The 57,671-nt window shown below is 34.5% G+C and carries 51 protein-coding genes; 6 read left to right on the forward strand and 45 right to left on the reverse strand.

The window, feature by feature from the left end; genetic code table 11:
* The coding region (locus BMX10_RS11740; RefSeq protein ID WP_170834801.1) for a transposase at window positions 1–255 on the forward strand (255 nt) is incomplete at its 5' end.
* Window positions 256–392: 137 nt separating this feature from the next.
* Here BMX10_RS11740 and BMX10_RS11745 read toward each other — a convergent pair.
* From BMX10_RS11745 to BMX10_RS11770, 6 genes are all read right to left on the reverse strand, one after another.
* A complete protein-coding gene (locus BMX10_RS11745) occupies window positions 393–1,409 on the reverse strand; it encodes a GIY-YIG nuclease family protein (RefSeq protein WP_090444272.1) in 1,017 nt (338 codons plus the stop codon).
* Between the two features lie 49 nt (window positions 1,410–1,458).
* Entirely contained in the window at window positions 1,459–2,634 is a 1,176-nt protein-coding gene (locus tag BMX10_RS11750) for a tetratricopeptide repeat protein (RefSeq protein ID WP_090444275.1), read from the reverse strand.
* A 24-nt stretch (window positions 2,635–2,658) separates the two neighbouring features.
* Entirely contained in the window at window positions 2,659–3,480 is an 822-nt protein-coding gene (locus tag BMX10_RS11755; RefSeq protein ID WP_090444278.1) for a hypothetical protein, read from the reverse strand.
* Between the two features lie 62 nt (window positions 3,481–3,542).
* Window positions 3,543–3,851 carry a hypothetical protein gene (locus tag BMX10_RS11760; protein WP_090444281.1) on the reverse strand — a complete coding sequence of 103 codons (309 nt, stop codon included), beginning with the start codon at window positions 3,849–3,851 and terminating at the stop codon, window positions 3,543–3,545.
* Window positions 3,852–3,862: 11 nt separating this feature from the next.
* Complete coding sequence (locus BMX10_RS11765) at window positions 3,863–4,216, reverse strand: hypothetical protein (RefSeq protein ID WP_090444284.1); 354 nt, start codon at window positions 4,214–4,216, stop codon at window positions 3,863–3,865.
* A 97-nt stretch (window positions 4,217–4,313) separates the two neighbouring features.
* Window positions 4,314–4,871, reverse strand: coding sequence for a hypothetical protein (locus tag BMX10_RS11770; protein ID WP_090444288.1), 558 nt, complete (start codon window positions 4,869–4,871; stop codon window positions 4,314–4,316).
* A 973-nt stretch (window positions 4,872–5,844) separates the two neighbouring features.
* Between BMX10_RS11770 and BMX10_RS11775 the strand changes: the two genes are divergently transcribed.
* Entirely contained in the window at window positions 5,845–6,414 is a 570-nt protein-coding gene (locus BMX10_RS11775; protein WP_090444291.1) for a 4Fe-4S binding protein, read from the forward strand.
* A gap of 529 nt (window positions 6,415–6,943) precedes the next feature.
* Here the strand turns inward: BMX10_RS11775 and BMX10_RS11780 are convergent.
* The 3 genes from BMX10_RS11780 to BMX10_RS11790 all read right to left on the reverse strand — a co-directional run bounded on the left by BMX10_RS11780 (window position 6,944) and on the right by BMX10_RS11790 (window position 10,787).
* The gene (locus tag BMX10_RS11780) at window positions 6,944–7,696 is read right to left on the reverse strand and encodes an ABC transporter ATP-binding protein (RefSeq protein ID WP_090444294.1); all 753 of its coding nucleotides are present in this window, start codon (window positions 7,694–7,696) and stop codon (window positions 6,944–6,946) included.
* A gap of 19 nt (window positions 7,697–7,715) precedes the next feature.
* A complete protein-coding gene (locus BMX10_RS11785; protein WP_090444297.1) occupies window positions 7,716–10,070 on the reverse strand; it encodes an ABC transporter permease in 2,355 nt (784 codons plus the stop codon).
* 90 nt (window positions 10,071–10,160) lie between these two features.
* Window positions 10,161–10,787, reverse strand: a complete 627-nt coding sequence (locus BMX10_RS11790) for a TetR/AcrR family transcriptional regulator (protein WP_090444299.1) — start codon at window positions 10,785–10,787, stop codon at window positions 10,161–10,163.
* Window positions 10,788–11,232: 445 nt separating this feature from the next.
* Here BMX10_RS11790 and BMX10_RS11795 point away from each other — a divergent pair, with 445 nt between their 5' ends.
* Window positions 11,233–12,414, forward strand: a complete 1,182-nt coding sequence (locus BMX10_RS11795; RefSeq protein ID WP_090444302.1) for a hypothetical protein — start codon at window positions 11,233–11,235, stop codon at window positions 12,412–12,414.
* Window positions 12,415–12,750: 336 nt separating this feature from the next.
* Here BMX10_RS11795 and BMX10_RS11800 read toward each other — a convergent pair whose 3' ends face one another.
* The 4 genes from BMX10_RS11800 to BMX10_RS11815 all read right to left on the reverse strand — a co-directional run bounded on the left by BMX10_RS11800 (window position 12,751) and on the right by BMX10_RS11815 (window position 17,301).
* Window positions 12,751–14,793 (reverse strand): S-layer homology domain-containing protein, encoded by a 2,043-nt coding sequence (locus BMX10_RS11800; RefSeq protein ID WP_090444305.1) that lies wholly within the window; start codon window positions 14,791–14,793, stop codon window positions 12,751–12,753.
* A gap of 960 nt (window positions 14,794–15,753) precedes the next feature.
* Window positions 15,754–16,392, reverse strand: coding sequence for a type 1 glutamine amidotransferase family protein (locus BMX10_RS11805; RefSeq protein ID WP_090444308.1), 639 nt, complete (start codon window positions 16,390–16,392; stop codon window positions 15,754–15,756).
* A 140-nt stretch (window positions 16,393–16,532) separates the two neighbouring features.
* Complete coding sequence (locus BMX10_RS11810; RefSeq protein ID WP_090444311.1) at window positions 16,533–16,748, reverse strand: hypothetical protein; 216 nt, start codon at window positions 16,746–16,748, stop codon at window positions 16,533–16,535.
* A 31-nt stretch (window positions 16,749–16,779) separates the two neighbouring features.
* Window positions 16,780–17,301 (reverse strand): cysteine hydrolase family protein, encoded by a 522-nt coding sequence (locus BMX10_RS11815; RefSeq protein ID WP_090444314.1) that lies wholly within the window; start codon window positions 17,299–17,301, stop codon window positions 16,780–16,782.
* Window positions 17,302–17,436: 135 nt separating this feature from the next.
* Between BMX10_RS11815 and BMX10_RS11820 the strand changes: the two genes are divergently transcribed.
* Window positions 17,437–18,369, forward strand: a complete 933-nt coding sequence (locus BMX10_RS11820) for a helix-turn-helix transcriptional regulator (RefSeq protein ID WP_090444316.1) — start codon at window positions 17,437–17,439, stop codon at window positions 18,367–18,369.
* Window positions 18,370–18,606: 237 nt separating this feature from the next.
* On the opposite strand, the gene BMX10_RS18185 is transcribed toward BMX10_RS11820, so the two are convergent.
* The 7 genes from BMX10_RS18185 to BMX10_RS11855 form a co-directional block, all read right to left on the reverse strand.
* Window positions 18,607–18,843: a hypothetical protein gene (locus tag BMX10_RS18185; RefSeq protein ID WP_208976143.1), complete on the reverse strand. Its 237-nt coding sequence runs from the start codon at window positions 18,841–18,843 to the stop codon at window positions 18,607–18,609.
* Window positions 18,844–19,085: 242 nt separating this feature from the next.
* On the reverse strand, window positions 19,086–19,820 hold the full coding sequence (locus tag BMX10_RS11830) for an S-layer homology domain-containing protein (protein WP_090444320.1): 735 nt from the start codon (window positions 19,818–19,820) through the stop codon (window positions 19,086–19,088).
* Window positions 19,817–20,623, reverse strand: coding sequence for a carbohydrate-binding domain-containing protein (locus BMX10_RS11835; RefSeq protein WP_090444323.1), 807 nt, complete (start codon window positions 20,621–20,623; stop codon window positions 19,817–19,819). The genes BMX10_RS11830 and BMX10_RS11835 overlap by 4 nt, the downstream gene beginning before the upstream one ends.
* 735 nt (window positions 20,624–21,358) lie before the next feature.
* On the reverse strand, window positions 21,359–21,724 hold the full coding sequence (locus BMX10_RS11840) for a DUF4180 domain-containing protein (protein WP_090444326.1): 366 nt from the start codon (window positions 21,722–21,724) through the stop codon (window positions 21,359–21,361).
* A gap of 92 nt (window positions 21,725–21,816) precedes the next feature.
* Entirely contained in the window at window positions 21,817–22,506 is a 690-nt protein-coding gene (locus tag BMX10_RS11845) for a formylglycine-generating enzyme family protein (protein ID WP_090444329.1), read from the reverse strand.
* 116 nt (window positions 22,507–22,622) lie between these two features.
* The gene (locus BMX10_RS11850; protein ID WP_090444332.1) at window positions 22,623–23,102 is read right to left on the reverse strand and encodes a helix-turn-helix domain-containing protein; all 480 of its coding nucleotides are present in this window, start codon (window positions 23,100–23,102) and stop codon (window positions 22,623–22,625) included.
* Window positions 23,103–23,441: 339 nt separating this feature from the next.
* A complete protein-coding gene (locus BMX10_RS11855) occupies window positions 23,442–23,972 on the reverse strand; it encodes a hypothetical protein (protein WP_170834802.1) in 531 nt (176 codons plus the stop codon).
* Between the two features lie 232 nt (window positions 23,973–24,204).
* Here BMX10_RS11855 and BMX10_RS18475 point away from each other — a divergent pair, with 232 nt between their 5' ends.
* On the forward strand, window positions 24,205–24,327 hold the full coding sequence (locus BMX10_RS18475) for a hypothetical protein (RefSeq protein WP_280140770.1): 123 nt from the start codon (window positions 24,205–24,207) through the stop codon (window positions 24,325–24,327).
* Between the two features lie 172 nt (window positions 24,328–24,499).
* Window positions 24,500–26,683: a catalase/peroxidase HPI gene (gene katG / locus BMX10_RS11860; RefSeq protein WP_090444339.1), complete on the forward strand. Its 2,184-nt coding sequence runs from the start codon at window positions 24,500–24,502 to the stop codon at window positions 26,681–26,683.
* Between the two features lie 270 nt (window positions 26,684–26,953).
* Here katG and BMX10_RS11865 read toward each other — a convergent pair whose 3' ends face one another.
* The 25 genes from BMX10_RS11865 to BMX10_RS11980 form a co-directional block, all read right to left on the reverse strand.
* Complete coding sequence (locus BMX10_RS11865) at window positions 26,954–28,150, reverse strand: DUF2812 domain-containing protein (RefSeq protein ID WP_090444343.1); 1,197 nt, start codon at window positions 28,148–28,150, stop codon at window positions 26,954–26,956.
* Window positions 28,143–28,463, reverse strand: a complete 321-nt coding sequence (locus BMX10_RS11870) for a PadR family transcriptional regulator (protein WP_090444347.1) — start codon at window positions 28,461–28,463, stop codon at window positions 28,143–28,145. The genes BMX10_RS11865 and BMX10_RS11870 overlap by 8 nt, the downstream gene beginning before the upstream one ends.
* A 173-nt stretch (window positions 28,464–28,636) precedes the next feature.
* Window positions 28,637–29,518 (reverse strand): CPBP family intramembrane glutamic endopeptidase, encoded by an 882-nt coding sequence (locus tag BMX10_RS11875; protein WP_090444349.1) that lies wholly within the window; start codon window positions 29,516–29,518, stop codon window positions 28,637–28,639.
* 161 nt (window positions 29,519–29,679) lie between these two features.
* Window positions 29,680–30,507: a hypothetical protein gene (locus tag BMX10_RS11880; protein WP_090444352.1), complete on the reverse strand. Its 828-nt coding sequence runs from the start codon at window positions 30,505–30,507 to the stop codon at window positions 29,680–29,682.
* A 7-nt stretch (window positions 30,508–30,514) separates the two neighbouring features.
* The gene (locus tag BMX10_RS11885) at window positions 30,515–31,111 is read right to left on the reverse strand and encodes a TetR/AcrR family transcriptional regulator (protein WP_090444356.1); all 597 of its coding nucleotides are present in this window, start codon (window positions 31,109–31,111) and stop codon (window positions 30,515–30,517) included.
* Between the two features lie 386 nt (window positions 31,112–31,497).
* Window positions 31,498–31,689, reverse strand: a complete 192-nt coding sequence (locus BMX10_RS11890) for a YwbE family protein (RefSeq protein ID WP_090444357.1) — start codon at window positions 31,687–31,689, stop codon at window positions 31,498–31,500.
* Between the two features lie 30 nt (window positions 31,690–31,719).
* A complete protein-coding gene (locus BMX10_RS11895; protein WP_090444359.1) occupies window positions 31,720–33,162 on the reverse strand; it encodes a DEAD/DEAH box helicase in 1,443 nt (480 codons plus the stop codon).
* Window positions 33,163–33,418: 256 nt separating this feature from the next.
* Window positions 33,419–34,207 (reverse strand): GGDEF domain-containing protein, encoded by a 789-nt coding sequence (locus BMX10_RS11900; protein ID WP_090444362.1) that lies wholly within the window; start codon window positions 34,205–34,207, stop codon window positions 33,419–33,421.
* A 237-nt stretch (window positions 34,208–34,444) separates the two neighbouring features.
* The gene (locus tag BMX10_RS11905; RefSeq protein WP_090444365.1) at window positions 34,445–35,749 is read right to left on the reverse strand and encodes a sensor histidine kinase; all 1,305 of its coding nucleotides are present in this window, start codon (window positions 35,747–35,749) and stop codon (window positions 34,445–34,447) included.
* 96 nt (window positions 35,750–35,845) lie between these two features.
* The gene (locus tag BMX10_RS11910) at window positions 35,846–36,577 is read right to left on the reverse strand and encodes a LytR/AlgR family response regulator transcription factor (protein WP_090444368.1); all 732 of its coding nucleotides are present in this window, start codon (window positions 36,575–36,577) and stop codon (window positions 35,846–35,848) included.
* Window positions 36,578–37,027: 450 nt separating this feature from the next.
* Window positions 37,028–38,587, reverse strand: a complete 1,560-nt coding sequence (locus BMX10_RS11915) for a DUF2357 domain-containing protein (protein ID WP_090444371.1) — start codon at window positions 38,585–38,587, stop codon at window positions 37,028–37,030.
* A 10-nt stretch (window positions 38,588–38,597) separates the two neighbouring features.
* Complete coding sequence (locus BMX10_RS11920; protein ID WP_090444375.1) at window positions 38,598–41,366, reverse strand: HI_0552 family protein; 2,769 nt, start codon at window positions 41,364–41,366, stop codon at window positions 38,598–38,600.
* Between the two features lie 85 nt (window positions 41,367–41,451).
* The gene (locus BMX10_RS11925; RefSeq protein WP_090444378.1) at window positions 41,452–43,272 is read right to left on the reverse strand and encodes a DUF2075 domain-containing protein; all 1,821 of its coding nucleotides are present in this window, start codon (window positions 43,270–43,272) and stop codon (window positions 41,452–41,454) included.
* 14 nt (window positions 43,273–43,286) lie between these two features.
* Complete coding sequence (locus BMX10_RS11930) at window positions 43,287–44,198, reverse strand: HNH endonuclease (RefSeq protein WP_090444381.1); 912 nt, start codon at window positions 44,196–44,198, stop codon at window positions 43,287–43,289.
* Window positions 44,198–44,581 carry an 8-oxo-dGTP diphosphatase MutT gene (gene mutT, locus BMX10_RS11935; RefSeq protein ID WP_090444384.1) on the reverse strand — a complete coding sequence of 128 codons (384 nt, stop codon included), beginning with the start codon at window positions 44,579–44,581 and terminating at the stop codon, window positions 44,198–44,200. Before mutT ends, BMX10_RS11930 begins: the two co-directional genes overlap by 1 nt.
* Window positions 44,582–44,805: 224 nt before the next feature.
* The gene (locus BMX10_RS11940) at window positions 44,806–45,747 is read right to left on the reverse strand and encodes a DUF1848 domain-containing protein (protein WP_090444388.1); all 942 of its coding nucleotides are present in this window, start codon (window positions 45,745–45,747) and stop codon (window positions 44,806–44,808) included.
* Between the two features lie 4 nt (window positions 45,748–45,751).
* A complete protein-coding gene (locus BMX10_RS11945; RefSeq protein ID WP_090444391.1) occupies window positions 45,752–47,176 on the reverse strand; it encodes a hypothetical protein in 1,425 nt (474 codons plus the stop codon).
* Window positions 47,177–47,184: 8 nt separating this feature from the next.
* Window positions 47,185–48,378, reverse strand: coding sequence for a tetratricopeptide repeat protein (locus tag BMX10_RS11950; RefSeq protein WP_090444394.1), 1,194 nt, complete (start codon window positions 48,376–48,378; stop codon window positions 47,185–47,187).
* Window positions 48,379–48,924: 546 nt separating this feature from the next.
* Entirely contained in the window at window positions 48,925–50,250 is a 1,326-nt protein-coding gene (locus BMX10_RS11955) for a toll/interleukin-1 receptor domain-containing protein (protein WP_090444397.1), read from the reverse strand.
* A gap of 736 nt (window positions 50,251–50,986) precedes the next feature.
* Window positions 50,987–52,108 carry a patatin-like phospholipase family protein gene (locus BMX10_RS11960; RefSeq protein ID WP_090444400.1) on the reverse strand — a complete coding sequence of 374 codons (1,122 nt, stop codon included), beginning with the start codon at window positions 52,106–52,108 and terminating at the stop codon, window positions 50,987–50,989.
* Window positions 52,101–53,069 carry a diguanylate cyclase regulator RdcB family protein gene (locus BMX10_RS11965; protein WP_090444403.1) on the reverse strand — a complete coding sequence of 323 codons (969 nt, stop codon included), beginning with the start codon at window positions 53,067–53,069 and terminating at the stop codon, window positions 52,101–52,103. Before BMX10_RS11965 ends, BMX10_RS11960 begins: the two co-directional genes overlap by 8 nt.
* A complete protein-coding gene (locus tag BMX10_RS11970; protein WP_090444406.1) occupies window positions 53,063–55,471 on the reverse strand; it encodes a dynamin family protein in 2,409 nt (802 codons plus the stop codon). Before BMX10_RS11970 ends, BMX10_RS11965 begins: the two co-directional genes overlap by 7 nt.
* Window positions 55,472–55,541: 70 nt before the next feature.
* A complete protein-coding gene (locus BMX10_RS18035) occupies window positions 55,542–55,685 on the reverse strand; it encodes a hypothetical protein (RefSeq protein ID WP_170834803.1) in 144 nt (47 codons plus the stop codon).
* A gap of 3 nt (window positions 55,686–55,688) precedes the next feature.
* Complete coding sequence (locus BMX10_RS11975; protein WP_090444408.1) at window positions 55,689–56,687, reverse strand: helix-turn-helix transcriptional regulator; 999 nt, start codon at window positions 56,685–56,687, stop codon at window positions 55,689–55,691.
* Between the two features lie 55 nt (window positions 56,688–56,742).
* Complete coding sequence (locus BMX10_RS11980; protein ID WP_170834804.1) at window positions 56,743–57,288, reverse strand: GGDEF domain-containing protein; 546 nt, start codon at window positions 57,286–57,288, stop codon at window positions 56,743–56,745.
* Between the last annotated feature and the right edge of the window lie 383 nt (window positions 57,289–57,671).

The raw sequence follows: 57,671 nt of genomic DNA on the forward strand, positions 1-57,671 counted from the left end.
CTTTATAAACAAAGGCAAATGATCGTAGAACATCCCTTTGGAACGATAAAGAGGGGGTTAGGTATGACGTATTTTCTGACAAAAGGTATGCAGTCAGTAAAAGCGGAGATTTCTTTTGCTTTTTTAGCCTATAATATAAAACGCGCAATAAATATACTAGGAGTAAAGGAAATAATAAGGAGACTAACGGGTAAAACAGCCTCTAGTAGCCTCCAATTTTATAGATTCCCAATGTTGATTGAAAATATTAGCTAATCTAGTATGAAAAAATTTAAAATGTTTATGGAATAATAACCCATTATTACGCGGTCTGACGTTTCGTTTGTCCGCTGCAAAAAGCATCTTTTTTGTGCTTTCAATTATTTTTTGTCTCCCCATCCCTGTGCCTAGAATCATCTAAGCTTATTTACTAGCTCTTCTAAGTTATACTCCTTGTCAAGAAACAAGATGGCTTTTGAAGATTTGTCTTTCATTTCAGCATGAAGAATATATTGAAAATCCAAATTGCTTTTTTCATTTTTTATCTCAATTCTATTGTTCTCTAGTTTTTTTGCCCGTATGATAAACTCCTCTATAGCTTCTCTTTTAATCTCTTTATATTTCTGCTTCAATACTATTATTTCGCTTGAAATATAGAAAAGTTTGTAACCATCTTCTATCTTTTCACCCATCAAAATCTTTTCCCACTTTAATTTCTCAGCTTTTTTTATACTAACATCATATAAATAGTTTATATGATAAAGTAAATCTTTATAGATTAAGGCTGTTTCAAAGTGAAATTCTGCAGCAGCTAATTTCATTTTTTTTTCAATTTCAGATATAAAACGTAGCATACACTCTTCTTTTGATAGAATCTCCATCAGGCATTGTTTATTTTCCTCAAATGCGTCCTTTTTCATTGCTTCTGGTAATATTTTATAGAAAAAACCATAGGAATCTCCATGTTTTAATATAGGATATATATTTTGAAAAAGCTTTTCTAAATTTGAAAGAATTTTCTTATTTCTATAGGGTCCAAAACAATTTGCATCTTCTCTATCACTAATAACTTTTACAGGTTTAATTTTATTATAATTCTCTACTTTTAAATATCTATAGTTTTGATCATTTTTAAATTGTACGTTGTATATGGGCTTTAACTTCTTGATAAGGGTGCATTCTAGTATCTGTGCTTCTAAGTGTGTATCAGTAACGATATAATCTATATCATGGATATGGAATAACATTCTTTCTATCTTTTCGGACTTGCCTTGTATGCTAAAATAAGATTTCACCCTTGATTTTAATGCCTTGCTTTTACCAATATACATAATATTTCCTTCGCGATCCTTCATTTGATATATACCTGGTTTTGCTGGCATTCTATTGATTTTTTGTATTAAAAACTTAGGAATTTCTGGCAATCTCATCACCTACTCATCTTGCTTTTATCTGTTTTAACCTCTTTACCAAAGACTTTTATATTTTATCAATAAAAATAATCCCCTCATTTTTAATATACACTGGCCTTCCATGACGCATACAGCCAAACATATAACAATTTCCCATTACTGGAGGACAGAAGTCTACCGATGGAGGATGACCCTCTCTAACCTTTTGGAATAAATCCTTATATTCTTCTATATCTTGGGTATAATCATCGACATGTTGCTGCTGCTCCTCCTGGGTATAATAGTCATCCTCTAGGATCTCCTCCATTAACTTTTGGGTATCCAAGATTACCTTTTTAAGCAATGCTTCAGCCTCCTGCAACTGCTCGCATTGGATTAGAGAATATTGATATTGACTAATCCATCTAGGGGAAATACCATAGGTCATCTTAGGACCCAATGCAGCATGAAACATTTCATTTGCCCTAGTGTAGCTGTGGGCTTCATAGTAGATTTCAGCTATTTCTAGAAATGCAATATCTAAATGGATTGGATTTTTCCCTGCCTCTAAATAGCCCTTTACAAATAGCTTTAATTTTCCTGCCACTTCTTCAGCCTCTTTTGTTTTTCCTAGCTGAGCCATGGAAACACCATAGCTCAAGACAGGATTAAGATATTCATCCCAAACACCATAGTTAAGGATTAGATCCAGAAAATTATCCTTGATCCTATCTTCAGATTTCCATGATTTTTGAAAATGAATTGCAGCTTCCCTGATTTTCCCTTGCTTATATAATGCCACCCCTAAATTATTTAATAGGGAAGGATTTTCTTCAAAGCTAAGAGCCTTTGTAAAAGCCTCCGCCGCCTTTTTGTAAAGCTCCAAATCTAAATAGGCTTCCCCTAGTAGACCATAGGGCAAACCAGAATTAGGTTCCATTTTAACAGCTCTTTCCAATAGTTCTACAGCCCTTTGATGGTCATCATACTCAATTTGATAGAAGTAAGCAAGGTTATTTAATGTCTGAACATTAGAATTGACAGCAACAGCCCTTTGGAACATCTCTAAAGCTAAGTCTGAATCATTCAATTCCAAGGCTATAATACCGCACCAATTGATTAGACTTATATCTTTTGGGTTTCTTTTTATCTTCTTCTTAAGCTTATAAACCAATCTCTTTCCTATTTTTCTATGAATCTGCCAATCATTAGGATGCTTTTTTACTCTTCTCTCAAATTTTTTTATATAGGTTTCTAGTTTCATGGAATCCCTACTCTCTTTTTCAAGCTAATCCTCAAATAACCTTCGAGCCTTCTCTAAATGATCTGGATAGTAGCTCCTCCCCATTTTATCTAAATTAGACCTATCGATCACTTTATTGATGCCTAATTCCTTTACTCGATGATCAATTATAAGAAGATCATCATAAAAATCATAACTATGAGAATTGATGCTGGTATGGGGATTTAAGCTGATGATGTTTTTATCTTTAAATTGAATAGTATAGTAATAATCATAGTCATTTCTTTTTCCCTTAGTACCCACCCGTACTTCTTCTATATCTTCCCAGCTATAGGTTTGCCCCATTGGGTTGAAAAAGCTATGTTTTACAATGGTATCTTGGTACAGGATGCTGTAGTCGGTGAAGCTATAATATCCCAGGAGTAAGGATGCAGCAAGGGTGAGGGAAAGCACCTTTCCTTTATGCTCACCAACAAAATGCCACAAAGCTGCATAAATACGAGTTTCAAATCGAAATTGTATATACACGATTTTTAGAAAAAAGCTAAGATCTTTGGGGTTAAAATCAGCCTCTTCAAACTGTATTTCTACTTTTTCTGAAGGGGTTATAAATTTGATGCCAAGAAACCCTATCACCAATAGAACAAAGGTTATAATCCCAAAAATAAGATTCCTGCCGGGAATAATATAGGCAATAAAATCACTTCTCTCAAAGAAGTGATGGATTCCTGCTATTATACCGTGTAATAAACCAAATCCCACTATTGATCCTACTATAAGCACTAAACCTCCCACTATAAAAACAATAATCGCTAGGGAGGATCCTAACATCCCTTTTATTACGCCTAATCCTATTAGCTTTTTCATTGATCAATTCTCCATTCTTTTCTCACTTTTATCCAAGTCACCTATGGAAGTCTTTTAAACCTTTAACCCTTCAAAAAAGACCCTGCAAACACTAGGAGATACAAAAATGCTTGCTCTAGAGAGTATAATCCTAATAGGATTGTTAAAGCAGTAGCTATTTTACTACCCTTAAAGGTTAATAATAGCATGATCAGGGAAATCCCTGTGCGGGCAGTAAAAATACTATAGGTTTTATAAAAAGGTAGGGGTTCAGGAAACAGAAAAGAAAAAATGATGATTTCACATATAAAGGGAATGAGAAAAAAGATAGTAAGCCCTCTATAGTTTTCATTTTTCCAAAACAATTTCATGTCTTTTATGATGTTTTCCATAGATACACTCCTTAATCTACTAACAGTTGATTCATAAAAATTTTGTACCTAGGCACAAGGTCAATCTTCATGACCCAATAGGGAGTAGTAATCATGATTCTTTTCTCTTCCTTCCTATCGGCTAGGATTTCTATGGCTACAATATTCTTTAAGTCTAATAGTCCTAGTAGTTCATTGGTATCACTACTAAAAGCCTCTAGCTTCAATTCACTGTAGGAGGGTGTCATGGTCACAATAAACTTTTCATGATTGCCATTGGTAAATTCGTATTTTGCCTGGTTGTAATAATAGGGTACATCTTCATCCAATAACTGTGGTTCCGCCTGAAAGAGTGATAGCCATTTTATTTCATCAGGTATTTTCAATTAATTCACTCCAATTTTTAATTTTACTCTAGGAAGATAACTGATATTCAGATACTTACATTTTTATATCAACCAACGTTGTTTTTAACATCCTCTCTTAATGTGAGCTACCAGCTTCCTCTAGCAAGCCTCTTCCTTTAAGTTTTTTAACAATGTAGTCTGCAGTTATCATATACATTGCCGTCATAGATACACCCTCAATGACCCCACGAATAGCTTCGTTTGGCTCCCAATTCAACATCCTCAAAAGTCCTTCAATCATAGGATTAAGCACCACAACAATAGGCCCTACAGAGACAATAAATGAAACAGCCCTTACTGCCATTTCTTTTTTTGTCATTTTCACTTCTACCTCTTCCTCTTTTGGCGGCACTTTTACATATTCTACCTCTTCTCCTGTTATTAAATCTGTCTTCCCTAAGGTCACGCTATACTGGAGATCCTCTCCTATAATCCGGCTGTAGATACAGCATTCGTGATTATAAATAGAAAAGAAATAATCAGCTCCTTCTTCTCCTTTGTTGATCTTCGTTGGCTTTACTAAATGTCCGTTGACATAGATTTTCATATGCCTAATTAATCCTATATTATACTCAAGGTCTATCCTATAGTTTCTTCTCTCAATGGTGATGTTCCAATTCCAATGTCTTTTCACGAATTTCCCTCACTTTGAAATAATTTCCTCATATTTACGCTAACTTCTCATTCTACTTATATAAACATTATAAGGGGTTGACATAATTATAAATAGTAACAATATTTTCAATTAAGTCCTCTTGGAAATAAGATTACGGTTCATAAAGATTAGATGAGACCTTTACAAAATTGAGTGTACCGAAAAACATCGATGCTCAAGATCTAGATTTCCGTTTATGCAGTTTGGATCCCCTATATAGAAACAAAATACAAAGTATCTTTAGTAATATAAAATAACTTAAACACAAGGATTATAACTCCTTGTGTTTATAATGTTTGTGCAAAAAATCATGGGGGACAGGTTCATCCATTCATAATATTTCTATCATACATCATCTCTAAAAAACTTAAGATTGGCTAATGGCTGCCCCCTTTCAAAGGTTCTGCTTCCATCAGAGTCAAGATTCCACCAAAGGTAACCGTCGGAGAATTCCAACACCTTCTGGTCTATGCTTTTGATATATCCCTGATGGATAGCCATTCCAATGAGGATTGAGGTAATGCTTTTGGTTACTGAAAAATGTGAATTGTATCTGTTTCTTTGTGTCCATCAAAATACTTCTCATATATGAGCTTTCCGTTTTTCTGTACTACAAGTCCTGCGGTATTGCTATATTCTATCTCAATTTCACGAATCAATTGTATGTTGATTATGCGATTGGTTTTATTATTTCTTTTGTGTTACTAGGCTTGTCTACTGCTGAAGTATTGAATTTTTTAGATAAGTATCAAAAATTATTAAAATATACTGTTAAAGTCGTAGGTGATATTTTAATAGTTCAGGATTAATGACTTAATAAAACAATTAGTCAAGACATCCCTTGCTCATCTTGACTAATATATTTATTTCTTAAGATCGAATGAGTATTTGTGCATAAAAACAAGTCTTAATAGAAAAAATAAAATGCAGACCGTTTTAGAGGAGGGGCTTAATGTCTACTAAAAGAAACAAATTAAAGGCAGCTGATGTTCTATGGACATTGTTTATAGCTTTTCTGGTGATAGGAGTGGTTTATCCTATTATTGGGCTAATTGCACTGATTTGCATGTTAGCACCGGTTGTAGTTGGTATTATTAAAGGAAAGCGTATTTGGTGTAGTAATTACTGCCCTCGAGGCAGCTTTTTAGGTAAATTGATGCAAAATATAAGCCAACGAGGAAAGCCTCCAAAGTTTTTAAACTCTACTCTCTTTAAGACCATTTTTGTTCTCTTTTTACTTAGTAACTTTGCAATTGGTATCATTAAAGCAGAAGGAAATTTAACACAAATTGGATTTGTATTCGTACGCTTAATTATCATTACAAGCATTGTAGGCATTTTATTGGGCGTTTTTTATCAACCAAGAACATGGTGTACAATTTGTCCTATGGGAACTCTTTCAAACGTAGCTATTAAGGGTCGCAAAAAGCTTACATCAATTGAGAAAAAAAATGACAATAACTCTATGCAACATAGAGGTCAGTGTGATCAATGCCCTCTTAAAGATACTAAACAGCCATAAAAGAATAGTAGGATGTATTAGTCTTTTAGGGCATATATTAATTGGACTTCTCTTTAATAGCTTATTATTCATTTTATTCTTTAGTTAATTTGCCTTATATCCTATTAAAACATTATCGCTATCAAGCCCTTGTCTCCATTTTTTCATAAAGTAATCCTTATTATAATCATGACATGAAAAGTATTCACAAAGGCTAGATATAAAACTCTATCGTCAATGCGCTTCTATTACAGCTTTTCTTGACCTTCCTTCTATATTTACTATTATCCCTCCAGATGATTCTCTTTAATCTCTCATCATTATCTAATCTGTCAACTCAACCCTATCACCTTTAAGGCGGATGATATGTTCCCACAAACAATAAAAAAAAGGGTTTCCCTACATTGCTACCTCTAGCAAAACAGCCAAGAGAAAACTCAATGTTGGGAAACCCTTAATTATGTCACTTTAAAGCACTATTATTTATCCACCCTTGATATCAAAGTAACACACTCCACATGTTTTGTGATGGAGTGTGGATATTGTTTTACTAAAATGCCTTTTCTTCTAACCACTCATATAACCTTTTCTCTCTGAAAAGTGTTTTCTCTTCATCTCCGTCATGTTTTCCTAATGTCAGTTTATCATGGATATTTCCATCCATTAGGAATATTACTGTGCCTGCCCTTGCTGCCACTTTCACATCATGGGTAACAATGATAACTGTTGTGCCTTCTGTGTTGACAGCATTAATGATATCCAATACCTCCCTTGAGGTACTGCTGTTTAGAGCTCCAGTCGGTTCATCTCCAAATAAAATATCTGGCTGATTGATCAGTGCCCGACATATGGCTGCACGTTGCAGCTGCCCCCCTGAAACTTTTTTAATATCATGCTCAGCTACACTGTCAATGCCTGTCTTTACCATAAGTGTATCGGCATTTTGATTTACCTGTTCTCTCGACAGCTTACCAAGCTTAAACCCAGGAAGTACAATGTTATCTCTGATAGATAAATTTTTTAGAAGATAGGAGTGTTGAAAAATAAATCCCATTTGTTTTAGTCTCACTTCACTTGTTTTTTCATCATCCAGTTTAGAAATATCTTTACCACAAAGCAATACATTGCCTGAAGTAGGTCTATCCATTCCACTGATACTATAAAGCAATGTGGATTTTCCAGAACCCGACTGCCCCATGATTGCTATGAACTCACCCTCTTCAACCTCAAAATTTATATTATTTAATACCTGTGTATCTTCAAAGCTTTTACATAAATTCTGTACCTTCAATATTGTTTTCATATTGCACCTCCTCAATTTACTATTCATTAATAATAGAAATAATATTATATCTTTTTATTGTTCTCAGAACAATCCATGTTGCTAACAGCATCAACGTCAGTAACAACAATGGAACCAGGATATATTGAACTAAAGGATCGACAATAAGTTCAACCTTCTTAACCCCAAGCCCTGAAATACTTAATACTAGGTTAACTATCTTTTCTCCTAAGACATCCGTTAAAATAATACCCGCCAAAATACCAGCTATAGAAATACAGCCTATTTTTATCAAGTACTGCTTTTTAATATCCAGTTCAGAAAATCCTATAGCCTTTAATACTGCAATTTCCGATAAATCCTTTGCCAAACGCAGTTTTAAAAATAAAACAGTGATAAGCATTACCAAACATGCTCCAATTATGACAATGAGAGAAACAATCGTTTTTAGCTGTTTTACGACACCTCCCAATGTCTGGTTGATAAACGCCTCCATTGGGTCTACTGTTACTCCAGGTCCAATGATTTCAGACCATTCATCTGCCTTTTTTTCCACTTCTATATTATCTTTAAGATTAACCGAAAATGAATATTTTTCACTGGTCAGTTCTGAAAAATCATATTTTGACTTTGCTGTGTATCCACCGCTGGTAACATCCTGATATATTCCAGAAATAACAAATTCCTTTTCTTTGTCATCATAGAAAAGTACTATTGTATCACCAGCATCTTTTCCTATTTCATTGGCATTAAGATAGGAAATGGCAATTTCATTTTCCTCATCAGGAGCCTTTCCACTGATATACTTTAGCTGATTTCCTGAGTTATCTCCACTGTCTATATGTAAATTCTTAAGTTCATCTTCAGCATCGGTGGTCTGAACACGTACCCTTCGATATTCATAATAGCTTTCAATTCCAGCATCACTTTCTAAAACCTGTATTACCCTCCCATAGTTGGTTTCAAGGTTTTCTCCATTTTCCACTTCAATTAGTATATCCTCCAGAGAACTTCCCATATATGTAATAAATTCAGGTACCTCAAAGGTATTCATCAGATTAACAGGAACCATAATCATTAGTACAGCAATTAACACAACTGCAAATACTATTATCCAATTTTTAAACTTATAGAAAACCTCCCTGATTGCCATCAGCCAGTTAACAGGAAGTTTCTTTGATTTATATAGTCCGTCCTTTATATGGCCGTTATCTTTATCAAATCCCTTCCCTCTAACCAATGCATCAACAACAGTAACCTTTTTAATTTTCTTTAATACCTTTTTACAATAATAGTTTATAAGAAGAAAAACAAAGCATCCAACAACTAGTGATAATATTACTACTGCAGGGGACATCCTGATATTTCCAAATGTAGTCCTGATATGATTTGTAAATATACTACTAGTTGACAATGCTAAAATATATCCTATTATTACACCTACCATCGCTAATATCCTGTACTTATTTAGATAAATATCCCTGATATCGGCAAATGGAAGTCCAATAGCCTTCATTGTACCTATTTCTGTGAATTCTTCTTCCAAAGCAGCCATGATTGTAAACTTAACACAGATAAAAGAAACAATGATTAAAAGTATGCTTACTAGAAGTAAAACAAATACAGTTGTGATATCCGTTATTGCACTTAATAAAAAAATCATTGCATAGGTTACTGCCTGCCCATTTTGAGGAAGTCCTGCATTCTCATAGGCTGTTTGAAAATCCGAAGCCTCTTTTGAATTGGTAAAATAGGCTTCTATCAGATATTCCTTTTCTCCAACCTGACCTTTAAGCATGTCAAAATCTTCATGGCTTAACAGTATTCTTGTAGAAGAGACCATTGGAGAATTCATTTGGGAATCCAAAATAAATTCCTTAATTACAAATTTCTTTTGGACATCGTTATGGGTCAAAATAACATGATCTCCGATTTCCATACCATACATTTCCTTTAAAAGTACGGGAATCCCAATTTCCCCTTCATCAATGATAACTTTTTCATGTTTAGAATTTAGGAGTAAATCCTTAGTTTCATTCTGCTTTACCAGACCAATGCCAAGACGGCAGTCAAAAAGATTGTATGTATCCTTATTACCAACAACAGTAAGAGACTCACCATGGACATTAATCATTGTAATGGTCTGCCAGTAGGTTATACCTTCATAGTCTGACATGAAGGCATCTATTTTCTCCTGATTAATTTCTCCCTTATGCATCTGAAGAAAATGAGGTGGCTGAGCTTTCTCATATAATTCAGAAATCGATGTAAAGGTTTGTACCCCCATTATCACAGACGAGACAGCAAGACCTGCTGAGAACATCATAAACAAAAGTAATGCCAGATTAATCACTTTATTTCTCTTAAAATCATTTTTAACAATTAACCAATTCATCTCCAATACCCCATATCTCTTTAATTTTTTTGGAGCTAAAACCAAAACGAAGTGCAAAAGAAAATATTAGGATTCCATAAATAATAAGCATTAGACCAAGTTCTGCATAAATAACTTCATAAAGGAGTCCTCAGGAACCTCTAGCATCTTCTCAAGAATCGAAATCAATGCTGCTATAACCTTCATCTGGGAATCAGCATCTAATTCAAAAATACCTTCATCGGTTAGAGTTAATGCTGCTGCTAGAAAAATCTGCATATACTGTAACGGATAGCTGCAACTCCACACTTTCTTTTCAATTCCTTCTTCAATGACCTTTACCAAAATAGGAGCCATAGCTGTAACTATCTGATTCAAGGTTTTTTGATGTAATAATGCATTTTCAGTTTTATGCAAATCATTAAGGGTATCACTGTTAACCTTCTCCTCCATCCTCATAGCCTTAAAGACATGCATAAGTTTTTCTTCTGGACTAATATTATCTATTTTAAGGATTTTTTCTGCCCTGCTAACTACAATTTCTTTATACCTCGATACAATGGCATCCACAACTTCTTCTTTAGATTTGAAATAATAATAAAAAGTCCCTTTTGCAATGCCAACCTCTTTAAGTATGTCATTAATAGTACACTTCTCATACCCTTTCCCATGAAATAGCTTTTCAGCAGCATTAAGAATTTCATTTCTCCTTTCATTATACTCTTTAGTAGTTCTCATAATTTCACTCCATTTCTTTGTAGACTGACCGTCGGTCTATGTTTAGTATATATTACCTTTTTTAGTATAGCAACGATTTTTTATATCAGATAAAATAAAGAAGCTTCAGAGTTTAAATCAATCAGTTTTTTATAGAAGTACATCCTTCATAAATAAAGCTCCCCAAACATTGATCTGAGGAAGCTTATAATATATTATAAACTAACTAAAACCCTTAAAAAGCTTGAAATCAGACTATTTCTTTAGAACTATAATAATCTTTTGCTTTTTCACACCCTCCACATCATTTTTTCCTAATATAAATTATAATAGCCCTTATATATATCTGGTGTGTTGCTTAAACTTACTCTTTTATAATTTAATGCTGTCGTCCACTATTGTAATCACAACCAATTAATAACTACATATTATAAAGCAAAAATAAATGTTTTAAGGAGTGTTTCATATGCAAAAATGGATTTACCAACCCAGTAATTCTTTGTTGATGCTTGGAGACTTCAATGCTAGCTATTATGCTTTTCCGTATGAAGTGGATCCCGATATAGAGATTGTTATCAAAGGAAAATTTCCATATGCAAGATATATGTCTTATACTTTGTCTGGGCAACTGGACAATGTAATAACAACAGCTCCTGATAGAATGTTAATTCCAGACCCTGGCAATATTAATCCTTTTTTACCTGGTGCTGATTGGAATGCAGACGATCGTAATTACACTATTAAAATAAGCTTTACACCTCCTCCACAGGGTTCGGAACATTTCATGCCAGAGGCAGGAAATAACACGTTTTATGCGGGAACTTTAAAAGATGGTACGCCAAATAGATTCGGCCTCTTTGGACTCCGAATTTACGTTCCCAGTATTGGTTATGATAAAACAGGTGGTGTTGGGCTTCCGAAAATCACTTATTGTACTGCAAAAAAGGCCTCCAGAGACACAAGCATATCTGTAACTGTTGAAAAACCCCCTCAGTTTGTAAACCTACTAAACCCAGCAAGTGTTTTTACTAGAGAAGTTGCTCACCAGTGTTGTAATGATATGGTTGATGTAACTTGCCATTTAACATGGAGTCGTATAGGTGTCATAGCCACTCGAATTCTACAACCTGATCTAAATACAGTCTATATACTTTCTAATCAAATTAAAAGAGACCCAGGTAAGTTGTTATTTATTCGCTGGAAAGCTCCCACATTTCCTGACACCTATCATAATATCGGAATACTAGGGAATGAGGACATGAGGTACTGGAGTATGTCTTTTGTAACACAGGTGGGCTTATTGGGGCTTTACACCCTTGGTGATTTTCAGGCCATTATCGATAAAAAGGGTTATGTCAATCTTGTTATAAGTTTTGGAGCGCCACGTCCACCTCATGTTACTACAGAAAATGGGTTTGCTTGGATTGATGCCAGCCAACTGCCTTTAGTTCCTCTTACCCTTTTTTATAGAAACAATCAGGTGTCACCGATATTTCCTTATACAGCAAAGAATGTACCCGAAGGCCAAATTGTTCCACCAGAAATTATGAGGGAATACTATCCCTGTGGAAAATATGTTACACCTCTCTATTTTAAGTCATGTTGTCATGACAGCGATAAAAATGACAAGAATAAATGGGATTGTTAGTATTTGGTCAGCAACAGGGAATAAAATGTATTAGTACTCAGTTCAAAACTCCCTTTTACCTTATCCCTAAGGGGAGTTTATATATAAGAAAAGAGTAGATAAATTACCCTGTGCATCTACTTAGGCATGTTGTAATAAATATTGATGATAGCTCCACCATAAGGTCATATATCCTTCTTATTTTTGAATTTCTATACTAATATTATCTATTCTATTATTTTCTGTTCCATTTGATCTGAAGATTTTTGAACAGTCTGGAGGTTGTTAACTTTTTCAGTGGCCTCTATTCCTGCCTTCTCCTTTAAATCCTCTGTTTTTTATAAACTTATGATTTAATTATTTCAGCATACTCTCCAATTTGATAAGTACTGACATTAACTCCCCTCGTGTTAATGATTTTTGAGGTGACATCGTAGTTGAACTTGTGCCACTTAAAAGCCTTCTACTTACGCAATAGTCTATTGCTTCTTTATAAGATGAGCTTTGTATATCTGTAAAATGCCGAACTTCTCGAGTGGCTTCTAGTCTGCCTTTTGTGATTTCATAAAGGATTTGGGCTAAAAGTTCTCTTGTGATAGGTGCATCTCCTAGCTGACTGATTGTCATTAGGGTTTCTTCACTTAGTTTTGATTTAATAGAAGCCATATGATTAAAGGCCCAGTGATTTTTGTCATTTATATATAGTTCTACTGTACTTCTTGGAAGCTTTGGTTCTGTTATGTTGTTTAGGAGTAATACCTTATCTAAAAAAACAAAGGTATCTGCTACTTGCAAAGGATTGTTTGGTGCAAAGCTGCCGTCTGGCATACCTGTCACTAGCCCCAGTGATGCAGCCTCAATTATGCTTCCATATGCCCAATGATCTGACTTCACATCTGTAAAGCTTGGATTGTGGATTGGCTTTAAGAAAACTGTTCTGCTCATCATAGAGTCATCTATTCCTAACTTTTGAAGAAGTTGTGGGTTGTCAAGTATCTCTTGCAGCTGTTTATCTGTAAACTTATTATTAGTAAAAACTTTAAGTTGCTCTAGTGTCAAATCTGTACTAAAAAATGTATATGGCATATATTCTTTAAACAGATTGATGATAGCTACTTTATCATCTTTACTTAGCCTATTAATCACTTGCTCTGCATTGAGACTCAAAGTGCTGGTTCCACCTTCTGAACTACTCCGACCACTTGAACTACTTCCACCACCTGAACTATTCTGTTTCCATTTAGCTGTAAGTGTTACCTCTACTGGTACGCTTGCGTAGTCTGTTTGGTAATCCCCATTAAGCTGTTCAGTAAAAATTTTAAGTTTCCAACCATCTTCAAAATCTCGAGGAATAGTAACCTCTGCTGTACCACTTCCATCTTCACTATTTGCTAATGACTTGATAGTACCGTAGTATTTTAGTACACCCCTATTATCTGTTATCATAGCCGAAAGGTATTGATTCGTACCAGTTATTGCTCCTTGATAGTTAATTTCTATTTCAGTATCTTCTCTTTGTATGTATTTGCTGGTTGTAGCTGCACTAACTAAACCTTGATTACTATCTATAAGTGTTAACTTTTTCTCATTATTTGTATGAACTACACGATTTAACATGCTATTTGGTGTTCCTGTTTTTACCCCATTTCCAGATGCATCAGATGTAAAGAGCACATCCGCCAGGTTGAGTTTGAAAGCAGGACGAATACCCAATTTATCGCCTACATAGTTGCCATGGTAATCGATACTACCACTAGATCTGACAGACAACGCTGAGTCATTCTGCTCGCCGGGCGTCCTCAGCCACCAGGTTTTTTTATACATTTCAGTATTTGGAGTCCCTAGAAATCCTTCAGCTTCTAGTGCAGCTCTATCACTTTCATTCATGCCAAAAGTGCCACCATCCTTCACTTCATCTAAAGATGGCAAAACTATTTTCTGATTAGGTGTAAAGGTACCAGGACTATTGTATCCACTTTCTTCCGTATTACTATAGACTAATATTTTGGCTTGTTCAACACTACTAAAAGCTGTAGTTAAAAAGCCCCCACTTGCAAATGAATATTGTCTGTTAAGATACTTACAAATCTCTGCATTTGACCAGTTTCTATTGTCTGAAATTTCGTATCTTATATATTCCAAGATATACTCGCTCATCAAGGTAGCTTTATCATCCTCTACTACCATTACCCGCCACTTTATAGGGTCAGTCCCCTTATTCTTACCAAAATAAATGAATTGACTTGTAGTATTTCTGCCATATACAGATTCTACAACCCCAAGTGGTATGTGTCTTTCAGCTGCTAATACTGGCACACTGGTGGGGAGTAAACTCATCAGCATGGTGAGTAAACTTATCAGCATGGTATGTATCAGCAATAAGCTTATTCTCTTTTTCATTCCTTCTCATCCTCCTTATATTGATTTAAATATTTCCAATCCTTCTTAAAAGCTGCTTCGCTAAAAATGTTCTTTTAGAAATGGTAGGTGTGTCCATGTCTTATATATTACAGTCAGCTTGCAAACCTTTGTATTTCTTGTTTTAAATAAGGTGTCTTTTTATACTCTGATCATATTTTACTATATAACCAAAATAATATCTATGTATTTACTGCATTTTTTGTATATTTTTACATTTTTAGATAATTGAGGACATTTCATAATTCCAATCCCTCAATCGTGGATAACTCATCTGATTTTAATAATTAAAAAGGTCAAAAGACTAATTTTTATATTTGTTATGCGGGGTCAGGCTTGTTTGTTATGCGGGGTCAGGCTTGAATTATTTACTTATAGCGGCATTTTTTTCTTTCGTATGTCGCCTCCGCTTTTTCAAATTTTTCAAATAATACCGCCAGTTCATCCGACACCTCTATAAATGCATCCCTCGTATAGTATGGATAATAATCTTATAGATTTAAAAATTTTATAATTTGTCAGTCCTTTTGATTTTGGATAAATTGGTAAAATCGAAAGAACAGAGGTGGAGAGCGACAGTGAAGCTCTATAAACGCAAAAATGCCCGACTGAAATAAATTCAATCGGGCATACGAATAAATAAATCTTACTATATGATATGTGTATTTATAATAAGGACCGAAATATCCTGACGATGGGTATAGGCTTTTTAAAATTGATGGTAGTTTGTCAAATTATGTCGATGAAAAATTAACACAGCAGTACCTCCTTGATATCGCCGTATCCTTATAAAAGGGCAAATTTAATAACACCCTCCGCAAACCAATTGAAAAATCAAACGGCGGATTTGATTCTAATTGCAAAACCGCCGTTTGATGTCAAAACGTAATTTGCCGACAAGCATATGGTCTATGTCCCCGTTCTGTTTATGACAAAGGCGGATCAGTTTTCATTGCTAGATGGCAAAGTTTGCATGAGGGCAAAGAAATGTTTAGGCTCACCGGTACTAAAATATTCATACCAAGATTCCAGTGTGTTTGATTGAAAAACACCTAAATGCTCAATAATTTGTTTCGCCCACAACAAAGCTCCGGTGGAACTTGCAGTAATAAGATTGTTATCCACGACAGATGGCTTGTCTATATAAAAACTTTGCCCTTTATAACCAGGAGAAACCATTTCAAGAAATCCCGGTCCATTACTGGTATGCGGACGCTTATCTAATAGCCCAAAGTTGGCAAGTGCAGCGGTAGCCCCACAGATTGCACACACCGTAGCGCCTAAAGAGAGAAATTCGCTTGCTTTTTCGATGATAGCGCGATGCTTTGGGTCGTTCCATGTATCTGCGCCCGGTAATAGCAACATGCTTGTTTCACTCACAACAATATCATCAATTAAGCAATTGGGCACTATTGTCATCCCGCCCATTGTATTGATTGGCTCTTTAGAATAACTAACCGTTTTGAGCGATACACGTTGCTCGCCCTTTTTGAAAAATCGACCAGAATTCAGCTCCGAAATAACATACCCCAGTTCCCAGTCGGCTAAAGTATCAAGAACGTAAACATAGATTGTAAACATAAATTTCCTCCATTTTCATTGTGTTTCTAATTCGCCGCCTCTATAATAGTATGGACACAAACTCCCGCTTGGGGATTTTTTCAACATGGATATTCCTCCTCTTGATTTTTTAATAATACACCAGTGAATTTTCAATGTATTTAGATTCTCGTCCCTGCAAGCGGCTTGACGATCTCCCTTGAAAACTGTCTTATGTAAAAAGCACCAACAAACAAACAATATAATTTTATTGCAATTTCAATGATTTCATTCAATGTAAACATACATATCATGCCTGTATTGATACCAAATATCAGACCGTTTAACGCCAAGAAAATCATACTTGAAGCAGACAACAAACCGCATATCGCCGCCATAGTCCTAGTCGGCCTTCTTCATCGACTGAGTTCAGTAATATTTCTGTGCTTCAAAGATGTGATTAGGTAACAAGTCATTTAAACTAATGATTTTACTGCCTTTACTTTCATAATAACTTAGCATTTCGTCAATTTTCCTTTTATCATAACTGGTAACGCAATCTGATAGGACATTAACGCCATAATTTGCTTTGCGTAAGTTGTAACAGGTTGATTTAACACAAGCAACAGCATCTGCTCCTGCTATGTAGAAATCACATATTTCATTTTTACTAATAAAGTCTGTAAATTCTTCACTGCTTAATGCGTTTCCTTTGTATTTTGTAAAAACATTTTTTGATACTATTTTCAAGTCTGAAGTTAATTCAGACCCATATGTATTGGGTTTAAGAGTCCTCGTGCCGGCTGATAAATTTTCATGCCTTATATAAATAACATGAATATTATTATTGACTGCCCAATCAATAGCTTTATTGATATTGCCAATAACATCCTTGTAATTCTTTGTTATGTCATTTTGAATATCTATTATTACTAAGGCTTTTTTCTGCATAGTGTCTCCTCCTTCCTCCTGAAAGGTAGATTGATTTGTTTGCTTTTTTATTGTACCATGTAATTGTTGACAACAGTATGGCCATAATCTATAATGATAAAAAGAAATTTTGAAAAATTGAAAGGCGGCTGTCAGATGAAAATTGACAGGCTTGTTAGCATTATTATGATACTCCTTGAAAAAGAGCGGATAGGCGCACAGGAGTTAGCAGATATGTTTGAAGTTTCACCCCGCACAATCTACCGTGACATAGACACTATCAACATGGCGGGTATTCCTGTTTGTTCTGCACCGGGAGTTGGCGGTGGCTTTGAAATCATGCAGAAATACAAGATTGATAAAAAAGTTTTTTCGACTGCAGACCTTTCCGCTATCCTGATGGGGCTTTCCAATCTTTCTACTATGATACGAGGGGATGAACTGGTAAACGCCCTTGCAAAAGTTAAGAGCTTTATCCCCGCCGACAGAGCAAAAGACATTGAATTAAAAGCAAATCAGATTTACATAGATTTAAGTCCGTGGATAGGCAACAGAAATATTCAAGCATATTTAGAAATCATTAAAACATCTTTACTTGAAAGCAAATTGCTTTCTTTTGAATATGCAGACCGCTATGGAAACAAAACTGCACGAACAGCCGAGCCTTATCAGCTTGTATTGAAAAATAGCCATTGGTATTGGCAAGGGTATTGCCTTAAAAGAAATGATTTTCGCTTATTCAAAATATCTCGCACATCAAACCTACAAATACAAGAGGAATTTTTTACGCCACGAGATTATCAAAAACCGCAGTTAGATTTTGCTGATATTTTGGCAACTATGCAAACAAAAATCAAAATTCGTATTCATAAATCTGTCATGGACAGGGTACTTGATTTTTGCGCTTATGAACACTTTTCGCCTGACGGCAATGAGCATTACATTGTTAGTTTTCCTTTCATAGAGAACGAATACTACTACAATATTCTTTTCAGTTTTGGGGATAAATGCGAGTGTTTAGAACCGTTACATATCCGCACAGAAATGAAGCGTAGAATACATGATATAGCTACCATATACGAAAATTAGAACAAGGAGTCTATTCTCATATTCACAATACTTTATGGTCGCTATATTGTGCTATTTCGTTGTTTCTGCTAACCGGCAAGCAGGGCAAGGTGGTACACACCTTGCGATTTTGCTCAAAATTCCCTTACGGGATTGTTGGCAAATCTGCTTGTTGGGGAGTATCTCCAATCCCCACTGAACACACAATAAATTGTGTGGCTGCGCCTCCTGCGGAGGCTAGAAAAAGAACAGGGTAGCTTATCGCTGATCCTGTTCTTTTTCCTTTTCTTTTCTGGTCGTGTCACTCCCCAGAAGTTTATCGACATTCGCCTTTGCATTGAGGATTTCCCGCATTTCTTTTTTAGCAGTGCTATACCTGATATAGTCTTTTTTCTTCTCGGAAAGCAACTCGGCATATTCAGCTTGCAAGGCTTTTACTGTAGGAAGCTTTTTCATATGCAATTCATCAAATGCCGCCTTTGCCGCCTTGTGCAAAAGCAAGTCGGCAGTATGCTTATCGTAGAATTTTATGGAGTATCCTGCCTTACGATACTCGGTTTAAACATCACGGGTTTTTGCGTAATTGATGATGTGGATCTTAAGGACTGTAATTTCACCCATGCACCTTCGGGGTCAGGCTTGAATTATTTATTGCTTTCTTGCCCTATAATCACTCTATTTCATCATACTATTCATAAAGGAATATTTCATGCCTGACCCTTTAAACAGCTTGTTTTTTATATCAAATCGGATTTTTGAAGAAGTTTTCTAATCATTACGGCGGTTTCTGCTCTTGTTACATTCTTCTTAGGCTCAAGGAGTTGCCAGATATTTTGTGCTGGTATGATATTACCTTCTATACATATAGCAGTGCTTCCTTTTGCCCAGTTTGCGGTTCCACTAAAATCAACATACTCTGCTCCTGTTTTATCTATGTCTTCTACTTCAATTTCTAAATCCGTAGTTTCCATTGCATTTACTATCATTGTCATCGCTTGTTCTCTTGTGATTTTATCCATGGGTCCGAATTTATTATCTCCGTATCCGGATATTATTCCATAGCTGTATGCTGTCTTGATGTAGCCATAATACCAAGCATCGGAATTAACATCGGTAAATGAGTTGTTTCCTTCACCGGGCTTTAACCCTAAAGCTCTAGTTATCATTGTCGCAAATTCGGCTCGGGTTATATCACGGTTAGGTTCAAATATTTCTTCACTTATTCCGCTTATTATCATTCTTGAGGCCATATCATGGATATCTTCCTTTGCCCAATGAGTTTCTATGTCTTTAAATTCTATGGGATAATATATTACAGCATAGATGCTGTTGGTGAGGCTGTTGATTCTGGCGTAATGTTTACCCTCTATAGCAACAATCTTTGTAGGTACATGTCTTGCGGTGCCATCAGAATCTACAATTATACCTGTTGTAATTTTACTTGGGTCAACACCCTCAGGAATAGCTATCATTCTTTCCACATAGCTGTTGAATAAGAACCGGATGTTGTCGTTGAATATACATTAAATCCTTTTGCTCCTTCTACTCCATTCCACTCTAAATGCACACTAGAATCTCCAGCTATTGGTGGTTTTATAGTAGGTGCGCCTAATGGGTCGTGAGTACCAGGATTATCTATCATCTTACGAGCACCATTTACTGTGATATTATCTAAGTAAATTACATCTGCATCTTTAGTACCAATAAAAAGAATAATACTAATCATTTTACTGTCATCAGCATCTTCTGCAATAGCATTAAAATTAGGAGCATCGTCTGTATTAATTGTTAGCAATGCTTTATATGTACCGTCAGATTGTTGTGTAAAATCACTCTCCCGGACTATAACTGCTCTACGAGGATTCGCCCACATACTGGCTGGGCTTTGAGGAACGGCTGCAATAGACACAGTAGCAGGTGCAGCTGCTATTACATCCATGGTTAAGGTTTCTGCTCCTAATATGTCCTGAGTTTTCTTCCATCCATCAGCCGAAATCCGAAGGTTTGCCCAATAGTTTCCTTCTGAGATATCATTACTGGCAGATAAACCTTCTATTTTAAGAGAATTATTATCATTGGATAGAGTAACATTTTTTACAGGACTATCGGCATTTACGTCAAATCCTTGGGTTGTCCCATCATCAAAATCCCAAATTACTTCACTAAAGTTTTCTTTTGTACCGTCATCTGTTTCAGCTCCTGCAACCATAAATGGAAAAAAACTAAGCAGCATGGTAATGATAATAAGAAAAGGCAAGGCTCGTTTCTTACACATAACATAGACCTCCTAACAGATTTTAATTGGGTAATCATCAGAGATAGTTCCTAGCTGTTGTCAATTCTTAGAATAATTGTTTAAACTTCAAAACGCAACCAAAAAGAACTGTCCCTACTGATTATATTATATCAGAGGATTCTAACAGGATTCTGACAAAAAAGTGTCAAAAGCACTTCTTCTAACACCTAACGAAGTACTCTTGACACTTTTATACTTACCCGGTGGCAAGCATATGTGCGAAAAAATTTTTAAATTATCATACAACAATCTTTAGTTTATATCAAGTATCTATGAATTATTTATAGTAGTATTTTAATAAGAATAATCATATTTCATTTCTTTAGAATCCTATAGTTTTTTTTTATTAATAACAGCAAATAATTATCGCTCTACTTCCTTAAATATTTTGCATACTTCCATACTTTTTCGCAAAATAACTTTATTCTGCGAAATTTTTTCCCCCTTCTAAAGCAAATTTCTCCAAACACCGTCTAGGGGAACATGTATCACTACTCTATTTTTGCTTAAAAATTTTAGAAGCCTTTGATACCAGCCTATTGCCTCTCTACCAACACAACTGCCTCAACATGGGTGCATGTGATAACATATATTTTAAAAACGGTCGTTACTTATGATAAGTTCAGCGTATCACGTAAACTGCAGTTTTTATAAGTTAAGTCAACTACTGGTATTATCCAGATAATTGCGTCAATGACAGTGTGCCTTTCCCCTTTAACTAATGCTCAATTTTTCAATAGCCTCTTTTACATTTGACAAGAAAAATATATCTTTCCCTTTGTTACACTCATATATGAAATCTTCCAAGCTGTTACTTGAATACATAGAAAAATCTCCGACTATTGCAATTTTTATCTTGTAATTAATAAATTTTTGTAAAATTTCCCCAGCCAGCAGTGTTCTTAAGCGGAAAAAGTCCTCACATATTGCTGATTTATTCAAAATTATACGATTACAGTCTGCTTCAAAGTTAACTGTTGCCATTAGATCTAATGCAGACTGAACATCATTTATTAGTATCTCGTTACTACTTACAAAGGCGATTTCTACATTATTCTCTTTTATCGTAGTTACTTTCATAATCGTCCTCCAATCAATGAGTAATCTTTGTTACACTATGTAAAGCGAATATGTTTTGAATGAGTCCTTCACCATTTTTGTTTCATTAGACTTCATACTCCATTAAAAGACTTTGCAAGGCGGAATCCAAGGTCGTCGATGCCAAACGTTGGGTGACTACGTCGGCGATTAGTCGCCAGACAGCCCCTTGCAGGATCACACCAACCTCCACCACGAAAAACTCGATAGGAACCGTATACTTGCTCATCATATACATCCCAACACCACTCCCAAACATTTCCTAACATATCATATAGACCCCATGCATTTGGTTCTTTTTGTCCTACTTCATGGGTTTTGCCAGCTGAGTTTTCTTTGTACCAGGCAATTTTATCAATTTCTCCGTATCTAACTTCTGTGGTTCCTGCTCTACAGGCATACTCCCACTCTGCTTCAGAAGGAAGACGATAGCCGTTGGATTCCCAATTACAGATGACATTTTGGCCATTACTACTTATAGAATAACATTCCCTTAATCCGTCTTTCTGAGAAAGTAGGTTGCAAAAAGAAATTGCTTCATTCCATGAAACATTTTCAGCGGGATTTCGATCCCCTTTAAAAGAGAAAGGGACTTCTTGGGTAATGGAAGCATATAAATCCTGGGTTACAGGATATTTAGCAAGAAGAAACGGTTTTATTTCGACCTTCCATTTATGCTTTATTCTATCGTCATTCAATACTATCTCTCCACTTGGAATTTTCACCATCATTTCATTCACATAGCTCTTTATTTCACTAGACACTTCACTAACCTCCTAATCTATGCTGGAAATTACAGTCATATTCATTCCCTCTAAAAAGACTCTTAATACAACCTCAATAATCAGTTCTTTGTTTATGATTCCAGCTCTCTTTGGATCTATTTCTCTACAAGCATTGAAATTGTGCTTAACATATTTTCTATAAATTTTATACTCCCCCAAAGAATCACTCTTGATCTTTTATCCTTCTCATCATATTTTATATGAATTGTAGATTTTCCGATTTCTGGGTCTTTACAATTCGCTATAGCTATAAGTGTATTTGATATTTTTATATATTCATCCTTTTCAGTTTCTTTGACGTCCACCACAGCTGATACATTTATCCGCTCTGATATAGTGTCTGCTTTTTCTCCTACAGTAGAGTAATCAATATTTGACTCCTCATTTATCTCTTCATTGCTCATTCTAATATTTTTCTTTTCCATAAAGGCACTTAAGTCATGTCCTGAAATTCGCCACTGCTTTCCAACTTTACTTGCTCCAAGCTTACCTTCGGTTATAAATTTTCTTATAGTTTTATGATGCATTCCTAACAGTTCTGAGATTTGATCTATTGTATAAAATTTATCTTTCATTATTTTTTCTTCCTTTCTTAATTTCTCTATGACCAAATTATAATAGACTTTTTATCACTCGTCAATTACTTTATGGTGTTTTATTTAACTTTATTGTGTTTTATTTGTATTTATTGTATTCTATTGCTTCTTTTCCATTATAAAAAAACAATCCCATGCAAGTAATCTTCGTGGGATTGTTTGCTAATATGCTTATATTATTCTCTTATTTACTCTATATTTTAATAAAAACCACACACCCTACATGTATTTTGATAGAGAGATGATAATATTTCCCCCTGGGAGAGTTCTGTCATTGAGCCTCAAATTTATTTATATACATAAAAACTTTTTCATCTGCTACAAGTGGGAACTTTGCCGTGAAGCAACTCTATTGTATATTATTTTGCTAGATAAATATGCCCCTACTATGCCTAAAATATAAATAATACTGGATAATATAGTAATATGTACCCAATTCCCTAACAACTTATACATAGCATTTCCTGTAAAGTGGTAGGATACAAAAAAAGTCAATAAAATAGATATCATAGGATAAAGTCCAACAGATGCCATTATCTTCCATGAATGTTTGTAATCACGAAACAAAAGTAGCGTTATTAAATCAGTAGTTATTCCAGTCAAAAAAATAGCAATTCCCATAAATAATGTTACAGGGGTCATTAAAATAGCAAAAACTGTACTTACAGTTGTTATTACACCTATTTTTTGTACCTTTTGAACGGGTATAAATAGCATAAATCCTAAAAATGGTGCTAAAATAATAAATTTATGCCCTGGGATCGGTAAGAAACTCCCCATGAAGTAAAATACATAACCTATTACCACAGTCAATGCTCCTACTATTCCTATCATTGTCATATCTTTCACTGTATATCTCATTTAGAGCCTCCATTGATACTTTATATAATAAGTCAAGACAATATGTGTCAAATGCTTTCTGTTCCCTCAAAATTAAGAGAGCGGATTCCTTTCAACTTGTAGAAGAATTCCTAATATAAAATTACCACATTCTTATATCTCATAAACATAAATACACAATAATTTATGATTTACATTTCAGTCAGAATATTATTAAGAGTTAGATTAAGGCTATAAGCCAATGGGTAAAAAAAAGATTAAGGAAACCAAGAGAAAATCTAAATCTCCACCTAGAGGTAGAGCTAGAACCAGGTCCTTAACATCAGAAGAACCAGTAAAAAGACTACACGTAGCCAGTGAGTAATTTTAAAAAAGTTTCCAAGCTAGAAAGGATGTGATAAAGTCAAATATCTTCAGTTAAAGTAATAGTTTAGATTCATTATAACATAAGAATAATTATTGCTATACAGTTTATGAGTTTCTTGCGATTAGAGTTGTACGAATTTACTACTTAATTTAGAGAAGGGAGAAAATAAATGGATATTAAAAGTACTGATAACACTGTAAAGTGCCCGGTAATGCACGGCAGCGCTACCAGTAACAAATCTAGTGGTACGTCAAATAGAGACTGGTGGCCAAACCAATTGAACTTAAATATTTTACGTCAGCATGACAGAAAATCTAACCCGATGGGAGAAGAATTTGATTATGCAGAAGAATTTAAAAAGCTAGACTACCATGCTCTTAAGCAGGATCTTCGCAATCTAATGACAGACAGTCAAGATTGGTGGCCTGCTGACTATGGACATTATGGTCCATTCTTTATCCGTATGTCTTGGCATGCCGCCGGTACTTATCGTACAGGTGACGGACGTGGTGGTGGTGGAACTGGTGCACAGCGTTTTGCTCCACTCAACAGCTGGCCTGACAACGGCAACCTTGATAAAGCCCGACGATTGCTATGGCCCATTAAGCAAAAATATGGAAATAAGATTTCTTGGGCGGATTTGCTAGTTCTAGCAGGTAATGTTGCTATTGAAGACATGGGGGGTCCAACAATAGGTTTTGGAGGAGGACGCCCAGACATTTGGCATCCAGAAGAAGACATCTACTGGGGTGCTGAAATGGAATGGCTGGGTGATAAACGTTACTCAGGTGATCGTAAGCTTGAAAATCCACTTGCAGCCGTTCAGATGGGACTTATCTACGTCAACCCAGAAGGGCCAAACGGTAAACCAGATCCCATTGCAAGTGCCGGCGACATCCGCGAAACCTTTGCACGTATGGGAATGAACGATGAAGAAACAGTTGCACTAATAGCCGGCGGCCATACGTTTGGTAAGTCCCACGGTGCAGGAGATGCTGCTCATGTTGGTCCAGAGCCAGAAGCTGCTGCTATTGAAGCCCAAGGCTTAGGTTGGTTAAGCACACATGGCAGTGGTAAAGGTCGTGACACCATCACCAGTGGTATTGAAGGTGCTTGGACAGCTAATCCCACACAGTGGGATAATGGTTACTTCGATTTATTGTTTGGATATGAGTGGTGGCTTACAAAGAGTCCTGCAGGTGCCTATCAGTGGCTTATTGTAGACCCTGATGAAAAGCATCTTGCACCGGATGCAGAAGATCCTTCCATTAAAGTTCCTACAATGATGACCACCGCCGATATGGCATTGCGTTATGATCCTGAGTATGAAAAGATTTCTCGCCGTTTCCATAAGAATCCAGATGCGTTTGCAAATGCATTTGCCCGTGCATGGTTCAAGTTATTGCACCGTGACATGGGTCCTAAAGAAAGATATTTAGGTCCGGAAGTTCCAGAAGAAGATTTTATCTGGCAGGATCCTGTCCCTTCTGTTGATTATGAATTAACAGATGCGGAGGTAGCAGAGCTTAAAGAAAGGATTCTTGATTCAGGACTTACAGTCAGCCAGTTAGTAACAACTGCTTGGGCTTCAGCTAGTACATTCCGCGGCTCAGATTTCCGTGGCGGTGCCAATGGCGGCCGTATCCGTCTTGCTCCACAGAAGGATTGGGAAGTGAATCAACCAGCAGAACTTGCAAAAGTGCTTCATGTATTAGAAGGTATACAAAGTGATTTAGAAAAGAAAGTAAGTATGGCGGATTTAATTGTATTAGGGGGTAGTGCCGCAGTAGAAAAAGCTGCAAAAGATGCAGGCTTTGATGTAACGGTTCCCTTTGCTGCCGGACGTGGCGACGCTACACAGGAGCAAACTGATATACAAGGCTTTGAAGTGCTAGAGCCTATCGCTGATGGTTTCCGCAACTATCAGAAAAAGCAGTATAGTGTAAGTGCAGAAGAGTTGCTAGTAGACAAGGCTCAGCTATTAAAGCTGACTGCACCTGAAATGACTGTACTTGTTGGTGGCATGCGTGTTCTAGGTACAAACTACGGTGGCACACAGCACGGCGTATTCACTGATGACGTAGGCACACTGACTAATGACTTCTTTGTTAACTTGCTTGACATGAAAGTAAAGTGGAAACCTGTAGACGGAGTCATATATGAAGGACGTGATCACAAGACAGGCGAAGTAGTGCGTACAGCAACTAGAGTTGACCTAGTGTTCGGTTCAAACTCTGTTCTTCGTGCCCTTGCAGAGGTTTATGCTCAAGACGATAACAAAGAGAAGTTTATCCGGGACTTTATAGCTGCCTGGGTCAAAGTAATGAATGCAGATCGTTTTGACCTTAATTAACCGCTGTTACGGCTATTATAGTAACAAATCCCTGAGCCTTCGCAGGAAAGTGGAGGAAGAAATTGAGGCTTGGAGCCATTTCCAAGCCTCAATTTTACTTTTATAGATTTTATATTTTCATAATTTTGATATGAATGAATTTGCTAGTTTAATCCTTTGGCATTTTTATTTTCAGTTTACTTAAAGCTCCTCTATAATTCCTCTAGCTCAATCTTGATTTTGAAATCCAAGTATCCTTCATCTGATACTACTAACTTTGATTTGTGGCAGTCACTCGGAAATTAAAGTAATCTTATGTGCAGTACTTTCAATTACTGAACTTATATCTGCATAACCATAATATCTAACATGCATTACAGCTTTACCTTTAGAGACAAATACTTGTTTAAATTCGTCTACTTCATGAACAATGAGAACATCAAAGTCTGTATGCTCTATGTTAATAAAATCTCCACCTCTATGTGCTAGGTCATATCTTTTTATCAAATCAGAAATTAGACTTTCTACCATAGATGGTACACTCAACTGATAAACTCTTGTGTGAACACTTGGTGAATATACTCCACTGCCATCCTCCCACATTTTATTGGAAACAATGCCGTGCTCATCTGACTGAAACTGTATTGGTGCTAGTAGACTCCAATGATAACTATATCTATTACTCCAATCAATATTATCCCGAATATAGGAGGACTCCCGAACCAGTTCAGGATTCTGTTCTACATCCCCTAGTCTTACAATAGGTAAATCAGCACTAACCTCTGGTAATGTTTTGGTGTTACTCTTACCAAGCTGCACAAAAGAAGGCGCAACTACCAAAACAAGAATAACAATATAAATCATAGCAATAATAGAAGTTAACCTATGGTGTTTCTTCCATGGGGCATTATGATTAATAGACTTTCCCTCTAAAAGCGTGTTTCGTAAAGCACGTATAGATATAGCTGCCTGCAGGGAAGTATAGGCCAAATAGACTATGTAGATAGTTAGGATCGTCTGTTGAATCATCCTTCCCTCTATCAAAACCAGTGTAGGTGTCCCATCCAGAAACCAAATAGCAGACACCATACCTAGCATTAAAATCGTCGCCACCGCAACGATAACAGCATTCACTGCTAATTTTTTGTCCAGTTTTTTCAATGTATAGGATTGTTCCGCAGGGTCAGTGTGAAGTTCAGGTGCATTTAATTCAACTGGTGATGCAAAAACATTAAATTCACCATAGCTTGTAACATAATTCCATCCACTTTCAGCATACATTTCCTTTTGTTCTGAGCTAATCTTTTTATTTAACGACACGTCTATTCTGTAGGTCATTTTTTTTGGCTCACCTTTAGCAAATTGGGCAAAATGCAACCCCATCTTTTTTAGATGCAATCCCTCTGCCGCCATGTCTGCAAACCAACTTTCATGCTCTCCGATACGCCAATAATGACTAGGTCGTAGCTTTCGTACGATTTTATTCATTTTCATAACCTTCTTTCAAAATCATTCCGTCTTGTACTAAAGCCATTAGTCGACTGTACTCTATGCGAAGTGCCCGTTCCCCATCATCTGTTATACTGTAAGTTTTCCTTCTGCCATCATCTTCTGCTAATGAAATGAGTCCATCTTTCTGCATTCTAGAGAGGACCCCGTAAAGTGTTCCCGGTCCCATGTTTAATCTACCATTGGAAACCTCTGTAATTGCATTCATCAGTTGATATCCATGGTTGGGATTCATAAGTGCTAGCAACACATAATACATGGCCTCTGTCATAGGCCCACCATTATATGACATTTTAAACACCCTTTCTACTATGTCTTACGCTATTATGTGACGCGATATATCGTATAGCATAATAGTACTCCATCATCATTATATTGTCAATAAAAATATCAACTATTCACCCCTAGACGACTTATTTTTATTTCCCTATCCCAAGTAGGTGCCCCAACTTAAGTTGTCATTTTTCAAGTTAATAGTTCATCTCTGTCAATTCGTTTTTTTCTTAGCCAAAGACCAAGGGCTAAATATGCCCCTAATGGTATAATACCCGTCAATGGATTAAACAAAATATCTCCTACCCCATTAAACTCAAAGATCTTTTCTTCAAATATCAAAAAATTGGGGATACCATCTTCGAATGTATGCATTAAAACAGCTGGCCAAACGGAGCGTGTAATTCTAGTCATTTCTACAAACATAACAGCCCATATAGTAATAATAATGGGACTCTTAACAAACACATCAAGAATCCTATCTAAGGGTGTACTGTACATACTATCTGGTAGAAAGTATAAATAATAGGGAGCATGCCAAAACGCCCATACCAAACCTACGATTAAATAGAGTTTGAAATCATTGGTTTTTACTGCTGCAAGTTTAGGAGTCAAATACCCTTGCCATGCAAAATCTTCGAAGATGTTCTTTATGATTAGTCCAATGAACAAAAAAGCAATACTAGGTATAATGGATGCTGCTGAAAAAGATGAAAAACTCACAAAACCTAAAATCCAAGCAAATAACGTAGACAATAATGTAATTGCAGGGAAAAATAGAATAGCCAAACCATACCATTTAACATTCTGTTTAAATCTTGGTTTGATTCCGAAGTCTTTCCAATCTTTTCGAAACCCTCTTATGGCAATACCGCATAGGAATGGTAATACTAACCATATCCCCATCCCAAGGGTTTGCTCGTCTAATTGTTCTGGCAAAAGCATGTCGATCAGAATCCCGATCCACCCACTCAAAAGAGCCAGTGTTATAAACAAAGCAATAAACATTTTTTCAATTGTTTTGACTATTTGTGAGTTCCCTTCAACATGTTCATATCCTTCTCTTTTTAGCATTTTTTCACCTCATATTCTATCCACTGATTTGTAACAGCACAATCTGCATATTTTTTTGTAAATCCTGTCTTCGTTTTATACCCAAGTAATATTGATTCCATATTAGAACTCTCCCCTTTATTGGAAATACTATTAAACGTTCCATTGAGATTTTATTGGTATTAAGCACTTTCTTCTACATTTAAGCTCCGATTAAACAACTTCTTATAAGCATACACTCCAATAATTATAAATACTATATCTATTCCTAAACGAATTAAAAGATCAAAGGTAAATTCTATTATTATATACATAAATATATGATTTAAAAGCCAATTTGAGCCATAAATGATGCTCCCAAAAAATACTGCCTGCCATATACTGGTTCTCCCCTTAATACCTGTCTCTAACATATAATAAATACTCCCTATCCATAACCCTAGACTCAGTGTCCAAATCAAGGTTGGCCAAGGATTAGTGTTATATGCCGATTGCACATTCACTACAGTATATGCAAAATATCTTCCAACCAAATAAAATAAACCAATAATCAAAATTGCCAAAGGATTTTTTTTCTTATATTTTTGCACTGAATCAGTTCCAATGAAAACGCCTAGAAGCACTCCAGATATTATAAAAGCTGTAGCATCAGTCAGACCCATTATGAACTCACTCAGTACACTAGTATTTAGTAACAAAACTGCCTCAAACATTCCAATAAAGTATAAACCGCCAAAAGACAAACCATACAAGAGGCCCTTTTTCCATCTTTGACCTTGCAGACTATCTTGTATAAGAATAAAAACTAGTGCGAAGACACTATAGGCTAACAACTCCCAAATAATTATCGCTGGGAAAACCATCCCGTTCTCGACAAAATAACTAAATTTCATATCAGATAAGTTTGATATATCATCTGGAGTTAGCCATGCATGCAAAACCATATTTATGAAACCACTTATAAAAATGATACCTATGATCTTCCACCAATCTCTTTTCATAACTTGCATGTTTTATTTACCCCCTATCCATTAGCAATCTATATAATTGTTTAAGATTTGATAACAATTTGGCTTTTGCTTCCTCGATACTGTTTGTAAAACTACGATTATTAATCCATTTGCACAATTCACCGTGAATATAAGTGTGTAATATATCTCCAATTTCTACTGCTCTCTCCTCAGTAAGTTCATTGCCACTGGCTTTAATAAGTTCCTCCTTTAACCCTTCACCAGGCTTAAATAATGTTTGTATAACTTCATTAGATGGCTTCCCATCTATTTCTTCCAACCAAATCAACCTAAACCAACCAGGATGGTCCATTGAAAAATCTATTATGGTAGAAAATATCATAAATATTTTTTCATCATCTTTCAACTCAGAATCCACATTAGATTCTACATAAGCCATCATCTTAAGTACAACTTGACCCAACGCCTCCCAAATAATTTCATTAAAACTATCGAAATAGTTATATAAATTTGTATGGGCACATCCAATTTCTTTAGCAATACCCCTTAGATTTACATTTTTTATACCTCCATTTTCTTCAATCAAACCCAAAACAGTCTCTATTACTAGATTTCTATTTATTTGCTTTCTTTCTATTTCCACATTCTCACTCCTTCTTTTATTACCAGTGGTAATTACCATTGGTAATATATTACTATAATAACATTCTGTTGTCAATATACATATGAAATTAGTCTATTTATTAGCCACAGGGTTGTTTGTTTGTCACCTCTAGATAGTTGTTTTTCGCAAAATTCCTCTTTTCTGCGAAATCTCTTTCCCCCTTAAAGAAAGTCCCCTAAACTTATGTCTAGGGGAACATGTATTACTCTTCAATTTTCATTTAATACCTTATAAACCACTGATTTCAACTTGCTTCTACAAATTTTTCATCTTCATACGGTTCTCCTTGAAAAACCAACATCGGTGGGTATCTTTGCTGTACTTAGCTTCTTTCCCTACTTCTCCCTTCTCCTCATACCCATTATTTACTTTATTTTCTTTACTCTTCCAACAACTCCGCCCTCAAGCATAACCTTGATACCATGATGATGCTCTGGCGATTTTGTAAGTATCCTCTTAACTATACCCTCAGTTAATTTACCCATGCTTTGATCTTGCTTTTGTACAACCATAACAGTACTTCCTATTTTAATATTATTTCTTTTTGTCCCGTCCATTTTTTCATCCTCTCAAATCTTTGCAATGATTTACATCTCTACTTTACTAACCTTACGAGGCCTCCCTTTGATATTCATATTTTGTAGTTCTTGAAAAACTAATTCTCCTTTATTATTTAATATTTCAACAAAGGTAGATACATCTAGGATATTAATGATCCCTATGTCTTCTGCTGTCATACCATTGATGCTGCAAAGAGTGCCAACAATATCCACTGGTCGCATCTTCGTTTTCTTGCCTGCATTTATATGTAATTTCATAATTTCTTTACTTAGAAATTCACCTTTTTCCTTTTTTATTTCTGGTCTAGTGTTGATTTTTTTATCAAACTCCCGTTTATAGCTATCTATAGTTTCTTTCTCCGGTCTTTCTTCAAGAGGGATCTCTTGCCCAAGATATCGCTGTATATCTTCTAAAAATTTATTTTCATAATTTGTTACAAAAGTAATTGCTCTACCTTCTCGATCTATACGTCCAGTTCTACCTATTCTATGAACATAGCTTTCTTTGTCTTGGGGGATATCATAATTAATTACAAGAGTAATATTATCTATGTCTATTCCTCTAGCAGCAACATCTGTTGCTATCATATACCTGAAATAACCTTGCTTGAAATCTCTCATCACCCTTAATCTATCCTGTTGTTCCATTCCACCATGAATCTTCTTACAGGTATACCCTAGATTTGATAGTTCTTCATAAACATCATCTACTTTTTGCTTTGTATTGCAAAATACGATACAACTATCAGGGTTTTCTACTATTGTTATCTCTTCTAAAAGGTTTATCTTCTCTTCTTCTTCTATGTTAAATCTTACTTGGCAGATTCTATCTATCGCTGAACTTTCTTCTATTTCAACATGGATAGGGTTTTTCATATATTTTTTACATAGGTCTTCTATATCCTTCGGCATGGTAGCAGATAGCAATATCGTCACACGATTTCTTGGTATATTACTAATTATCGTTTCTAAGTCCTCTATAAACCCCATATTAAGCATTTCATCAGCTTCATCTATTACAAGGTATTTAATTTTTGATGTATCAAAGGTTTTTCTCTCGATGTGGTCTATAATACGTCCAGGAGTGCCAACCACCACATGACTTTTTTGTTTAAGTTCCTTTTGTTGAATGTGAAAAGAAGACTTCCCGTAAATCGCAGGTGCTTTTACCCTTTTAAACCTACCTATATTAAAAACATCTTCTTTAACTTGAACCGCAAGCTCTCGTGTTGGCACAATCACCAATGCTTGAGGTTTATTTTCATCCCAATCTAGCAATTCACAAATTGGTATGGCAAAAGATGCAGTTTTTCCACTTCCTGTTTGGGATTTCACGATTATATCTTTCTTCTCTAATAAAGCTGGTATAACCTCTTCTTGAACTCTAGTAGGACTCTTAAAATTCAACATGCTAATAGCCTTTAGCAACTCACTACTTAATTGATAATTACTAAAACTTGATTTCTTCATTTGATCAACTCTTTCTTATGGGGGTTTTATTTTTATATTATCCATTATATAACTACATTATTTTCTCTTTATTATATCTCAGTTTCCAGTTCAGTCTTTGACAATTTCTACTCTTGATTTCATCATTTTTACCCATCAGGCATGCGGGGTCTACCATAGAAATATGTAGTCATGCCCTTGACCCCTTTCCTGTTCGTTCCTGCTTCGTAAGAATTTATTTCACTGCCTTTGTTTTTCTTTGCCGTTAAGATAAATGCTAAATTTTTACTAGCTTTACTCTATTTTTACCTTGTTTTTTTGCTTCATACATTGCATCATCTGCAAGTTTAAATAGTTCAGATACAGATGTTTCTTTGCTGGGAATCGCAACAACGCCTCCGATACTCAACGTTATTTTTATATCATCCTTTTCATTATTGCTATTAAGCTTTATTGCTCTTATAGCCGAAAGAATTCGATTAGATGCAAGTAATGCTCCTTCTTCTGTAGTATCATGTAAAAACACTACGAATTCATCACCACCATATCTTACTACAAAATCAATTGCTCTATAAAGACTCATATCAATCGTTTGACCTACAACCTTAATGATTTCATCCCCCACGAGATGCCCATATAGATCATTAATCTCTTTAAATCGATCAATATCAATCACTAAAAGACTGATTATTGTCTTACTTCTTTTGGCTAAGTTGAATTTTTCTGGGAATACTTTATCAAAGTATCTTCGGTTGTATATATTACTTAAAGAATCTTTCATTGAAAGCTTTTCTATCTCTTGATAAGCATCTTTTAACTTCTCCACGACCTTTTCAAGTTCCCTGTTTTTTTCGTTAATAACTCTTCCTGCGTAAATTTTAAAAGCTCCAATACTAATTATTAGCAATAGTATAATTGCTATGCTGCTTATGACCAAGTAGTATTCCTGCCAAAGTTTTTTAATGATAGGATCAACCTCTTCATCAAACGGGGGAACCCTTAACCCTCTCATCATTTCTTCTACTACTAAATAGCTGGATAGGATGTTAAAACCATAAATATTCATATCTCTTACCTTTTTCTTTAATATATTTCATTGATTAAAACCTCAATCCTTTTTCTGCACTTAAGACAAATAATAAATATCCCTGAACTCACTTTATATTTTAACAAAAGTACAAAATAAAAACTGTTTTTGGGGTAATTGCCATCATTTTTGGGGTAATTGCCTATTTTTGACGAAAAAAAGCAGCTATCGAAGGTAACCGACAGCTGCTTTCGACATCTTTCATTGTAAATGATTTCAATTCCCATTGAGTACGATTTGCGTGATGAACTTTCCGTCCCTCACCGAGAAGCCCGCCGTACCGTCATAACCTTCGGCGGTGTAGAGGATGCTTTTTGTGCCCGTTCCACCACCCTGTTTTTGTGTTACTGGCAGCTCCCCATCAAAGACAATGTCACTTCGGCAGGTATTTTCCACCTGCACACGCAAGCGATTATCAATAAATTTAGCGATAACAATGATTTCACGTTCGATATCCTTCGACAGCCGCTGACAGCCCTCCAGCGCATTTTCTAAAGCATTTCCCAGTACACAGGTGAGGTCGATGTTATCGATGCCGATGACCTTTGGCACGCTGACACGAAAGGTGGTCTTGATACCCTCCGCCTCTGCCCTACGGGCGTAAACATTGAAAATGCTGTTGGCAATTGGGTTTGTGCAAAAGGCGTTGGCCTTGTGTGCATCTAATGCTGCGTCAAAGCTTTTCATATAAGTCTTCAATTGGTCCGCATCCCCGTTTTGCAACATCTCTATAATGACTGCGTTGTGATGATGCATATCGTGCCGTTGCTGAAATACCAAAGCTGCTGTCGCCTTCTGGCGGGCAAGTTCTGATTCCCACAGCTTCTCCTGCTGTGCCATAAGTAGCTGCCGCTTTTCCAATGCGTATTTTTCAACAATGGCACTTGCCTGTATGTATAAGAGGTAGTATACCGCCAAAAACAATAGGTAGACAGTGATAATAATGTATCTGTACCAATCATCATGAGTCCAATACCAATAGGGCGCAGGATAGTATAGCACCATGATTTGCATGATCAAAAACATCAAGGGTACCAACCCTGCTGCCCGCCATTCCTGGTCCAAAGCATCCACCAGCCGACGAAAACGTGGGCGCACAAATTTGAACAGTAATGGAAGAATTACTAAGTATATTACCAAGCGAATGACGATACGTGCAATGACGAAAGCACTCCCGTCTAGATGCATAGATAAAATATCACTGATATAGCTAATGGACACATAAATATTAACAAAGGTTAGAAAACTAAAAAGCGATACAAAAAAATCATCATCTGAGCAAATCAAATACCACGAAAGTTGGATGACTAAAATGATAAGGATTGCAAATCTATCTACCGAGTCGATGCCCTGGGTAAATAATTGATAACACAGGAGGCTTATCCCGAAAAGCATCACAAACAATCCTGTTATAACTCGTTTTTTGACAGGCTCCCGAAAACGCATGGCGGTGGATGTCATCAGGGTAAAGCCGATGACAGATTGCAAAAATGAGAAAAATACTGAAATGTTGTATAACACATTCGTCTCCTCCTTTCTTAGCAGTATCGTAGCACAAAACTGCCCCGAAAATTGTTTTTGGGGTAATTGCCATCATTTTAGGGGTAATTGCCTGTTTTATTCTTCTGTGGACATTTGAAAGCGCAAAAACACCTCTTTGAGTTTCTGATAGGCGCGGTAAGGGTAAGCCAGTTGTTCACCGGTATCAAAGGTTATGGTATCCCTGGAAATCTGGCGGATGTATTTGAGATTCACGTTGATAGAAGCACCGCATCTAACGAAATATTTGTTCTGTGAGAGTAACTCAAAAAGCTCCGTGGCTGTCATGCGGACCTCCATCTTCTTCCCTTGAATGGTATGCACAAGCTGGTAGTTGTTTCGTCCGGTTTCCGTAAACACCACATCCCGAATCGCAAGGCGAGTCATACCCTCTGATGTCTTAAGGGTGACAATAGCTCGCCTATCTTTATTTATACGTTGCATAACCCTATCCAATGCGGCAAAAATCTTCGCTTCTGCATAGGGTTTGATCAAATATTGTGCAGCTTCTACTTCAAAAGCTTCAATAGCGTGGTCTCGAGAGGTGGTAATAAATATAATCTCTCCGCTGTCATCAAGCTGCCGCAATTCTCTTGCTGCATCGGTACCCAGCATACCAGCCATATAGATATCTAGTAGCAGTATGTCAAACCCTCCATGCTCCGTCACATAAGATAACAGTTCTAAAGGGGCTGAAAAGGAATGTATTGTTATTTCATATTGTGGGTGCTCTTGTATGTACCTCGTAAGAAAGCGATGGGCGCGCTCAAGTTCTTGTAATTCGTCATCGCAGATTGCAATACTAATCATTTATCTGCCTCCCTTCATCTTTATCATAAGGCTAAGTTGCGATTCAATTCTTCACAATTATTCATTTGAAGCTTAAAATCCGTCTCAAGCCACAAGATATTCTGGTCGAACCCTACTTTTTCTTGTCCGAACCACAATTCGTCATCAGAATTATCGCTTCTACATGAGCCGTTTATTTCATAGATTTATCATAGCTTCTTCAATTGTATCAAGATATATCTTATAATCATATTAAAACGTTGAAATATAGAGAACTAAAGATTATATAATAGTTTTATATATCTTACTATAGTTCCCTATAACTTTTGGATGGGTGGCAAAGCGGTGGCAAGGGGTGGCAGAAAGTTTTGTATGTATGGTTCATTGCCTAGAGCAGGAGAAATACCTTTTCTCCTGCTTTCTTTACATATATTCTTTATTATTTAATATCTCTTGATTATAATTTATTGTTTATTGAAAACCCTTGAAACACCTCTCATTTAAAAATCTAATCAAATTATCATTTCCTTTCCCAGGCATCAATGGTATAGCTCCTACACCAAAACTACTCCCCGCTTCTTCCTCAAAAAAATCTATATTCTCATGAATTGGATTAGGATATAAGACGCAAGCAAACTTTACTCCCTTAATTGCATCCTTGTAGGTATGCATTTTGTATATGTCTCCATTTTTAAAGGTAAAGGACTCATCTTCCTTCTCCTCATCTATTACAGATTGGTCCCATTCTATTTTCTGTATTTTAAATTTGGCATCAAATATATATCTTGCCTCACCTATTTCTAGCACAATATCTGGCCTAAGTGTCAAAGAGTAGGATGCCTTTTCCCCTTTTCTAAAGGTTCTATTGTAGGAAAGGCTTACTTCCTCATCTCGGTAAAGATATTTGATACGAATTCCATATCCAATATTTGCTCTAACCTCATCTGTTTTAACTTTAAGTGCTGATATGGGCTCTTGTTCAATACATTTTCCAACAACATCAATCATCTTAATAAAAGTCCAAATTTCATAAAGTTGAGCAATATCTTTATTTTCAATAATCAGCTTGCTTTTTCTTTCATCGAATAGAATATGGATGGAGCTATATACCATATTATAAAACTTTAAAAAGTTCTTGTATCCTTCCCTTTTTTGAAGGGAGATAGAATTAAAAGGAAGATATTTCATTTGTCCTACTTCTCTTAGCATCTGATGATTATACATTTCTTCTAATTTTTCAAGCATATATCCACAAACTATTAATAGTTGGTTTTTGTTAATAGCTAATACTTGATGAAGAACATATTCTTGAAAACACTCAATAATCTCAATACATAGGGATATAAAGTACTTAATAAACCGATTTTCTGGCCCATCAAAACCTCTTATAACTAAAGGTTCTATTACCTGAGTAGGAAAATATTGACTTCTACTTTTATTATAAATTGCCTGGGCTAGGGCTGTATTACCTAAGGGATTATCTCCTTGTAGTAATACTAATTGACTTGGTGAGTTCACAATGCCTTCAATAGTTTTAAACGATATATTGGAAGCATCCCAAACATCCTTTTTAATATCTATTCGTTCTTCTCGTCGAATAGGGTTAGATACAATACTTTCAAAACTATCTTCCATGTTCTCCTTTGGGTTCATCAATATATGTTTTATAATTAGAAAAACATGATATAATACACTGCTTTCTTCTATATCTTTTATCTCAAATCGTTCATAAGTAGGAGTGTTGAAGTCAAAAGGAAGTTGAGCCATTCCTTCTACTATATCATATAACATTTTTTCGTAGTCTTTGGGGTCAATTTTACTACTAGAGACCTTAATTGACTTGCCTAGAAATTCAAAGACTCCTGTAAAGTTTTTTAGATTTAAAATTCCTGATTTGTCTGTTACCTTTCTAAAAATAAAAGGATATTGAGTTTCTGCCTGTTTTACTAACTCTTCATTTTCAAATTCAATACCATAGTCTACAAAGGATTGCAGTTCACGTCCTAGTTCTGAAAATTTTATTGTCTCCATATATATTCACCTATTCAATAAAGCTAACAAATCCATTATCTTTTAGCAAGATAAGCATTCTATATAACTTTACAGCTGTTTTTTTGAATCGAATCTCATGCTTCGCAAACTGAGATTTTAATATTTCCTCTGTCATACTTTCTTCTTTTAACTTAGCACTAATATATTGTTGGTCTACTGGCTGCAAGTGCACTTTTTTTATTAAATCGTTGATCTCCCATCCAAAACAGTATGCTAAAAGTTCAGTAAGTGGAGCCTCAAGTTTTCTACGATTACCATACATTTTTGGTAGAATTCTTTGGATGATTTGATAATCTAATGCCTTCAATGGTTCAAAGTAGTCAGTTTTTCTCGCATTAGTAAGATAATATAAAACCTCATCTACAACACGATATCCGAAATGTAAATTATACTTTTTAAGGATATTATTAATATTAACAATATGTTCAAAACATTTTTTTGAATCACTATCTAGATTAAATTGTTTCTCGATAAGTTTATTATGGTATTGAAAATCATCTGTAAAACCAGAAACGAATTCAGAGTCTGCATAAACATGTATATCATTTTCATTTTGTTCATTTTCCCATAACATTTCTCCATAATAATTTAAATCAACTTCGTTAAATTCAATTACATTACCTCTATCTAGCACTTTAGGACTAAACATATATGTAGTTTCATCAACATTGACTGTTCCAGTAAAATAAATATTAAAGGGTATCTCTAATCTAGCTGGAATAATATATTCCTTGCCATCTTCATCTACATATAACACTTCCTCTTCACAATCATGAAGCTTAATACTTTCACTTCTCACCTCTCCATCCAACCCTATTCTTCTACTTTCTAAACAACTCAAAAAATCAGAAAAATAATATTCCACTTTCGCTAGATTCATTTCATCTAGTATAACAAAGTAGGGCTTGTTTTTATCTTCCTTTGCTCTTAACATTAATTTTAAAAGCTCAGTCGCCTGATATTTTTCGGTAATAGGATTGAAAAAACCTAAAAGACTTCTATTATCCACCCAGTCAGGACGAACGGATATAAAGGCATATCGGCTGCTGCGGGTTTTCACTTTCTTTTTTTCAGTGCTTACATGCTTAAATACAATAACATCCTTATCATCTTCCTTTTCAAAGGAAATCTTTATGTATCCATCCAAGCTACAATTATTTTTTATATACTCCCCTATTTTTCCTGTTAAAGATAGTTGCCTATAATCGCCTTTAGGTGCATTGTATATTCGACACTCGTCTTGTATGTCAATAAATTTTACTGTTACATGCTTGGATGAACCTTCATTAGGTAGATCTAATAATTTCGCATACTTCTGCGGGATTATAAGCTGTTTGTACTTTAAGTTATATGGCTGAATTTTATATATAAAACTAAAAGGGTCATCATCTACTTCAGCTACATCATCCACTGTTTTTTCCTCATCTGGGCACATATATTCAGCAAAGAATTGTGCAATCTTTGTTTTGCCTGTTCCTGAAATACCTGATAATATAACAAAGGGCTTTGACATTAAACAGATTATATAATTATGCAAAACATCCTCATCAAATTTAAATCCTCTTGCTGCCACATAATCAGCAAATGTATATTTCATTTTTTCACTTCCTTGTTTATTATAGCGGGAATTCTCTAACATACTTTTTATAAATTTAAACCCCAACTTACTTATCTCAAATATGACATAGGAACCCATCACCGCATTTTCATTGATTAGTCCCACCTTGCTTTTAAAGTTTTCTCCTCTATAGTACACAGGTTTATCTACTTTAATCAGCCAATCAATACCAATCCTTTGTCTCCAGTTATTTTCTCCTATAGCTATATATTTATTAGGATCCGTTTCTTCAAAAAATTCTCTTGTAACCTTTCCAATTCCTAAAAATCCCTTATCTCCTGTATATGCTATGACGTAATCTCCTAAAGCTATTTGTTTCATGACATTTACATTTCGAGTAATATCATTTGCTTTCTGTATACCTATTTCATACTGCATGGAAGCTACACCAATTTCCTTGCTCTTCATCCAAACCTCTTGATATTTTGCATAGTAAGTATTAAATAGCCAATACCTTCTATCTTGGTTTTCCATTTCTGTTATGTTAGTTTTGTCGTATAGCCATTCTAATTGAAAAACTATTTCCGCAATCTCAAAACTAGCATCTACCCAAGACAATACCTCTGCCTTTGAAATAATTCTGCCTATTCTTAACCATGAACCTGAGTTTTCCTTTGTTTCTATGATCATTTCTTGATGTTTATTTGTATCCTTGATAAAAGCCTCCAGTGGTATAGTCTTATCCTCTACTGCACTAGTGCTTCCAGAAATCCATACGCTATATTGCTTTATATCAATGTCGAACTTTTGAGCCCATTCCTTCACATATTTAACCCATTCATTATGTTGTTCCACGTTATTCGTTGAATTCTCGGATTTATAATCATGCCACTCTAGATAAACCCTCAAACTACTGACATTGATCATTGCAGCTATACAGGAGGCAGATTTTTCTCGGCCTTTCGTTTTAATCCGTGTCCAGAATCTTTGTCTCAAACTTCCACTATTTTGCCAACTTTCTGTCGGCTCTACAATAAATTTGTCTCCTAGCTTGGGATATACATTATTCTGTATTAAATCCTTCCATTGATTCCACGCAGTCTGATATTCATTTCTTACCTGATCAGAATCCGGTTGGTCTGTCCGGTATTTAAATGATTCTCTATCAAATACATTGAAAATTTCTTCAGACACTCTCATAACTTATCCCTCATTCCCTTTTATAAGTTCATAATAAGTATATATAAAGCATATTTCTATATCTTTCAGATTTAAGCCTACTACATTATAATTCCACAATCCCACTTTGCAGCAGCACTTCATATGTACCATCCAGCATTGGATCATCAGGCACATAGATAATCAGTCCATCCCTACCTCGTGTTAATAAAACCCGATAGCTATTTATCCTTAATTGATTAGGATCCTTAGCTTTAGCACCACTTTGCTGAAATCTTCTCCAATTGCTACCCTGCCAAAGCATATCTTCCCCCCAGCAAATAATTGGTATGTCCAATTCCAAACCTTGACAAGCAAACTCTGTTGCCACCCTATCTAAGTTGCAGCAGGAGAGTTGACTATCATCCCCATCATTGAACCAAGGCCCAACCTTTAACTGTTTCGTGGTATTGTAGGTATTGTCCACACGGAACTTAGGTAATACTCTTGCCTTTGAAGAAGCTAACAAGCCATAACGCTTCTCCTTAATACCTGAGTATCTGTTTTTACAGTACCTTTTAGCTTTATTTAAGTCTCTCGTCACATACATATTGAAATCTTCAGAAATGATCTTTTCTGCTAACTTCTTAGGTCCTTTAATATTTCCTTTTAAAAGTTCATTGGCCCATAAGGTGACATCCTCTGCAAGATGAGATCTTAATGTAATGTTTAAATCTAAACTATCCTCTTCGATGACTTCTACTACTTCTTTAAAGATATGGGATATCTTACTGGGACACACAACTTTCCAGTTGTTTTTACTCCTTTGTAACGCTTCCCTCCACTGGATCATACCAGCCTCTTCCCCATTATGGATCTCCTGTCCTTCTCCAATCAGGCCGAGAAATACCGTCCATTCTGGTATCCTATCAGCAATATCAATAATTAAATCAGGCTCTGAAGCATTTGTCCTATGTTTTTGTTGCACATGTTCTTTGTCCCAAGCCCTTTGGGCCTCATCAAATACGACAATATGCTCTTTAGAGATACCTCTTTTTTCTATGCCGTAATGCTTAATATAGTTTCTAAGGGGCTGTACAAAAACCTTGTTTCCTAAAGCATGTTGTAATACCTCTACTAAAGGTCCATTTCCTGATAGAAAAATAGATTGTTTTGCAGTATCCTCTTTCATCCCTTCATAGACAAACTGAAGTCCTAAAAGGGTTTTCCCTGCCCCCGGCACCCCTGTTACTAGGGCTAAAACCCGTTCATTTTTTTCTTTTGCTTCTTTGGCTATAGTCTTTAGAACCTCAACCGCTTCAGGTATGCCAGCACTATTTGCTCTCCTGATAGCAGGCAAAGCTTCTTTTTGATATATTTTTCTAGCTGCTTGCACCAAGGTGGGTAGAGGTACGTAGTCAGAAGCTAACCATTTTTCTGGATCATAATTGATGCCATCACGGTTTAAGGCATCAATGACTACACCCATCCTATCCGGTGAACAGGCCTTCACTGGTCCGAAATTTTTCAATTTGCCTTGTGTTTTTGTAGGTATTAATAGGGGAGTTATGTCCATGGCATGGGAGAATTCATGATAATGTTTAAGATCTCTTCCGTAGGCTGCAGTTTGATCTATGTCAGCTCTAGTAATCCTATCCTTCTGTTTGAATTCAACAACTACAACTTGCTGATGCATTAATATAATCACATCTGGTCTTCTCCCCCCCTCATGGGGCAATTGATATTCAAAACTAAGGTAATAGGCTTTGTCTTTATATTGCGAAAGGTTAGATATCAATTGATGGTGAGAATCAGCCCAAGCCTCTACCTGGGCTTTACTTGGCTCTTCATGACATAGCAATCTATAATTCATTATCATTTCATCTAGCCACTGGTTTTTAGGTAAGGTTAGAAATTCATAGATAAACCCTTTATAGCAACAGTTCATTTTATTAAACTCCTTTACTGAGCTTGATTTTCTCTATGCCACTTTATATAGGGTAACTGCTCCTTCTTGAAAGGAAGTCTTATTTCCTTACTGATATTTAATAGTCTATATTCCTTCTCTTTTATCCTATTTGAAATGATGATCCTGCCATCATCCTGGAAGGTTATCAGCCCTTTATCAAAGAGGGCATCATGAGTAGGACATAATAGTATTCCATTGTGTACATCCAATCGTTCTATGTCACTACAATCTTTCCATGGCTTACAATGGCTAGCGATTAATAATTCTTTTATTGCAAGACCACAAATGGCACATTCCCTTGTATTAGCCAGTAGTTTATTTCGAAATAACCCTTGACCAATTCTTGATTTTCTTATTCCTGCTTTCTCTGTTTCATCCATAAATCTGTTTAGGAGATCGTCTACCTCTTTGATATAATCCTTCTCTTCTCTAGACAAATCTGCAGTGAGTTGAATATGATTCTTAGCTTGCGCTAAGCCCAACAAATATTCTCCAAGAGGGTTTTCTATCTCAAATAGATATCCCTGGTTCCCTCTTCCTCCAGTGGTAAAGGGAGAGTACATGCCAGGACATAGGGGTAAAATCTCTTCTATGTACAGGTTGATATCGATAGGCTTGTCTAAAACGTTATATTCTGCATGAACAAGCCACCCTTCCTTTTCCCATAGATTGACACTGTCTAAGGCAGCCGGTCTATTGGCATCGATACAGTTACTTTTAGCAATATTCACTGAAACCAAGTTTCTTTTATACATGCTAAAAATGATGTCTCCTTCTTTAACCTTTGTCATATTGGTCCAATGATAAATCGCTTTCCCAGATTTTGTCCGTTTAGGGGCCCAAAGATAACCGCCTACTCGCTCTTCATGATAGGTCTTGTTTTGAAAAACAATATAATAAGCCATTATAGTTCCTCCTTTAACCTTTTTATCAATGGTATATCCGCAGGGGCAAAATCGAATCCATCCAACTCATTAACAGTAACCCACTTTACATCGCCATGAACAGATAATTTCACTTTGCCTCTAACCATTCTACAGAAGTAGGCTAACAGTTTGATTTCACCTGTAGCATATTTATAAATGCTTTCAGCAAAAAAATCCCCTACTTCGATTTCAATATCTAATTCTTCTTGAATTTCCCTCTTTAAACATTGTTGGGGGGTTTCGCCTTTTTCCAGTTTTCCCCCTGGAAATTCCCACTTCCCCTGAAGCTTTTCTCCTTGTCCTCTTTGAGCAATTAGTATCAGATCATCTCTTATAATAATTGCTGCTGTCACTTCCTTCATTATCATCACGTCCATTACTTTAGTTTAGAATTATCGATCTATAGTTTTTAAAAAGCACACTCATGTAAAGTAGTCACCATTTGATATCACCCAATCTTCCAATTAGCTACAGGTAGGGTCCCATTTATTTGCTGATATTTAAGTAATAACTCTTTCTCTTTTTCTTCGGGATTATCACATGCAAAATACCCTATAGCCTAACTTATCTTAATTGACTATTTCTTTTAATCAAACATAGATATTTGGCTAGTTTTACTACGAAATCTCTTTATTTTTCTTTCAGTAATTCTATCTTTGTCCTCTACATTCCCTATCAACATGGGAGAATTGATATCATGGTTTTTATTATTCTCTCTTACCACCGGATCACTAAAGTTTGCATAACAATATCTACAACTATGTACACACGTATTGTAGACACCCACTTCTATACTTTCAACGCAACCACAAACATCCCTTTGATTTTTATCTTTTTTAATTTCAATAGGCTGCTGAAGTAATCTTGATATTAACTCTTGATCAATACATCTGCCTGCTTCAATACCAAAACCTACCAAATCAATATCCTCTGCGCAACTATATATTTTAAGATTTTTGTTATCTGAAATGTTTCTAAAATTTTTCATCAAAAAAGAAAGTTCCTCTTGGGACATTTGTCGGTAAGATAGACTTTCCATATTCTTTTTAATCTTACGATAGTCGTCCAAGATACTTATAACCATAGTTTCCGTATAATCCCCTAATACATTTACCATTTCTTCAAATTTCTCTAGGTGAAACTCAACATCTATTTTATCTGTCAGAAAGATAGGATCATATCTCCATATAACACGATCCTTGCCAATTTTTTGCGATAGTTTAATAAAGGTCTTAATCCTGGTATCTAGATTTGGAACATTCTTTTCAATATCATGATCATATGGATTTACTGTATATTGAAAATAAAACATATAATCTTCTAATTTATCTAACTTCTCTAAAGCCCTTTCAGGATTTTTTGTCCAAAAAACGATGCAATCAACCACATTTTTATTTATTAGAATTTTGCTCACTTGTTTAGGGTTCATAGGATTTCTAACATAAAGGAACCCTTCTTCTATTCGTTTTAAAAACCAATCAAAATAAAAAGCAGGAATATCCGTTCTTCTACTAACACTTAATATCATAGCATCAAACCTTTCTTATAATAAATGCTGCACTATTACAGGTAATCCATGGATTATACCTATTATCTATGTACTCAGGTATATAATATGGTACTCGAGTTTCTACAATTCCATTGCCATATTTATAGTAACTATCCGTCTTCGTTATAAAGTGATATTTGTCTATATGATATTCTCCCTGTGGTAAAATAGTTTCAAATAAATCATATAGGTCCCTTACCTTCTCCTTATGGTTAATATCATTGCAGACTACTAATGCTCCCTTAGGTAAATACTGAAAAATTTCATCATGAAACCTTTTAAAAAGAAAATATATTTCATCTTTTGATTTATATTTTTTCATATCTGATAATACATACTGAAAAATGACAATGTTTGAATGTAATTGTTTCTTTTGCGGATTTATCTGATTAATGAATTGAAAAACATCTTTGTAATAAAAATTTAACTTGTAAGAATCATCGAATTTATTGATAATTCTATCATGAATGCTTTTCCATTTATGGTTTAAGTCAATACCATTATATTTTACTGTTTTTTTATTTTGGGAATTAAAACTAGCAATTCCCATCAATTCAGTACATGGTCCACATCCTACGGATAATACATGTATATCCTGAAATTGATTGATAATATCTCTATAATAGTTTAATATTTTTTCTATTTCAAATGAATAACGATAACTATATTTAGGAAAGTAGTAATTCATGATTCTATCACAATTATATCTTTTTCTATCACCAAAATGTATCTCTTTTAGGTACTTGCTATGTTCCCCATTGCATTTATTATCGCAAATATTACATTCCTCTCCCTTATCAACAATATAAGCTTCGTTACAATCATGAACAACTTCATTTAAATAATTAATCCTTCTAATATTAACTTTATCAGTAACTTTGCAGATGATGTTAATTATCTCCTCACCTATACTCCAAGAAAAACCATGTATATATAGAGATAGATTGGTATAATATGTTAATTTAACTTCTTCTTTAGATTGATTGTCTTTTACAACTATTCGGCGTCTTTCAGATGGATTATTACACTGTAGATCTGTAATGGTAAACTCCTTGTTACCGTCAGAAAACACGCTGATTTTTTGTAAAATTTCTTCAAAATCTTCAAAAGATACTTGTTTAAAATTAATTCTTTTTTCCTTTATTTCTTTAACACTTGTTATTTCATTTATATAGCTTATGAGTTCTTGATTAAGTTTCTTATTTTTTCCAGTGTTTCCATCAACAGTCACACCTTTTCTTGTCAAGTAAATTCTTAATAGACCTGCTGGTTGGTTATTATAAAACTTAATTTCACAGAAGTTATCCCTTTCTATAATGTCAACTGTAAACTCTCTTAACTCAGCATACTTTCTAAGCTTCTCAATTAATTTATTTTTATCAATTGGAATATTTTTTAAATTTAACATATTATCACCTAGTCCACAAAAGTAATATTTACTGCATTTTCCGTTTCCCTATTCTTTTTCTTGTCAAATGCTTTTTCTAAATAAAACTTAACTTTTTTACCATCAAGATCTCGTTTTTTCTTTCCTTGAATATTAGTTACTCTAAAATAATAAGATCCTTTTTCATTTGTAATAAATCCAGCTTTATGATCTTGTAATATTTTAGATATCACCCCATAATGTTTCTCTTTATTCTTCCACTTGTGCTTTTCAGCAATCATCATAACTCTTTTTCTTAGCTCTTTATCAAGCTGACTATCGATTATATCCCTATGTTCTTCATAATATTTTTTTTCTTCAGCGGATGTTTTCCATCCATTATCTACTCTCAATTTAACAGAATAAGTTTTGAAGACCTCTTCATTGCTCTGATCATTAAGCCTATAAAATATCATCCCTACATTCCAGTAAAGATTAATCTTTTTATCATCCTCACCAGGCTTAAGTATTGCTTCCAAAGCATAGTCTAAAGACTCTTCATAATTTTCTAGAGAATAGTAGATTTCACTTATATCTTTATAGATAAACCAATCTTTTTTTTGCTTCAATAATTCCTTTAGAATATTAATAGCTTCTTCTGTCATACCTAGCTTATGTTTCGATATGGCAATTCTTCTTTTAAACCATATATTATTACTATGATGTAGCTGTGGAAAGATATCTAAAGCCTCCTCCGAAACCCTTAAGCATTCACTAAAAATCTCTAGTTTTTCACAAGCTTTACTTTTTAGAGCATACCATTCTTCTTTATTAGAAGATTTAGCTTTTTGTTTTCCTTCAACTTCATAGTAATACGCTTTATCTGATAATATGCTAGGATTCAGCTTGTCTAACCAATCGTTTATTTTTTCTGCATCAAAATTAGGTCTATTCTTTAAATACTTCAGTACTTTAAATACAGTGATTTGAAATAACATATCTTTTGGGGATAGATGTTCTAGAATATAATCAATATATTCTCTAGTCTGATATATATTTTCTTTAAGGAATGCATTTTTATTATTGACTTTAACCCTGTATAAACACCACATATAATTATACTTGCAGGATTTTTCGAAAACATCTTGGTCCAACTGAATTAACTCCTCATATATCTCTAGTGCTCCTTTATAATCTCCTTCTTCATAAAGTTCTTTTGCCCTATCTTTTAATTTATCAAACATTGGCATCCCCCCCCCTTGAAGAACTATTAGTTTATGAAGTATACTTTCTACGTAATTTTTTTATGTTTCGTACAAACTAGCCTTTATATAATCATACCTGATACCCTATAGACAATTTTGTCTATATTTGTCGAATAGGGCATTTTTTTTGTGAAATAAATAACTTTATTAACTTACAAGCTCCTTATACTAATTTATATAAATGCTTTGTAAAATCAAAAAAACTTGTAGATGAATTAACCGCTGCAAATACAAGTTAGGTTAGTTTGCAAAATACTGGGAGTACAGTAAAAGGATCAAAGAGATATTTTTCTATATTTAGGCTTATCATAATATCTCTTAATGCATTGAAAAATGTAGTTTTATAGGTAGTATTATATCTTTTCAAAACTTAGCATGTTTTTACAAGACCTGGTGCTCGGTGGCAAGAGGTGGCTGGAAGTTTCTCATGAAAAAAATAGAGATATAGGTAGGAGAATTCATTGTTATCCATCTCCATTAATTTTCTATACCATTCTATACTAAGTAGTTGTTCATTACTCTTTCTTAACTGCTTATTTTTACGTATCTCCAAGTCTCTCCATACTTAACATCTGGTCTATTAGTATAACAATATTGTTCTATTGACAAACTATCTTCTTGTCCAGTTGTCAGTATGTGGTGAAAAATTCTTATTATATCTTCAAGTATCCAATTTGATATACACGAATTCTTGTCTATTATACATAATTCACACCTTTTTAAGCATTTTCGAGCTCTTTTCTTATATCTAGTTCCCCAGTTTTCACGTCTTCCCAAAAAATAGAAGTTTTTAATATTCTCTTTTTTCTCTTCAGATAGTCTAGTATATATAAGCACATCTTTGTACTTTTCTTTTAAATAGTTTTTAAAATCTTTATAAAATTCAAGTGTATTCTTAGATTCATAAGGAAATTTAATAATTTCTTTTTTGTACAATAGCTTTTCCAATGCTTCAGTTTCTTCTTCCAAAAGAATTTCAATTATCAATTTTATATAGTCAATCTCTTCATCTAATGCTAAGTATCTGCTATATATATTATCTATCTCTTTAAACATATTATGTGGCTCCTCATAACGTTGCAATTCATAGCTTATAGATGACGACAAACCATGTCCTTCTCTCATTTTTTGCAAATCTACCTCCAGTGGAAGTATAATAGGAAATATTTCAGATAAGTCTACATCGTAATATCTCCAGCGTAGTCCCGATGTGTTAAATATTTCAGATAACAAATCTCTTCTTACATTGTCAATGTTGTAATCATATTCAGAACTCATTTGTTTATAATACAAATCATATATATTGATATTTATCTCATTCATATATTTAAGGAAGCCTACAGAATCCTTATCTAAAATGTTTTTTAGAAGTTCTTTGATATCCATAATATCTTTACGTGTTGAATCTTGTAAAAGTAATGTTTCTCCTATATAACTTATAATATGTTTTTTTGTTTCGTGTGTATATTTCTTAGTATTATATTTTTTAAGCTCTTCTACCCATTTGGGCAATCCGTCTATTTTGTAGTCTCTTGTATATAAGTCTTCTCCAATCAAATTAATTGGGAGAATTGGTTTTTTAAGGTCCATGGCCAGTTTAACTTCTTCCATTGATATATCCTCCGGATCTTTAAATCTTTTAATAGAACCCTCTGAAATAATTAGTAAAAATAAATCGCAATCTTTTATTGCACTCGCTATATTTTCACTAAAATTTCCTGTATAGATCTCTTCTACGTCTAGATAGCTTTCAACACCATATCTGCGCCCTAATTCTGACTCTATGTAGGCAGCTACATCTTGTCCACCTGAACGTCTATAGGATATAAATACCTTTCTTTTTTTTCCCATAAATGCTCCCCCTATATAAAACTAAAGTTTTGTATGTATTACATATTGCTTTTTCAATAACTAAAATGTTTATCAGTTTTAAGAAACCTAACATTTTCAAGTATTATCTTTTCTAAATACCAACTAGAATATTGCCTTCTACATGAATTTCTAAATCCTCAGCTATATCTATCTAAATTAATGACATCCTTATAAGATAAATGTACATGAGGAATGATTATAAAAATTGACTCATGCCTAAACTCTCTCAAGGTAATGCAAGTTCTCTCTAAAACTAGAAATAATCAATTCTATTTTATATCTTAAAATTTTAAGGTCTTTCACCTGTGAAACCCTTCTAAACTCTGGAAAGTTTAGCGATAGTTTCTACATGGGATGTTTATTTGATGGGTTTATTTTATCATCTCTAAGTATATCTTAATATATTATTCAATGCTCTTGAAATGTTGAAATATAGGGAACTAAAGACTGTATAGTAACCTTCTATACTTTTCTATAGTACCCTATAACTTTTTGTAGAAGTGGCTCTTATCTATTTTACTGTGTGATCTCAAACCATAAATTTGAACATTTTATAGATATTGATTTATTAAATGTTATGTCTCCTTTTATTCACTTTTTATGTGGTAGCAGTCAAATGACACAAAGGTTTTCACGTAGTAAAGATCTGCAGTAGGATGATTCAATTTTTTATTTTTATAAATTACTGAAGTATTAATAATATATGAGTGTTCATCTAATAATTATCTAACATTTTAATTGCTTCATTAAAATCATCATTTTCTAGATCTTCAATACTTTTTTTAAGTAAATATCTACTTTGATGCCACTTATAGTTCAATTCTAGAGCATTTTTAACTTCACCTATACATCGTTTTGCATCTTCATAACCTTGTTCAATTAAAGTGCTAATCCTTTCATGATTAAAGTCCATTAAGCTTTTTATTTTACCATTAGGATGCAACGAATGCTTAGGTCTTATTTCAATAATTGTAGTATTAGGAAAATGATGTCTATTCCACATCGAACCATCACTCAAATGTGCAACAATAGCATATGAACAACCTGCATCTACTAATGGCTTTAATGGTGTATTTCCATGACTATTTCGCCATTCACCTAGCCCTCCATCAATATATTTTTTACCATTAATAATTTGACTATCATAAGCAAGAGGTAAAGCTGCACTAGCTAGAAGTGCAGTTACTCTCTCTTCTACCTCTAGGCTTTGTAGATGTATATAGTCAGAGGACCTTGTTTCTGAAAATCCTAATTCTGCCATTATCAAAGATGCTAGATCATCAATCAATCCAAAACTGGGATACATTGATATCCAAATTGGTTTAGCTCTGTCTAATTCATCCATATTAATACTATACTCTATTAGACTTCTTAATCCATCAGTATTTAAAAGACTCTTAGTAGGTTTTGCTAAACCTTCTAGAGGACTATTCACTAACATCTGTGTATATCTATGTTCCTCTTCAAATTTCTGAAGATGATCCAAGAAAGATTTTTTTATCCTATTTGCTGCTGAATTATGTTGACTTGCAATATCTAAAGAAGTATATAAAAATCCAACTCCAAGCATTTTTGCGTTTATCTTCAACTCTTTTTCATTGCTAATGTTCTCCCATATCATTCTAAGTTTATGAGCTCCGGTTTGAATAGAAGAAGCTGAGGCTAAAAAAGTAGCATTGAGTGCACCTACGCTAGCACCAGAATACATATCTGGTTCTAAACCTATTTCAGCCATATACAAGCTGACTCCAGCTTCGTATGCTCCCCGTGCACCACCACCTGATAGCACTAAGCCTAGTTTATTCTCTTTTTCAAATTGTTCATTATTTTTATACATATAATCTTTCCCCTGTTTCTCTTATTAGTCGTTCGCTTAATCGTGAGGGGCTTAAAACCAGTGGCAGTCTATCATTATGATAGTTATTGAGGTCAATTGCATTTTCCGTAGTATTAATAATTGTTGAACTAATTGGTAGATGGTTATATTTATTTTCTTCAAATATTAAAATATACCTCAACATATCTTTATATAAGACTTTCTCGCTTGCTATATATGTAAACCATTGTTCAGTAGGAACAAGCATGTCCCCTTGGAGACCGGTTATTCTTCTTAACTGAATAACGCATTTATCTTTTAATTGTTCACGAAATTCCTGATTGATTTGATCATATTCTCCAAAAGGACTCCAATATAGTTCCTCTAATACCAGAATCAGTTGAGTAAAAGGTGAAAGGCCTTTATATTTTCTGCCCGATTCCCAGGCATCAAATGCCTTATCTAGATGAATCATAGCACTTTGTCTTAATCCTAGCCTTTCAATCTCCTCTTTTAAATAAATGTGTTTATCAAGAAATTTAACTTCTAACATCTCTAACTCTTCATATAATTGGCTTACCGTCTGCTTTAATTGTAAATGATGATTTATTAATTTTGTAACACCCTGTCGTGTTTCATTAAGTCTATTAATGACGTTATTTAAAGCATAATTACTTTCAATTTGTGCCGATTGAAGATTTTGCAGCCACACCTTTGTGGTTTGTAATGCTTGACTAAAATTTTGATCTATGATTTGCTGTCTCTGGGCAGATTTTCCTGTAATACCATCCCATAACCTTGCTACAGGGCCTTGCCTACTTGCTCTAACTCTAATATGGTCATTCGTTACCTCTAAACCATTTACAAAATCTACAATCATTTTCTCTTTTAAAATAGGTACCTCTTCTATTAGTTTTTTCCAATCATTATCTTCCTCATTTGTATTTATCTCTAGATTTTCCCAGTTAATTTTACTTAACATGCTTTAACACCTTCATTCTCAATTCCTACTTTTACAGCTTTTACGTCTTTACTGTGCTCGGTTACATTTTCTTTTATTACTTTCATTGAGACTAACAAATTTTGTAGATCCTTCTCTTCCAATTTTTTATCCTTTTTTGCATCCAATAAATCTCCTCTAAATCTTTCTAGATAGAGTTCTAATTCTTTAAAATATTCATCTATTTTCTTCTTAGTATCTTTATTAATAAAGTCGTGTAACGCTTTCTCTAAATCATCATATTTCTTATTTAATGCTTTTTTAGCCTTTGAGCCAATTGCTTTTGCATCTACCTCATATACTTTTTCTGTATATGTATATTCTACTTCATGTTCATACAACCAAAGAGTATACCATCTTCTTTCATATCGAGTTCCTGTGCGTTTTTTCTCTTCTTCTTTAATTAATTTTTGTTGAATAAGATCAAAATTAATATTCATAGGTTCTGGCTTTGGACTAGATAACTGTATTTTTACCTCAAAAGACTCATTTAATTTTATTGCAGCTTCTTTTAAAACGGACCCCATTTCCCTTTCAATATTTCCCCATAGGTCCTTTTCTATTGACTTAATTAAACTTTTACAATGCTTTTCAACTTCTTGGGAAAAATTTCCTACTGATTCATTTATAACATCATATAAACTATTCACAAATTCTTTTGCCTTTTCTTCTTTGGTAAATATATTGGGTCCATTTGGATTTATATCAAGAGAATCCCTTTTTTCCTTTGGCAAAGTTCCAATCGCAGCACTTATTGCACCAAGTAATGTTGACATATAAGTATTTTCTTTTCGTTGTTCTCTATTTTCAATTTCCCTTTCTTTCTCTTTAGATTTTTCTTCCTTAAATAATGAATCAATCCCTATATCCAATACATTGCTGCTTTTTTCTAAAATTTCCTTCAACCTATCTTTCATTTCTTTCACTGTTTTTTTTGATTTATCCTGTGCCTTTTTATTTGATTCTTTTACCTTTTTTATATCTCCTTCAAGGTTATCAATATGCTGTTGAAGTAATTCAATTTTTGCCTGAAGCCCACCGAACCTCAGACCTAAAGAATCAATGACTTGCTGATCATAAGCATACATTTTATCAACGGCAGATTTCATGCTAATTAAACCTGCTTCACTGAATGCTTGTTTAATCACTTCTGCTAATGGTTCATCAAACAAACTAATATTCCATAGTTTCTTAGCCTTTTTCTTAACTTCTTCAATATCATCAATTTCACTAGCCCACATTACACCGAATGCAGATTCTCCAAAATCACTTACCCACTCATTCTCCTGATAGCTGGGTAATCTCCCATCTGTTTCAATTTGACGTAACACCTGATTAGCCAAATAGCCACGTTTACTTGATACAGGATAAACTTTAGAGGAATCAACTCTTCCTTCAAATAGTTGACTTGTCACATATCGTCTGGTCTCTTCTTTATCCATACCATTTTTATCTTTTTGATCAAATTTATTAACAAATAGGTATAAGCGATCCCCACCATATTCTAGAATTTCTTTTAGAGACTGCCTCACTTCTTCATCTGCCTCAGATCGCAACTGAGTATAGTCTAACACTGCCATTACTGCAGAAGCTTTTTCAATCTGCTTTATAAGAATCTGCTTTAAATACTTTGCACCTGCTTCATTAGGTCCAGGTGTATCAATAAGTGTAAATGTGCCATTTTCATTGGTGCTATTTTTTAGATGATAAAATTCTATTTCTATTTGAGGAAATTCATCTATGCTATCATACTCTATTAAAGGAGAGGTTACTTTTATCTGCTTATCCTCACAAAGACGAGAAATATCATTTAACTTTTTAAGAAATACATATATCTCCTCAAGTCCATTATATTCCTCATGGATTAAAGAAAATGAATCTGTTAATATACTATTTATTAATTCAGCTCCATCTTCAGAAGACATTGTTTCTAAATTGTCCAATTTACCTTTCTCTTGCATTTTTTTCAACTCTTTATTTAATTGTTTTAGTGCTACATTAAATGGCTCAGGTTTTGGAAAGGTTAGCTTGGGTATATCTTTTTCAGGAGTGTGCCTAATTAGAGTAGGTAAAGTGGTCATTGGAATATTTCGATTTGGAAGCACTTCTGAACCTACAATAGCATTAATGGTGGTGGATTTGCCTGCTTTCATTGTTCCTACTACTGCTAAAGTCATTTCTAAACGATCCACCTTGTAGCTCTCCTCTTTCAAGGTTTGACGCCATAACTGAGTCCCTTCCTCACTGAGACTTCTAATTTGCTTATCATCTTTTTGACTTTTTAAAAGGCTAGGTGTGTTTAATAATTCTTCCATTATTTTATCTTGCTGCCCTAATAAACGTAAAACTTCCTTTCTTGTTGCTTGGATTATATCAGCGTACATTCGATAGTCCCCTTTCAGTATAAAATCTTAGCTTATGTATACTACTTTTATTTTGTACTACTATACTTTTTTAATATTTTTTAGACTTTTCTATCAAATCTTTTTTAAGTTTACTAATGGTTTTTTTTTCCTCTTTTTCTTTAACAAGCCTTGCCATTTGTTTAAGTGTATTTTTTAGATTCATTTTTTCATCAGGCATCCTAAATCCATTCACAAATTATCCCTCCTTATTATGTTTGTACTGCTTTAACAATTTATCTGCTATATCTTCCATATCTTCTATAAAATTTCTTGGTTCTATAATCTTAATGTCCTTCCCTTGACTCAATAACCACATCTTAATACCCTGACCAAACACTTCAGTTTTTACTAGATACTCCGCTTCTTTTTGTTTAATGATTTCAGCATTCGGCAGTCTATCTAATACTGCCTCAATAGATTTTCCTCTAAAGACAAATTTAATGGTTTGTAATTCACCTGGTTGCATAAATTGTACCAGATTTCTAAATTCTCCTTCTTTAAACCTATCTTTATAATTTATTTTAAAACCTTCCTTCAAAACTTTATAGTCTTTTATCCTATCCAATCTATAGATAGTTGGGTATTTAAAGGGCTTATCCTTCATGAAAGCTATGAGATAAAAGTAATACTCCGAAAAAAGAATAGCTTCTGGTTGTAATTTCCTATCAATTGGCTCACTTATTATTTTTCCATTTTCTCCCAATTTTGTATATCTAATTTCAATCATTCGCTGACAATTAATTGCCTCACTAATACTCCAGATTTTATCTATTAAATTTTCTCCATGCTTAGGTTCAACATAATTTTCCATTTCATTTATTACAAGTTTTTTGATATAAGCCTTATCTCTAGTACAGCAATTGTCTAATAGCTTTCTTAGTATCGTATCAAGCTCTCTTTTAGATAACCCTCTACTTTCTAATAAAATTTTACTTATAGTTAAAATTTCCTTTGAATTTAAAATCTCTTCTTCGTCAGATTCTAAGACATAGCCTTTTTCTTTGCGACTATATCTTATATGCTCAAGTTTTCCGGTATTACTTAAATAAGCATTAATATCTGCTACATACCTACTGATAGTTTTGGGATTTACCCCTAACTCATCAGCCGTTTCCCCCTTTTTTACTACATCGCCATTTAGTAATCTATGATAGATTTCTAACAAGCCTTCTGACTTATTTGCTTTAGTAGGCATATAAACACCTCTTTATAGTTCTTTTTTCCTATACTGTAAAATTTCGACAGTAATTCTAAATTTCCTTCCATTTTTGATGTTTTTCTCTATACATTTCAAAATCTGCTAATTCCACTAATTTATCTGCTGTAAACTTTTCGCTAGGCCTATATTCATAAAAACCTATACTTAAGCTAATATTACAAGGTAAATTTTTCTGGATATTATAATCTTCTACCCTCTTATAGATTCTTTCCCAAATTTCTTTCGCTTGCAGCCTTTTTGTGTTAGAAAATATCATTACAAACTCATCTCCTCCAAATCTAAAAATAAAATCCTCTTTCCTAATACTGCTTTTTAGGATATTGCTAACGTCTATTAGCAGCTGATCTCCAATAAAATGTCCGAATTTATCATTTGCCTTTTTTAATCTATCAATATCAATAAAAGCAGTTGTAATAATTTGGTGGTTATCTAAGGCCTTTTTCATTGCTTCCTTCAATCTCCTCATCCCTTCTCTTTTATTCAAAACACCTGTCAGATAATCTAAAGAAGCTTGCTTTTTCCATACAATTATTTCTTTTTTTAACCGGATAATTTCTTTATCTTTTTCTTTTAACAATTTGCAATCCTCTTTCCTGCACTCTCTTGTCATATTTATATCACCTCAATTTTTCCTATTCTTTTGTCTATAACTTATATTTTATATATTTCCATGGACATATTTTGTCTACTTGCATTTTATATTCAATTTTTATTTCAAATTTCTTTATTTTTCTCTATCTATTAGAGCTAACTAGTTTTTTAGAATCGATTATATCTATTTTTCTTTTTAATCTTTATACAACCTATTTAAAAGCATAATCTTTAAAACACATTCCCATGTAATCTTTCAAAACACCAAATTAGGAGGCAATTATAAGAATAGGAAATAACATGCCTCCTGAAGAAATTGTATACTTGCCCCCTCTAACCAAAAATCCTAGCACTTGACTTCATCTATAA

The organism is Natronincola peptidivorans, assembly GCF_900111615.1.
Lineage (GTDB): Bacteria > Bacillota > Clostridia > Peptostreptococcales > Natronincolaceae > Natronincola_A > Natronincola_A peptidivorans.

Coding starts and splice junctions, on each gene's coding strand:
- BMX10_RS11745 (WP_090444272.1), bottom strand. CDS start 1,409: ATGAGATTGCCAGAAATTCCTAAGTTTTTAATACAAAAAATCAATAGA.
- BMX10_RS11750 (WP_090444275.1), bottom strand. CDS start 2,634: ATGAAACTAGAAACCTATATAAAAAAATTTGAGAGAAGAGTAAAAAAG.
- BMX10_RS11755 (WP_090444278.1), bottom strand. CDS start 3,480: ATGAAAAAGCTAATAGGATTAGGCGTAATAAAAGGGATGTTAGGATCC.
- BMX10_RS11760 (WP_090444281.1), bottom strand. CDS start 3,851: ATGGAAAACATCATAAAAGACATGAAATTGTTTTGGAAAAATGAAAAC.
- BMX10_RS11775 (WP_090444291.1), top strand. CDS start 5,845: ATGTCTACTAAAAGAAACAAATTAAAGGCAGCTGATGTTCTATGGACA.
- BMX10_RS11780 (WP_090444294.1), bottom strand. CDS start 7,696: ATGAAAACAATATTGAAGGTACAGAATTTATGTAAAAGCTTTGAAGAT.
- BMX10_RS11785 (WP_090444297.1), bottom strand. CDS start 10,070: ATGAATTGGTTAATTGTTAAAAATGATTTTAAGAGAAATAAAGTGATT.
- BMX10_RS11790 (WP_090444299.1), bottom strand. CDS start 10,787: ATGAGAACTACTAAAGAGTATAATGAAAGGAGAAATGAAATTCTTAAT.
- BMX10_RS11795 (WP_090444302.1), top strand. CDS start 11,233: ATGCAAAAATGGATTTACCAACCCAGTAATTCTTTGTTGATGCTTGGA.
- BMX10_RS11800 (WP_090444305.1), bottom strand. CDS start 14,793: ATGAAAAAGAGAATAAGCTTATTGCTGATACATACCATGCTGATAAGT.
- BMX10_RS11805 (WP_090444308.1), bottom strand. CDS start 16,392: ATGTTTACAATCTATGTTTACGTTCTTGATACTTTAGCCGACTGGGAA.
- BMX10_RS11810 (WP_090444311.1), bottom strand. CDS start 16,748: ATGGCGGCGATATGCGGTTTGTTGTCTGCTTCAAGTATGATTTTCTTG.
- BMX10_RS11815 (WP_090444314.1), bottom strand. CDS start 17,301: ATGCAGAAAAAAGCCTTAGTAATAATAGATATTCAAAATGACATAACA.
- BMX10_RS11820 (WP_090444316.1), top strand. CDS start 17,437: ATGAAAATTGACAGGCTTGTTAGCATTATTATGATACTCCTTGAAAAA.
- BMX10_RS11830 (WP_090444320.1), bottom strand. CDS start 19,820: ATGATAGCTATTCCTGAGGGTGTTGACCCAAGTAAAATTACAACAGGT.
- BMX10_RS11835 (WP_090444323.1), bottom strand. CDS start 20,623: ATGTGTAAGAAACGAGCCTTGCCTTTTCTTATTATCATTACCATGCTG.
- BMX10_RS11840 (WP_090444326.1), bottom strand. CDS start 21,724: ATGAAAGTAACTACGATAAAAGAGAATAATGTAGAAATCGCCTTTGTA.
- BMX10_RS11850 (WP_090444332.1), bottom strand. CDS start 23,102: ATGAAAGATAAATTTTATACAATAGATCAAATCTCAGAACTGTTAGGA.
- BMX10_RS18475 (WP_280140770.1), top strand. CDS start 24,205: ATGGGTAAAAAAAAGATTAAGGAAACCAAGAGAAAATCTAAATCTCCA.
- katG (WP_090444339.1), top strand. CDS start 24,500: ATGGATATTAAAAGTACTGATAACACTGTAAAGTGCCCGGTAATGCAC.
- BMX10_RS11865 (WP_090444343.1), bottom strand. CDS start 28,150: ATGAATAAAATCGTACGAAAGCTACGACCTAGTCATTATTGGCGTATC.
- BMX10_RS11870 (WP_090444347.1), bottom strand. CDS start 28,463: ATGTCATATAATGGTGGGCCTATGACAGAGGCCATGTATTATGTGTTG.
- BMX10_RS11875 (WP_090444349.1), bottom strand. CDS start 29,518: ATGCTAAAAAGAGAAGGATATGAACATGTTGAAGGGAACTCACAAATA.
- BMX10_RS11880 (WP_090444352.1), bottom strand. CDS start 30,507: ATGCAAGTTATGAAAAGAGATTGGTGGAAGATCATAGGTATCATTTTT.
- BMX10_RS11890 (WP_090444357.1), bottom strand. CDS start 31,689: ATGGACGGGACAAAAAGAAATAATATTAAAATAGGAAGTACTGTTATG.
- BMX10_RS11895 (WP_090444359.1), bottom strand. CDS start 33,162: ATGAAGAAATCAAGTTTTAGTAATTATCAATTAAGTAGTGAGTTGCTA.
- BMX10_RS11900 (WP_090444362.1), bottom strand. CDS start 34,207: ATGAATATTTATGGTTTTAACATCCTATCCAGCTATTTAGTAGTAGAA.
- BMX10_RS11910 (WP_090444368.1), bottom strand. CDS start 36,577: ATGATTAGTATTGCAATCTGCGATGACGAATTACAAGAACTTGAGCGC.
- BMX10_RS11915 (WP_090444371.1), bottom strand. CDS start 38,587: ATGGAGACAATAAAATTTTCAGAACTAGGACGTGAACTGCAATCCTTT.
- BMX10_RS11920 (WP_090444375.1), bottom strand. CDS start 41,366: ATGAGAGTGTCTGAAGAAATTTTCAATGTATTTGATAGAGAATCATTT.
- BMX10_RS11925 (WP_090444378.1), bottom strand. CDS start 43,272: ATGAACTGTTGCTATAAAGGGTTTATCTATGAATTTCTAACCTTACCT.
- BMX10_RS11930 (WP_090444381.1), bottom strand. CDS start 44,198: ATGGCTTATTATATTGTTTTTCAAAACAAGACCTATCATGAAGAGCGA.
- mutT (WP_090444384.1), bottom strand. CDS start 44,581: ATGAAGGAAGTGACAGCAGCAATTATTATAAGAGATGATCTGATACTA.
- BMX10_RS11940 (WP_090444388.1), bottom strand. CDS start 45,747: ATGATATTAAGTGTTAGTAGAAGAACGGATATTCCTGCTTTTTATTTT.
- BMX10_RS11945 (WP_090444391.1), bottom strand. CDS start 47,176: ATGTTAAATTTAAAAAATATTCCAATTGATAAAAATAAATTAATTGAG.
- BMX10_RS11950 (WP_090444394.1), bottom strand. CDS start 48,378: ATGTTTGATAAATTAAAAGATAGGGCAAAAGAACTTTATGAAGAAGGA.
- BMX10_RS11955 (WP_090444397.1), bottom strand. CDS start 50,250: ATGGGAAAAAAAAGAAAGGTATTTATATCCTATAGACGTTCAGGTGGA.
- BMX10_RS11960 (WP_090444400.1), bottom strand. CDS start 52,108: ATGTATAAAAATAATGAACAATTTGAAAAAGAGAATAAACTAGGCTTA.
- BMX10_RS11965 (WP_090444403.1), bottom strand. CDS start 53,069: ATGTTAAGTAAAATTAACTGGGAAAATCTAGAGATAAATACAAATGAG.
- BMX10_RS11970 (WP_090444406.1), bottom strand. CDS start 55,471: ATGTACGCTGATATAATCCAAGCAACAAGAAAGGAAGTTTTACGTTTA.
- BMX10_RS11975 (WP_090444408.1), bottom strand. CDS start 56,687: ATGCCTACTAAAGCAAATAAGTCAGAAGGCTTGTTAGAAATCTATCAT.